This is a genomic window from Erythrobacter sp. CCH5-A1, assembly GCF_001557115.1.
GTDB lineage: Bacteria > Pseudomonadota > Alphaproteobacteria > Sphingomonadales > Sphingomonadaceae > Erythrobacter.
Map to the genome: position 1 here is coordinate 1 of NZ_LSKQ01000075.1, position 45599 is coordinate 45599.

Annotated in this window: 42 protein-coding genes and 1 pseudogene; 14 read left to right on the forward strand and 29 right to left on the reverse strand. The window is 67.5% G+C overall.

Features of this window, described 5'->3' with window-relative positions; all coding sequences use genetic code 11:
- On the reverse strand, nt 1-800 hold an 800-nt coding region (locus AX708_RS03745), incomplete at its 3' end, for a GPO family capsid scaffolding protein (RefSeq protein WP_067489536.1).
- 152 nt (nt 801-952) lie between these two features.
- On the opposite strand from AX708_RS03745, the gene AX708_RS03750 reads away from it, so the two are divergent.
- Nucleotides 953-2848: a terminase large subunit domain-containing protein gene (locus AX708_RS03750; protein ID WP_082745605.1), complete on the forward strand. Its 1896-nt coding sequence runs from the start codon at nt 953-955 to the stop codon at nt 2846-2848.
- 23 nt (nt 2849-2871) lie between these two features.
- Nucleotides 2872-3960, forward strand: coding sequence for a phage portal protein (locus AX708_RS03755; RefSeq protein ID WP_233999604.1), 1089 nt, complete (start codon nt 2872-2874; stop codon nt 3958-3960).
- Nucleotides 3961-4119: 159 nt separating this feature from the next.
- Here AX708_RS03755 and AX708_RS20240 read toward each other — a convergent pair whose 3' ends face one another.
- From AX708_RS20240 to AX708_RS03765, 3 genes are read right to left on the reverse strand one after another with little or no spacing between them, the layout of a single operon-like run.
- Nucleotides 4120-4989 (reverse strand): hypothetical protein, encoded by an 870-nt coding sequence (locus AX708_RS20240; protein ID WP_156443421.1) that lies wholly within the window; start codon nt 4987-4989, stop codon nt 4120-4122.
- Between the two features lie 3 nt (nt 4990-4992).
- Nucleotides 4993-5217: a hypothetical protein gene (locus AX708_RS03760; protein WP_066530507.1), complete on the reverse strand. Its 225-nt coding sequence runs from the start codon at nt 5215-5217 to the stop codon at nt 4993-4995.
- A complete protein-coding gene (locus AX708_RS03765; RefSeq protein ID WP_066530515.1) occupies nt 5214-5450 on the reverse strand; it encodes a hypothetical protein in 237 nt (78 codons plus the stop codon). The genes AX708_RS03760 and AX708_RS03765 overlap by 4 nt, the downstream gene beginning before the upstream one ends.
- A gap of 724 nt (nt 5451-6174) precedes the next feature.
- On the opposite strand from AX708_RS03765, the gene AX708_RS03770 reads away from it, so the two are divergent.
- The gene (locus AX708_RS03770) at nt 6175-6759 is read left to right on the forward strand and encodes an HD domain-containing protein (protein ID WP_066530517.1); all 585 of its coding nucleotides are present in this window, start codon (nt 6175-6177) and stop codon (nt 6757-6759) included.
- A 36-nt stretch (nt 6760-6795) separates the two neighbouring features.
- Here the strand turns inward: AX708_RS03770 and asnB are convergent, their stop codons facing one another.
- The 16 genes from asnB to AX708_RS03850 form a co-directional block, all read right to left on the reverse strand.
- Entirely contained in the window at nt 6796-8769 is a 1974-nt protein-coding gene (asnB, locus tag AX708_RS03775) for an asparagine synthase (glutamine-hydrolyzing) (protein ID WP_066530518.1), read from the reverse strand.
- Nucleotides 8770-8795: 26 nt separating this feature from the next.
- Nucleotides 8796-9560, reverse strand: coding sequence for a class I SAM-dependent methyltransferase (locus tag AX708_RS03780; RefSeq protein WP_066530519.1), 765 nt, complete (start codon nt 9558-9560; stop codon nt 8796-8798).
- Nucleotides 9561-9567: 7 nt separating this feature from the next.
- Nucleotides 9568-10743 carry a glycosyltransferase gene (locus AX708_RS03785; protein WP_066530521.1) on the reverse strand — a complete coding sequence of 392 codons (1176 nt, stop codon included), beginning with the start codon at nt 10741-10743 and terminating at the stop codon, nt 9568-9570.
- Nucleotides 10740-11663, reverse strand: a complete 924-nt coding sequence (locus tag AX708_RS03790) for a GNAT family N-acetyltransferase (RefSeq protein ID WP_066530524.1) — start codon at nt 11661-11663, stop codon at nt 10740-10742. Before AX708_RS03790 ends, AX708_RS03785 begins: the two co-directional genes overlap by 4 nt.
- Nucleotides 11663-12418 (reverse strand): class I SAM-dependent methyltransferase, encoded by a 756-nt coding sequence (locus tag AX708_RS03795; protein ID WP_066530527.1) that lies wholly within the window; start codon nt 12416-12418, stop codon nt 11663-11665. The genes AX708_RS03790 and AX708_RS03795 overlap by 1 nt, the downstream gene beginning before the upstream one ends.
- Nucleotides 12415-13434 carry a polysaccharide deacetylase family protein gene (locus tag AX708_RS03800; RefSeq protein WP_082745607.1) on the reverse strand — a complete coding sequence of 340 codons (1020 nt, stop codon included), beginning with the start codon at nt 13432-13434 and terminating at the stop codon, nt 12415-12417. Before AX708_RS03800 ends, AX708_RS03795 begins: the two co-directional genes overlap by 4 nt.
- Before the next feature lie 286 nt (nt 13435-13720).
- On the reverse strand, nt 13721-15136 hold the full coding sequence (locus AX708_RS03805) for an oligosaccharide flippase family protein (protein ID WP_156443422.1): 1416 nt from the start codon (nt 15134-15136) through the stop codon (nt 13721-13723).
- Nucleotides 15137-15228: 92 nt separating this feature from the next.
- Nucleotides 15229-17136 (reverse strand): methyl-accepting chemotaxis protein, encoded by a 1908-nt coding sequence (locus AX708_RS03810; protein WP_197426131.1) that lies wholly within the window; start codon nt 17134-17136, stop codon nt 15229-15231.
- Between the two features lie 49 nt (nt 17137-17185).
- Complete coding sequence (locus AX708_RS03815; protein ID WP_066530538.1) at nt 17186-19006, reverse strand: methyl-accepting chemotaxis protein; 1821 nt, start codon at nt 19004-19006, stop codon at nt 17186-17188.
- Nucleotides 19003-20523: a bifunctional diguanylate cyclase/phosphodiesterase gene (locus AX708_RS03820; protein ID WP_197426132.1), complete on the reverse strand. Its 1521-nt coding sequence runs from the start codon at nt 20521-20523 to the stop codon at nt 19003-19005. Before AX708_RS03820 ends, AX708_RS03815 begins: the two co-directional genes overlap by 4 nt.
- 123 nt (nt 20524-20646) lie before the next feature.
- Nucleotides 20647-21501, reverse strand: a complete 855-nt coding sequence (locus AX708_RS03825) for a protein-glutamate O-methyltransferase CheR (protein WP_066530541.1) — start codon at nt 21499-21501, stop codon at nt 20647-20649.
- Nucleotides 21502-21508: 7 nt separating this feature from the next.
- Entirely contained in the window at nt 21509-22690 is a 1182-nt protein-coding gene (gene cheB, locus AX708_RS03830) for a chemotaxis-specific protein-glutamate methyltransferase CheB (protein ID WP_197426133.1), read from the reverse strand.
- Nucleotides 22687-23052 carry a response regulator gene (locus AX708_RS03835; RefSeq protein WP_066530543.1) on the reverse strand — a complete coding sequence of 122 codons (366 nt, stop codon included), beginning with the start codon at nt 23050-23052 and terminating at the stop codon, nt 22687-22689. The genes cheB and AX708_RS03835 overlap by 4 nt, the downstream gene beginning before the upstream one ends.
- A gap of 54 nt (nt 23053-23106) precedes the next feature.
- Nucleotides 23107-23559, reverse strand: coding sequence for a chemotaxis protein CheW (locus AX708_RS03840; protein ID WP_066530544.1), 453 nt, complete (start codon nt 23557-23559; stop codon nt 23107-23109).
- A complete protein-coding gene (locus tag AX708_RS03845) occupies nt 23556-25994 on the reverse strand; it encodes a chemotaxis protein CheA (RefSeq protein WP_066530547.1) in 2439 nt (812 codons plus the stop codon). Before AX708_RS03845 ends, AX708_RS03840 begins: the two co-directional genes overlap by 4 nt.
- 64 nt (nt 25995-26058) lie before the next feature.
- Nucleotides 26059-27432 (reverse strand): MATE family efflux transporter, encoded by a 1374-nt coding sequence (locus tag AX708_RS03850; protein ID WP_066530548.1) that lies wholly within the window; start codon nt 27430-27432, stop codon nt 26059-26061.
- A 95-nt stretch (nt 27433-27527) separates the two neighbouring features.
- Between AX708_RS03850 and AX708_RS03855 the strand changes: the two genes are divergently transcribed.
- From AX708_RS03855 to AX708_RS03865, 3 genes are all read left to right on the forward strand, one after another.
- Complete coding sequence (locus AX708_RS03855; protein WP_066530556.1) at nt 27528-28292, forward strand: class II aldolase/adducin family protein; 765 nt, start codon at nt 27528-27530, stop codon at nt 28290-28292.
- A 188-nt stretch (nt 28293-28480) separates the two neighbouring features.
- Nucleotides 28481-29029: a (2Fe-2S)-binding protein gene (locus AX708_RS03860; protein WP_066530559.1), complete on the forward strand. Its 549-nt coding sequence runs from the start codon at nt 28481-28483 to the stop codon at nt 29027-29029.
- 10 nt (nt 29030-29039) lie between these two features.
- The gene (locus AX708_RS03865) at nt 29040-29384 is read left to right on the forward strand and encodes an ArsC/Spx/MgsR family protein (RefSeq protein ID WP_066530608.1); all 345 of its coding nucleotides are present in this window, start codon (nt 29040-29042) and stop codon (nt 29382-29384) included.
- A 160-nt stretch (nt 29385-29544) separates the two neighbouring features.
- Here AX708_RS03865 and AX708_RS03870 read toward each other — a convergent pair whose 3' ends face one another.
- Both AX708_RS03870 and AX708_RS03875 read right to left on the reverse strand, forming a co-directional pair.
- Nucleotides 29545-30927, reverse strand: a complete 1383-nt coding sequence (locus tag AX708_RS03870; RefSeq protein ID WP_066530561.1) for an MFS transporter — start codon at nt 30925-30927, stop codon at nt 29545-29547.
- A 9-nt stretch (nt 30928-30936) separates the two neighbouring features.
- Nucleotides 30937-31788, reverse strand: coding sequence for a glycerophosphoryl diester phosphodiesterase membrane domain-containing protein (locus tag AX708_RS03875; protein ID WP_066530563.1), 852 nt, complete (start codon nt 31786-31788; stop codon nt 30937-30939).
- A gap of 104 nt (nt 31789-31892) precedes the next feature.
- On the opposite strand from AX708_RS03875, the gene lipB reads away from it, so the two are divergent.
- Both lipB and AX708_RS03885 read left to right on the forward strand, forming a co-directional pair.
- Nucleotides 31893-32582, forward strand: coding sequence for a lipoyl(octanoyl) transferase LipB (gene lipB, locus AX708_RS03880; protein WP_066530567.1), 690 nt, complete (start codon nt 31893-31895; stop codon nt 32580-32582).
- Entirely contained in the window at nt 32579-32881 is a 303-nt protein-coding gene (locus tag AX708_RS03885; protein WP_067489542.1) for a hypothetical protein, read from the forward strand. Before lipB ends, AX708_RS03885 begins: the two co-directional genes overlap by 4 nt.
- 197 nt (nt 32882-33078) lie before the next feature.
- Here AX708_RS03885 and AX708_RS03890 read toward each other — a convergent pair whose 3' ends face one another.
- Nucleotides 33079-34191, reverse strand: a complete 1113-nt coding sequence (locus AX708_RS03890) for an alkene reductase (RefSeq protein WP_066530572.1) — start codon at nt 34189-34191, stop codon at nt 33079-33081.
- A gap of 70 nt (nt 34192-34261) precedes the next feature.
- On the opposite strand from AX708_RS03890, the gene AX708_RS03895 reads away from it, so the two are divergent.
- Complete coding sequence (locus AX708_RS03895) at nt 34262-35155, forward strand: DMT family transporter (RefSeq protein ID WP_066530575.1); 894 nt, start codon at nt 34262-34264, stop codon at nt 35153-35155.
- On the opposite strand, the gene AX708_RS03900 is transcribed toward AX708_RS03895, so the two are convergent.
- The 4 genes from AX708_RS03900 to AX708_RS03915 form a co-directional block, all read right to left on the reverse strand.
- Nucleotides 35152-35754 (reverse strand): hypothetical protein, encoded by a 603-nt coding sequence (locus tag AX708_RS03900; protein ID WP_066530578.1) that lies wholly within the window; start codon nt 35752-35754, stop codon nt 35152-35154. The genes AX708_RS03895 and AX708_RS03900 overlap by 4 nt on opposite strands.
- Nucleotides 35755-35757: 3 nt before the next feature.
- Nucleotides 35758-36759 carry a quinolinate synthase NadA gene (gene nadA, locus AX708_RS03905; RefSeq protein ID WP_066530582.1) on the reverse strand — a complete coding sequence of 334 codons (1002 nt, stop codon included), beginning with the start codon at nt 36757-36759 and terminating at the stop codon, nt 35758-35760.
- 69 nt (nt 36760-36828) lie between these two features.
- The gene (locus AX708_RS03910) at nt 36829-37602 is read right to left on the reverse strand and encodes a hypothetical protein (protein WP_066530585.1); all 774 of its coding nucleotides are present in this window, start codon (nt 37600-37602) and stop codon (nt 36829-36831) included.
- Nucleotides 37603-37674: 72 nt separating this feature from the next.
- Nucleotides 37675-38553 carry an MBL fold metallo-hydrolase gene (locus AX708_RS03915; protein WP_066530587.1) on the reverse strand — a complete coding sequence of 293 codons (879 nt, stop codon included), beginning with the start codon at nt 38551-38553 and terminating at the stop codon, nt 37675-37677.
- A gap of 191 nt (nt 38554-38744) precedes the next feature.
- On the opposite strand from AX708_RS03915, the gene glpK reads away from it, so the two are divergent.
- Nucleotides 38745-40217: a glycerol kinase GlpK gene (gene glpK, locus AX708_RS03920; protein ID WP_066530592.1), complete on the forward strand. Its 1473-nt coding sequence runs from the start codon at nt 38745-38747 to the stop codon at nt 40215-40217.
- 4 nt (nt 40218-40221) lie between these two features.
- Here glpK and AX708_RS03925 read toward each other — a convergent pair whose 3' ends face one another.
- Nucleotides 40222-40683: a DUF1465 family protein gene (locus AX708_RS03925; RefSeq protein WP_066530594.1), complete on the reverse strand. Its 462-nt coding sequence runs from the start codon at nt 40681-40683 to the stop codon at nt 40222-40224.
- Between the two features lie 185 nt (nt 40684-40868).
- Nucleotides 40869-41078, reverse strand: a complete 210-nt coding sequence (locus AX708_RS03930; RefSeq protein WP_066530596.1) for a DUF465 domain-containing protein — start codon at nt 41076-41078, stop codon at nt 40869-40871.
- Between the two features lie 271 nt (nt 41079-41349).
- On the opposite strand from AX708_RS03930, the gene AX708_RS19695 reads away from it, so the two are divergent.
- The 4 genes and pseudogenes from AX708_RS19695 to AX708_RS03945 form a co-directional block, all read left to right on the forward strand.
- Nucleotides 41350-41517 carry a YdcH family protein gene (locus tag AX708_RS19695; RefSeq protein ID WP_082745609.1) on the forward strand — a complete coding sequence of 56 codons (168 nt, stop codon included), beginning with the start codon at nt 41350-41352 and terminating at the stop codon, nt 41515-41517.
- A 92-nt stretch (nt 41518-41609) separates the two neighbouring features.
- The gene (gene ptsP / locus AX708_RS03935) at nt 41610-43880 is read left to right on the forward strand and encodes a phosphoenolpyruvate--protein phosphotransferase (RefSeq protein WP_066530597.1); all 2271 of its coding nucleotides are present in this window, start codon (nt 41610-41612) and stop codon (nt 43878-43880) included.
- A gap of 147 nt (nt 43881-44027) precedes the next feature.
- Nucleotides 44028-45005, forward strand: a complete 978-nt coding sequence (locus AX708_RS03940; RefSeq protein ID WP_066530598.1) for a helix-turn-helix domain-containing protein — start codon at nt 44028-44030, stop codon at nt 45003-45005.
- 125 nt (nt 45006-45130) lie between these two features.
- Nucleotides 45131-45599 (forward strand): annotated as a pseudogene (locus AX708_RS03945) (hypothetical protein); the annotation flags it as partial.

A 45599-nucleotide genomic window follows, 5' to 3' on the forward strand; every position in this document is an offset into this window, starting at 1 on the left:
CGATAGGTGTCTGCCGGCGTGGTTTCGACGGTGGTTTCGATCGCCTTCAGCTTGACCGCGAACCCGTCGACCGCGTCGGCGATCTTCGCGTCCAGGGCGGTGATCTGCGCGGCGAACTGGTTCCCCATTTCTTCGAACAGGGGGCGCAGCTGGGCGAAGTCGAGCGCGCCGCCCGCTTCGCCTTCGGGCTTGGCGGCGGGCTTCGGGTCGGCGGGCTTGGCGCCGCCGGTCAGCTTTGCGGCGAAGGCGTCGAACATCCCGCCCAGCTGGGTCAGGAAGGTCTGGCTGCCGGTGTCGCCGCCCGCGTCGGGGAATTCGATCGCGAAGGCCTGGTCGGGCGCGTCGGCGGAAAGGGTCAGCGCGCCAGGGCGAGCGCGGTTGAACTGCAGCCGATCGGTCGCGATCGAAGCGGGGCTGTCGGTCAGGGCGACGCCCATCAGATAGGCCTTGCCGCTGCCGGCGAAGTTGGGTTCGATTTCGATCGACGGATAGACCTTCTGGCTGGCGCCGTTCAGCTGCTGGGCTTCCTCGGTCACGTCCAGGACGCCGAACAGCCCGCGGCGGCGCTCGGTCTTGCCGTGGATGGTGACATCGACATCGTCGGTCGACAGTTCCAGGACATCGCCATAGGCGCGGAAGGGCGACTGCGCGCCGATGCCGCGGACATGTTCGATGTTCAGGCGCGCGCCATAGACCTTCGGGTCATAGCCTTCGGCCATCTGGTTCAGCATTTCCGCGTCGATGACGCGACCGTCGACGGTGGCGCCGGCGGTGGCGAGCAGGAAGGGCTTCGTCTTCATAGTCTTCGGACTCCAGGGTCTGCTGCGCCGAACCAGGCGCGTCGGTTCTGGGTCACTAAGGCCTTGCCTGGGGCGCATCATGCAACGCCGCGCGCGGGTGAAAGCGGCTTCGACCGCGCGAGGCGATAGCCAAGCCCAGGGGCGCGGGGTGCATGGCTGAAGCCATGCAGTTGCTGCCCGCATCCGATGGCCAGACCGAATTGACCGCCGCGTTCCTGAAGCGCCAGGCGCGGTCGCTCTATTGGCGCGGGTGGTCGCTGGCCGCGATCGCCCAGGAACTAGGGGTCATCTATCAGACCCTGGCTAGCTGGAAAAAGCGCGGCGCCTGGGATGATGTCAGCCCGCGCCAGATCATCGAAGACCGCATCGAAGCGAAGATCGCCAGCTATCTGGACAAACCCGATTTCAGCGAAGGCGACATGAAGCGGGTCGACTTCCTGATGCGGCAGATGGAGCGTTCAGCGCGCATCGCGAAGTTCGAACAGTCGGGCAAGGCCAGCGACCTGAACCCGAAGATCGAGCGTCGAAACGATGACGCAGCGAAGGCCAAGCGCGAGGAAAAGCGCCGCAATTTCCTGACCCGCGACCAGTGGCAGGCGCTGCTGGACGACTTCCATGAAAAGAACTTCGCCTATCAGGCGGCATGGTGGGAACAGCGCGACCAGCGGACCCGCAAGATACTGAAGTCGCGCCAGATCGGGGCGACCTGGTATTTCGCGCGTGAGGCGCTGGCGAAGATCGCCGAAGCGGTGCTGGCCGGCCAGCAGCCCAGAAACCAGATTTTCCTGTCGGCATCGAAGCGCCAGGCGATGAAGTTCAAGCGCGAACTGGTCAGCTGGGTGAAGCGGGTCTGCGATGTCGACCTGGCCGGCGACCCGATCATGATCGACTTCGGCGGGCTGACAGATGCCGAAGGCGAACCGCTGTCGCTCGACATGGTCGGGCTCTATCCGATTTCGACGAATTCCAACACAGCCCAGGGCGAAAGCGGCGACTTCTATTTCGACGAATTCTTCTGGGTTCATGGCTTCGCCCAGCTGCGCAAGGTCGCCGCGGCGATGGCGACCCATAAGATTTTCAAGCGGACCTATTTTTCGACGCCTTCGACGAAGACCCATGAAGCCTTCGCCTTCTGGTCGGGCGAGGAATGGAACAGCGGCAAGGCCAAGTCGAAACAGCGGCCCTTCGACAGCAGCCACAAGAACCTGGCCGGCGGCAAGATCATGCCCGATGGCAGCTGGTGCCAGGTGGTCACGCTGCAGGACGCGATCGCCGGCGGGCTGGGCGAACTGGTCGACATCGAAGAACTGCGCGCCGAATCCAGCGAAGACGAATTCAGGAACCTTTACGGGTGCGAATTTGTCGACGATGCGGCCAGCAGCTTCCCCTGGGCGCGCCTCGCGCCGGCGCGGGTCGACAGCTTCTTCAGCTGGCGCGATTTCCGGCCGGCGCTGCTGGACATCCCAGGCGGTCGCCCCTTCGGCGACAAGCCGGTCTGGCTGGGATATGACCCGAACAAGCAAGGGCGCGACGATGCCGCCCTGGCGGTGATCGCGCCGCCCGACCAGCTGGGCGTCGGCAAGTTCCGCATCCTCGACAAGTATCGCCTGAACGACCTGGATTTCCAGGGTCAGGCGGATTTCATCAGGTCGGTCGCCGATCGCTACAATGTGACCGACATTTCGATCGACACGACAGGGCATGGCCGCGCGGTCTTCGAAATCGTGAAGCGCTGGTTCCCGAACGTGCGGGCGATCGAATATTCGGTCGCGACGAAGACCGCGCTGGTCATCAAAGGCCAGTCGCTGTTCCGCTCGGGTCGCGTCGAATTCGACCAGGGCTGGTCTGATGTCATGCAAGCCTTCATGGCCATCCGCCCCGCGCTGACCGGCAGCGGGAAGGGCGTGACCTATACGGCCAGCAGAAACGGCCAGATCGGGCATGCCGACATCGCCTGGGCCATCCTTCACGCCTTTTCGAATGAACCCCTGGACATCGCCGCCGCGATCGATGCCGGCGGCGTCGACCAGGTGATCTTCTCCGACTGACCCGCCCGAAAGGAACCGACCCGATGACCGACCAGACCCTGATGACCCAGGCCCAGGCTGATGAACCTTCGAAGGCGATGGCCTTCAGCTTCGGCGATGCCGAAAGCGTCATCGATCGCCGCGAACTGACCGACTATTTCGAGATCTGGCACAATGGCCGCTGGTTCGAACCGCCGCTGCCGATGGACAGGCTCGCCCAGGTCTTCAACATGGCGCCGCAACATCGCGCCGCGATCGGGCTGAAGGTCAACCTGCTGACCGGCCTTCACGCGCCGACAGCCCAGCTGGGCGCGGCGGATTTCGAACGGTTCGCGCTCGACTTCCTGCAGATGGGCAACGGCTATCTTGAGGCGGTGCCAAACATCCGCGGCGGGCTCGCCCGCTGCAAGCATGCGCCGGCGCGGCATGTGCGCGCGCCGAAGGGCGGCGGCGGGTTCTATTTCGTCGGCCTGGGCGGCATCGGCCTGCAGCGCGAACATCGCTTTGACGAAGGCGCGATCTTCCAGCTGCAGCAGCCCGATGTCGCGCAGGAAATCTATGGGCTGCCCGAATGGCTGGCGGCGCTGCAGTCGGGGCTGCTGAACGAAAATGCGACCCTGTTCCGCCGCCGCTATTACCTGAACGGGGCGCATGCGGGCTTCATCCTTTACGTCAATGACGCCTTCGCCGATCAGGCGACCGCCCAGAAGATCGCCGAGAAAATGAAGTCGGCGAAGGGCGTCGGGAACTTCAAGAATATGTTCCTTTACATGCCAGGCGGGAAGAAAGACGGGGTCCAGGTGCTGCCGATCGCCGATGTCGCCGCGAAGGACGAATTCAGCGGGGTGAAGAACATTTCGCGCGATGACATGCTGGCCGCGCATCGCGTCCCGCCGCAGCTGCTGGGCATCGTCCCGACGAATTCGGGCGGGTTCGGGAAGGTGGGCGAGGCGCTCGATACGTTCTTCCAGATCGAAATCGCGCCGATCATGCGGCGCATGCTGTCGATGAACCAGTTCTTCGGCGCCGAAGTGCTGCGCTTCGATAACTACAGCGCCAGCGATGGCCAGGAAATCACGCCCCAGGGGCGCCGCGTCCTGCGCGAAGGGTCATCGGGTCCGATCGCCAGCTGACCAGTCCAGCGGGCGAGCCCGAACCATGAAGCCCGCGACCAATCAGGTCGCGGGCTTTTGTCATGCGATGCGGCGAACCAGGCGCGCGGCCAGCGGGGAAGCGATGCGAATGACGGGTCGCGATCGTATCCGGCAAAAATCAATATTTACAAATCGCAGCTATGTGACTGGCGAAATTCGACGTTTCTCGATCTCGAATTCGATCGCCTCCGTGGGGCTTTCTGGCGCATCGATAAGCTCTCTATCGATCCAATCATCGACATTGCATGAGGTTCGAAAAATCGGAAACGCAAAAGTTGGCGCTCCCATTTCCCCAAGAGAAATTCTCACGCCCGACCAAACTATCAATTCTTGCCTAGTATAGTCGATGCCCATACTTAGGATTGCAAAAACGTCAGTGTCTATATTGATTTTGCATCCGTTCATTTTTGTAATTGCATAGGCCGCAACTAGGTCAGACTGCGAAAGCAGTTTCGATTTATCATGAACTTCAATTAGCTTTGATTTAAGCAATAGAAAATACAACTCATCAATCAATTGTTTTTGAGTGAAGACAGGATTTCCTGGGACTACGCCGAGAAAATTCTTCAAAAACGTCTTTTCATAGTCAGAAAGATCGGCTTGAATTTTCTTCGATGAAATATCAAAATGTTCTAATTTATCGGTTATTTGACTCAATAAGGCTTTAGATTTTTTCGGGCTAATTCCGGTGATTTTCTTTATTGCAATCGGTTCTGCGAGATTAAAGGCGGCTAGGGCTCCCTTTTTAATTATCTCGACATCTGCCTTTCCAAAACCTTCCAGTGCGATGTGAGCGCGCAGCGCATCAAAGTGGTTATTCGCATGTGACCACGTTCGCCCCATCTTGCGTTCGCCAAAATGTGCGGCGAAATCGCCGACGTCTTTGACCGCATTGAGTCCAAATGGCGCTTCACGCAACCAGAGGAAGATGCGGTCCAAGTCTGCGGTCTGCGCGTCGCCTCGCAGAAGGCGATCGACCCTAGCAGACATGCCTGGCGGGGCTTTCATGACTTAAGATTTCCCCCTTTGCCTGACCGGCAGATCGCGCTGCGCCCAGAATGCCATCCAGTTTCCGACATCATCGTCGACGATGCAACCTTCGCCCATCATGTCGCGCAGCTGCCCGTCGATCGCGGCCAGCTGTTCGCGCGTCTCGACGCGGTCCAGGTAGCGGCGTGAAGCCTCTATGACGCCGCCTTCCAGGTCGCGGATGAACAGGCTGGGGCGGGGCTTCATGGCGAGCGCTCCGCCATGCTGGGCGTGATCTGGGCGCCGACGAAGCCGCATTGCGAACATTTCAGCCGGCCTTCCAGGGCTTCGATCGCCTGACCGACGCGGCGCCGGTTCGCGATGATCATCAGCACCCGCGGGTCGCTGACCGTCGCATGATCGCAGACGCGGCAAGTGACCCGCGCGGCGTAGCCATAGCGGACGAAGTCGGACAGCCGTTCGAGAACGATTCTTCCCATCGCCCCGCGATAGAACAAACATAGAACAGAGCGCAATGCCTCGCGCCCTACGCATTGCCCCTGATGCGAGCCCCAGCGCGCCGATCCCCCTTCGCCCGACCCCGCGCGCCGCGCTCGCCCCCACGCCTCGCCTTCGCCTTTTTTGCCTCTCGATATGCAAGGCAGCCGATCGCTGATGCCGCCGCCGGTGGGGGGTGTGTGCGGCGAAGGCATAACATCCATTACCTGCCCAGAAATGAGGGCGAGAAACCGCAGGAATCCGCCATTTTTCAGGTTATGGTTCGGCCATTACGCGACATAATCTTTTTCGGCTCTCGGCATTACCTTATTGAAATTCCAGCGGTTTCGAAAGCGCCGATGTTAGGGTTAGAAGACATAATCTGGTTATATCAATATTATAGAAATGTTATGTCCTAAGCCTTTGGAATTGAACGAATGTTAGGGATGTTATGCCTTTGCCGCGCATACCCTGAACTAGCAGGGGCTCGACGGAGTTCTGCCATTTTTCGACGAAAACAGCCCGATCGCGCTAACCTGCGCGTCGGGCTGTCGGGTAGATGCGGAATTATCCAGTGAAGCTAGGCGGCGATCTGCAATGTATGCTTGTGTGCAAATCGTGCTCCCGCAACCACCGTTTTAAACCCACCACAAGTCAACGCAGATTACGCCCGCAGCCTCGCTGCCGGGCGCGATTGGCGTTTGGTTTGCCAGCAGGAGGATCACGATGACCGATGCCCCCTTCCTCACCGCGCGGTTCGACAATGCTCTCGCCTATGCCAGCCAGCTGCACCGCACCCAGACCCGCAAGGGCTCGGGCATCCCCTATGTCTCGCACCTCCTCGCCGTCGCAGCGATCGCGCTCGAGAACGGGGCGGACGAGGATCAGGCGATCGCCGCGCTGCTGCACGATGCGGTCGAGGATCAGGGCGGCCTCGCCCGGCTCGAGGAAATCCGCGCCCTCTATGGCGACGGCGTCGCGCAGATCGTTGCCGACTGCACCGATAGCCACACGGAGCCCAAGCCCGCCTGGCACCCGCGCAAGGAGGCCTATATCGCCAGCCTCGCCCATAAGCCGCCGCGCAGCCTCGCGGTGAGCCTCGCCGACAAGACCCACAACGCCGCCGCGATCAACGCCGACCTGCGCGCCCACGGCGCGGTCGTCTGGAGCCGCTTCACGGGCGGGAAGGGCGGCACCTTGTGGTACTATCGCGCACTGGCAGACGCCTTCCGCACCCATGCGCCGGGGATCGCTGCCGAGCGCTTCGCACGCGAAGTCGACGAAATGGAAGAACTGGCAACGCGCGCTTAGGACAAACGACAACAGCCGCCCGCGGATCGATGCCCGTCACTCCTGCGCGAGCAGCCACGCTTGCAGCATCAGCACGATCCACAGCCGCTGCGTCCAGTCCCGCCGGCCCGAGAGGTGCTCGTCCCAGGCCTGGCGCACCGGCACAGGATCGATCAGCCCGTCGCGCCGCAAGCGATCCTCGGCGAGCAGGTCTTCGGCCCAGGCGCGCAGCGGCCCGCGCAGCAGATCGCCGATCGGGATGCCGAAACCCATCTTGGGCCGCTCGATCAGCTCGCGCGGGACATGGCGATAGAGGATCTGGCGCAGGGCCCACTTTCCCTCACCGCCGCGGATCTTCATGTGCGAGGGCAGGCGGGCCGAGGCCATCAGCACCTCGGGATCGAGAAACGGCACCCGCGTCTCGAGGCTGATGGCCATCGCCGCCCGGTCGACCTTGCACAGGATATCGTCGGGCAGATAGGTGCGCATGTCCTGCGCCATCATCAGCGTCGCGGGGTCACCGGCAAGCACCGCCGGCAGAGGATCGTCGAGCAGGGTGCGCGCCGGGTCGCCCGGCCCGATCGCCAGCGCCTCCCCCGGCCAGCTCGACACGAGGCCGCGGTAGAGATCATCGAACGTCCGCACATCGCGAAGCGTGACGGCAAGGCGGTGCGCCTTTTCTCCCAAGCGGCTGACCCTGCCGCCGGTCAGGCTGCCGATGCGGTCCCACGTCTCCACCGACACCGCCGCCATCCCCCGCGCCAGCCCGGCCCGGAGCGCGTGCGGCACCCGGTCCAGCCTGCGCCAGATGCGCGGGCCCCAGAGGTAGCGGTTGTAGCCGCCGAACAGCTCGTCTCCCGCATCGCCCGAAAGGGCCACGGTGACATCGCGCCGGGCGGCACGGCACACCAGGTGGGTCGGGATCTGCGAGGAATCCGCGAAGGGCTCGTCATACATCACCGGCAGCTGGGGGATGACCGCGCGCGCCTCGGCCTCGGTGACGATCAGCTCGGTGTGATCGGTCTCCAGATGCCGGGCGACCGCGGCGGCGTAGGGCGCTTCATTATAGGCGGGGTTCTCGAAGCCGACCGAGAAGGTCCTGACCGGGCGCGCGGATTGCGTCTGCATCAGCGCGACGATCAGCGAGCTGTCGACCCCGCCCGACAGGAACGCCCCGAGCGGCACATCGGCAATCATCTGCCTGCCGACCGACGTCCGCAGCGCTGCGTCGACGGCGTCCAGCGCCTCGGCCTCGGTGGAGAACGGCGCCTCTGCCCCGCTCTCCAGCATGGCGTCCAGCGACCAGTAGCGCCGGATCGACAGCGTTTCGTGACGGTCGCCGGGCCGCAAGGGCTGTGCGGGCGCATGGGCGGGCGGGTTGCCTTCGATGGTCAGAATGCAACCGGGCTCGAGCTTGTAGACCCCGGGGTGGATGGAGCGCGGCGCGGGCACATAGGCAAAACGCAGATATTGCGCGAGCGCCTGCCGGCACACCGCGCGCGGGAATTCCGGATGCTGGCGCAGCGCCTTGAGCTCGGAGGCGAACACCAGAGCGCGGCCGGCCCATCCCCAGTAGAGCGGCTTTTCCCCGATGCGGTCGCGCGCCAGCGAAAGGCTGCGCGTGCGCATGTCCCACAGGGCGATGGCGAACATGCCCGTGGCCCGGCGCAAGGTATCGTCGAGGCCCCAGTGGGCGATCCCGGCGAGCAGCGTCTCGGTATCCGAATGCCCCCGCCACTCCGGCGCAGCCCCCGCCGCCGCAAGATCGCGGCGCAGATCGAGATGATTGTAGATCTCGCCGTTGTAGGCGATGACGTAGCGCCCGCAGGCCGAGGCCATGGGCTGCGCTCCGGCGGCGCTGAGATCGAGGATCGACAGCCGCCGGTGGCCGAGCGCAATGCCGTCTGCGGCCCAGATGCCCCCGGCGTCGGGCCCGCGGTGATGCAAGGCCGTGGCCATCGCCTCGGCAAGCCGCGAAAGCTCATCCGACGAAGGGCCATCGGGGGCCAGTATCCCGGTCAGGCCGCACATGGGGATGGTACCGTGGTCATCGCAGATCAGGTCTTCCGGAAGATTCCGACATATTTGCCGTCGGATTCCGTGATCGCGTAGGTGAGACTCTTCTCCGTCACGAACTCGGCGAAATACATGTTGTCCTGGATGTCGTCGGAGATGAAGACGCCGCCGGGCGCGAGGGCCTCCCACAGCAGCGGAAAGGCATAGCCGCGGCCGTGCCAGCTCTTGTCGGAATCGTAGTGGCACAGATCCAATGTGCCGCCAGCCGCGCGAATGGCCTTTTCCAGCCCCTTGCGGTCGGGCTCGCGAATGAGCGTCCAGCGCGGGCGCAATTCCTCCGGAACGACGATACCGACGAACCGCTCGTTCCCCTGCTTGGGGTAGGGCATGTCGACGCTCCACAGGTGGCCGCCGTCCGTCTCGGCCAACCCCGAGAGGATGGCGAAGCTCGACCAGCCATAGGCGACCCCGGTCTCGACCACGCGCTTTGCCCCGGTCAGCCGGACCGCATCGAACAGCAGATCGAGATCGCCCGGCCCGCCCATTTCCACGGCCGATTGCCGCGCTCGCTCGTAGCCCGCATCGAGGGCCGCCTTGTTCATCCCCCGCAGCTCGCCGCTGATCCCGAGGCGCGCGAGGGCTTCGCCGATGGGCACGGCCTGACGCGCGGCCCAGGCCCCGGCCTCGCTGCGCAGCTGCGTCCCGTCGTAATCGGGCAGGAATTTCCGGCGGGCAAGCTCTGCCCCATGCGCCCAGAAGGCCGGGCGGCGTGCAAACCAGATTGCCGTCTTCGCTTTTTCAATCATTCGTCACTCAGCCTTGATCGGGGAAGAAAACGTGCCTGTACTTCCGGTTGACGACCTCGGGCGCGAAGTCGGCGGCGCGGCGCTTGAGCGCCTCGCGATCGTGGGTCGCCGCCAGCGCATCGAGGATGGCCCGCGCGAGCGCGTCGGCGTCACCCACCGGAACCAGACTGCCATAGCGGCCATCCTCGAGAATTTCCGCCGGGCCTGACGGGCAATCCGTGGAGACGACCGGGAGGCCGCAAGCAAGGGCTTCGACCAGCACATTGCCGAAGCCTTCGTAGTCGGACGAGAGCACGAAAAGATCGGACGCGGCGTAGAAGGGGACCGGATTGTCCACATGCCCCGGCATCAGCACGTCCGCGGCCAGGCCCTCCGCGGCGATCAACGCCCGTGTTTCCTCCTCGCATTCGCCGGTGCCCAGGATCATCAGCCGCGCATCGATAGAACGCCGCACGATCTTGAGCGCGCGGATAAGCAGGGCATGGTTCTTCTGCTTCTTGAGCCGGCCGACTGTCAGCAGGCGCTTGCCGGCCCATCCGCCCCATGCCGCCTCGACGGAACTGTCGGGGCCCGGAGGCGCGGGCAGGAGTCCCACGGGATTGTGCACCACCTGAAACTTGCCGCGCGGCATGAAGGCGAGCCGGGCGACATCGTCCGCGACGCCGCCCGAGACCGCGATCCGCGCCGATGCGAGCGGGTAGGTCAGCGCCAGCGACGCGCGCAGGGCCCAGCGCTTGGCAAGGCTGCCTCCGCCATATTGCACCGAGAGCGGGTTGTGGTCAGCGAGGCACAGCCGCGCCGATGACCGCGCGAGCCTGTGCGCGACCACGGCGATCGATGTCAGCGGCCAGATATTCGCATGGACGACATCGACGCGCTCCCGCTTGAGGTATCGCGCCAAGGGCCCGATCGCCCACCTCGCGCGCTTGACGTCGAGATTGAAGACCCGGCATCCGGCAGGCACCGCTGCCGAAACGTCGGCAGGCTCGTCGAGGAACACCAGATCGACGGCGTAGCCCTGGGACAGGAACCATTCGGCATTGGCGATGACGACACGCTCGGCCCCGCCGAAAGGCAGCAGGCTCGGCAGCAGGATTGCAAGCCGTTTGGGCCGGGCGCGGGCAGGCAGGGGCGTGCTGCGGGCAGCCGCGATCTTGCCGGTGTCGATCGGGTGGGTGTTCACCGCGTGCGCCCCCGCGCCAGCGCCTTGAGGCTGCCGGCAAGCGCCTGCCCGCGCGCGGCCACAGCCGAGGTCGATCGCCACTCCGTCCCGAGGTCGACCAGCTGCCCGCCGAACCTCTGCTTGAAGGTGAAGATGCCATCCTCCGCGCTGGTGCTGGCGACGCCGCCCAGATCGTACCAGTCGAGCCCAGCGGCCTTGAGGTGGCGCATCGCCTGCCAGTGAAGATACTGGCCGGTCCCGTCGTTCACTTTCGACAGATTGACGCCGTACATGAAGCTGGCTGCGTCACCGGCCTTGTAGAGGTGCAGGTAGTTGCTGGCCTCGCCGCCGTTGCGCGCGACCAGCAGGATGGCGCGCCCGTCCCCGTACATGGCGGCAATCGTCGCCGGTTCGGCGATGTTGAGGCCCCGCTCGCCCGAGAAATCCGTGAGGGCCGCCAGAAACGCGCTCACGAGGTCCGCGGGCGGCGCGGTGTAGGCCGTGACCGTGCACCCGCCGGCTTCGGCCTTCCTGATCTTCCGGCGGTAATCCGACGACATCGCCGACATCAGCCCGTCCTCGCTCTGGCGCAGGTCGATGACGAAGGTGGCCGTGTTGAGCAGACGCTCGTGCGAGGCGGCGCGGTGGAACGTGCGGCCGGACAGGACCGGCTCCGAAAGGACGCCGTCGAAATCGTGAATGATGATATCGGTCAGATCGACCAGCCCCGCCTGCGCCGCGAGCCACTGGTCCAGCGCCCCGCGCCCCGTGACCGTCAACAGGACGAGATAGCGCGTGACGATCGCCCGGCGCTTGGCCAGCACGCGCAGGCCCGGGCGGTCCTCCACCACGCGCCATCCGAAATAGCGCTGGTGCGCCCAGTCATCGGCCAGGAAGATGCTGCGATAGGCAGGGGTTGGCTGGGTATCGCCGGTGCTCATCAGGCGTCCCGTTTGCGCGCCGCGTAGTAAAACCAGGGCGTCAGATAGGGCGCAGACACTTCGGGAAAGTGGCCGCCGACGGTCTCGACAACCGTGAAGCCCGCCGCCGCCAGTTGCGGCTCCATCGTCGCCGGGGTGGAGACGTAGTGGTCCATGCCGCCGTGGACCGGATCGCGGATATAGCCCTCGCCCCTGGCATAGGCCTCCCGGCCGTAGTTGCGCGCGGCAAGGCTGGCAGACTTGAAGATCGAGCGCACGATCCGCCACACGATCTGGTGGCCGCGGGCATTGGCGAGCAGCGGCCAGACGCCCAGAATCCGGGCGTTGTGCGAGGAGAAGATGAACACGCCGCCCGGCTTCAGCACGCGGGCCGTTTCGGCGAGGCAGCGCGCGCGTGCCTCGTCGGAGCGGATCACGTCGATGCCGTTGAACGAGAACACGACCGCGTCGAACGTGCCATCGGCGAACTGCGCCATGTCGGTCGCGTCGCAGTGACGGAATTCGAGGTCCGGGAAGCGCTTGCGGCACGCGGCGACCATTTCTTCGGAATAATCCGCGCCGACATAGCGGCCTGCACCTTCGGCAAGGTAGGGGGTGGTGCGCCCGCCGCCGACGCCCATGTCGAGGATCGCCATGCCGGGCGTGAGGTGGCGCGCGAACAGATGCTGCTCGCACGGCTGCAGATCGGTCTGGCGTTCGTAGAAGGAGACGACCTCGTCACTCTTGTACTTCTCGAGATTTCCGTCGCCGGTCATTCAGCTGTTCCCCTGTTGGTGCCGCCCTGCGCGCTCGGCCGGGCCGTGCCGCCGGTCGCGCGGAAGCGGGCCTCGGCCATGCTGCGGCCATACATCGTGATGCGGTGATGCTCGGTCGCCGCCGCGTAAGAGAAGCGTTCGCCCGTCAGCAGGATATGCGCAAAGCCGGCGGCCGCGACGATCTCGGCATGGCCGGGCCGCTGGCTGCCGTTCGGGAAGGCATAGACCCGCGGCGCCTGGCCGAGCGCGCGGCCGAACCACGCCTGGCAGGCGCGCGCGTCATTGGCGACATAGTCGTCGGTTTCGGCGGCCATGGTGGCATGCTCCATGCTGTGCGCGCCGAATTCGTGAAGGTCGCCGATCTGCCGCAGGTCTTCGATCGTCATGAGCGGCGTGGTGCGCCACCCCTCGAACCGGTCGAAATGCGGCTGGAGCGCCGCCATCGCCGCTTTCTGCCGGGCGATCGGCATGTTCTTGAGCGCGGCCGAGGCACGCCGCCCCGTCAGAACGCGATCCCGCGTGGCCGCGCCGCGATCCTCCGCGGTTTCAAAGCCCGGGAGCGGCGTCTCGCGCAGCAGGCTGTCGGGCGCCTGCCCGATGAAGTCCTGCAGCATGACGTTGAGCGGCGGCTTGCCGCTTTCGACACAGGCCGGAATGATGTTCTGGTTGGCCCGGACCCGGTGGGCCTCGAGTATGGGGACGACGGTGGTGATGAAGTCCTTGTAGCCGTCATCGAACGACAGGACGAGCCTGGGCCGCCCGGTGTCGCCGGCTGCCTCGAGCCCCGCGAAGGTGACGATCTCGAACCGGCGCTTGAGCCAGCCGACCAGCTCGTCGAAGATCTTCGGCGACATGGCCTCGTAGGCGCTTGAGCTGTCGTCGTCGACGCGGTGGAAGTTGAGGACCGTCAGCGCACCGCTGCGCGCGATCCACGCAAGCTTGGCGCCGAGCGCCGGGTCGTTGCCCAGCACGGCCACCGTGGCGCGCTTCGCCATCGACCGGGCGAGAGAGATCATGATCCGGCCCTTCCCGTCGCTGCCGCGCGGGGGCGTGTCGGCATTTCCTGTGCACTGGCAAGCGCCACCGGCTCTGCTCCCCCGGATTTCATGAAAGCGGTTTCATTTCAATCATGCAACCTTATCGAGGGGGACTCGGGCTGTATAGTATCTGGCTTGCCCGCTCGGTCCGAAACCTTGCTGTGCCTGACCGGCGCGGAACTGTCCGCAAAATCAACGGGCAGCGCTGCGCGGCGGTAATCGCCCCTTGCGACACTCTCGTGTCAGGACTGCCGCCGGGGTCGGCTCAATCCTGCGCCGGGCCCGCCGGCCTTTGCGCGAACACCGGGGCGATCGAAAAGAGCGAGGTACGAATGCCGAGCTTGCGGCGGGCCACCAGAGTCATCCAGATCCCCTTCGCGAGCTCCGAAGCGATCATGCCGACCGCCATCGCCGAGACGCCGAGCCACGGGAACAGCGCCAGCGCCAGCGCGATCCCGACCACCGGACCGGCGAGGTAGATCTGCACCAGCTTGGTCTCCTCGCCGCACATGTTGAGGATCATCGTCGCCGAACCGAAGATGCCGTTGATGATGTAGGACACGGCAATCAGCAGAAGCGGTATCCACGCAGGGATGAATGCCGCGCCGAAGGCCCAGCCGATCAGCGGTCTGCCGACGAGGTAGAGCCCCAGCGTCATCGCGGCGGCGCCGGCCACCACCACCGCTGCCGATGCCACGGCAATCAGCTCCAGCTGGCGGATTTTCCGCTCAGCATGAAGCTGGGCGATGTGCGGCATGATGACCAGATTGACCGCCGTCGCAAGGAACCCGATCAGCGCGGACACGGCGAGAGCCACGCGGAAGATGCCGAGGTCGCCGAGCGTGGCGAGCGCGCCGATCAGCAGCACGGGGTACTGCCCGTCGATGGTGCGCATCACTTCGGTGCCGGTCATCGGCAGGGCGCTGCGTAGCCACTCGGCCTCGGTCCGCTGTGCCTTGGCCGCGCGCACCGCCTTGGGCGTGATGCGCACAAGGTGCCAGCCGATGACGCACAAGGTCGCCAGCCCGGCCGCCAATTGCAGGGTAATGGCGGTGGCCGCGCTCATCCGGCCGGACAGGAGGAACATCGCAAGCAGCAGCACAGCCATCAGCGCCGGGCGCAGCAAGGCTTCGTAGACCTGCGCCGAAACGACCCGGTGGAAGCCGCGCAGCGCGCCGAGGCCAAGGGCGATCAGCGCGGCCATCGGGATCGTGGCGAGGCTCCATGCATAGGCGGCCGTCAGCGCGTCGACCTTGGGCCATGGCCACAGCTGCATCCCGATCCAGCCGATCGCCATCATCAGCAAGGACGCCGCGATGATCGTCGCCGTGAACCAGAGAAGCGCGCCCTTGACGCGCGCAGGCTCGTCCGTTGCAAGGCCGACCGAGACTTCGCGGGTGATCAATTGCGGCAAGCCGAACTGGGCGGGAACCGTCAGCAGGGCTGCCACGGCAATGACGGCGGCGTAGATGCCGAACTGCTCGGGCCCCAGATAGCGCGCGAGCTGCACGCCGGTCGCGAAAGTCAGCCCCATGCCGATGACGCGGACGGCGAAGCTTGCGCCCACCGCATGCGCAAGCTTGCGCGAAAGGCCGTGGGGGTTCGCCATGTCGGCGGGCAGCCATGTCAGGCGGCCTGCGTCCCGCAGCAGCGCGCCTAGTCCCTTGGACCGGTCACGCACAGCGCCTCACAGGGTGTTGATTCTCTGACGGGTCCACGCGCGCCCCATCAGCCAACCAGCGCCGTTTGGCAAGGTCGGCGGGGAGCGGAGGCCTAACCCGCGCGCACGGTCCGCAGGAAGCCGCGCACCTGATCGCCCAGATGGGCGGCCTGCGCTTCGAGCTCGTTGGCGCTCAGGAGCACTTGGCTGGCGGCCGCACCGGTCGAGAGCGAGAGCTGGCGCACGTCCTCGATATGGGCGCTCACCTTTTCGGTCCCGCGCGCGGCCAGATCGATGCTCTGGGCGAGATCGCGGCCCGCGACCGATTGCTGGTCGACCGCGGTGGCGATCGAGACGGCGGTGGATTCCAGCTCGCGGACCTGCCCGGCGATTGCCCGCAGCGCCTTGACGCTGGCGCCGGTGGTCGACTGCATCGCGCGGATCTGCTCGGCGACCTTTTCGGTCGCGCGGCTGGTCTGCATCGCGAGTTCCTTGACCTCGCTCGCGACCACCGCGAAGCCGCGGCCCGCCTCGCCGCCGCGGGCAGCTTCGATCGAGGCGTTGAGGGCGAGCAGGTTGGTGCGCTGGGCAATGGTCTGGATCAGCTCGACGATCTGGCCCACCTCGTCCGCCGAGGCGGCGAGGGCCGAGATCGTTTCGTCCGCCTCACCAGTGGCGACCGTAGCCAGCCGCGCGAGTTCGCTTGAGGAGGCCGCCTGGCGGCTGATCTCGCTGATCGAGAGCGCGAATTCGTCGCTCGCCGCGGCTGCCGCCGTGGCGCCGGCATTGGCTTCCTCCATCGAGGACGCGACTTCGCCGGTGCGGCGGCTCGCTTCCTCGGCGCTCTGAGCCATGCGGGTGGCGGTGGTGTGGAGCTGGCTCGAGGCGGCGGCAACGCCGCTCACCACGTCGCCGACGGTGCGTTCGAACTGGCGCGCGACATCGTCGAGCAGCGCGGCGCGCTTGGCCTCGGCTTCCAGCCGCTCGCGCTCGCGCTCCTGCTGCAGCTGCAATTCCTGCTCGGCGCGCTCGGCCTTTTCGCGGGCGCGGTCTTCCATCCACTTGTTGGCGCGCTTGAACAGGTCGAGCGCGCGGACCATCTGGCCGATCTCGTCCTGGCGGTCGGCACCCTCGATGGTGAAGTGCCGGTCGCCCGAGGCAAGCTGCTTCATGCCCTTGGCGATCTCGACGATCTTGCGCGAGAAATCGCGGCTGAGATAGGCCAGCCCGAGCAGCAGCACGCTGCCGCCCACCGCCGCCAGCGCGGCGATGATCAGGATCAGGTTGAAGAAATAGGCGATGCCGGTCGCTTCTTGGGTGTCGCCGCGGGTCTCGAGATCGGTGGCGAGCCAGGCGCTGGCGGCCATCACCGCGCTGCCTTGCCCGGCAACCTCGGTCGCAAGGCCATTGGCGTCGCCGCCGCTGCGCAGCTTGGCGGCGGCGCTGTCGTAGGTGCTTTCGAAACGCGCGATTTCCTCGCGCAGGGCATCGACGCGGGGGCTGAGTTCGGGCGCATCATTCTCGACCGCGGCCGCGATCGCGGTGACCTGCGTCATCACCGCGCTTTCGGCGGCGCGCTGGGCATCGCGCGGGGCGGGGGAGGGGTCGTAGAGCGCGCGCACCGAATGATAGCGCAGTTCGCCTGCCGCCATCTGCAACTGCCCGGCCGCCACCAGCGCTTCCTTCACGCGGGCGGTCGAATTGTAGCGGTTCCACAGCTCGCCGAGGCCGATGCCCAGCACCAGCACCATCAGCAGCCCGGCGCCGAGGAAGGTGCCGAACACCGCATTGATCTTGCGCGAAAGGCTGAGGTTGCGGAACCAGGCGAGGCGTTCGAGCAGAGAGACGCGCGCCGGAGCGGGGGCCGGAGCGGCGGCAGGCGCAGCGGCAGCCTCGGTCTCGTCTTCGGCGAAATCGCTCTGGAGATCGCGCACGAAATCGGGAACGGCCAGTTCCTCGCGTCGCTCTTGCCAGCTCATCATGTTCATGCCGCTCGTCCCCCGCAGGTCATTTGGCGGCATTGATGAACGAAAATACTTTATGAACGGTTGATCCGCAAAAGCCCTGGCGTCAGCCCGCGCGCACCCGCGACAGGAAGCTCTGGACCTGGGTGCGCAGCGTGGCGGCCTGAGCCTCGAGGCTGGTCGCGCTCGAGAGCACCTGCGCAGCCGCCGCGCCGGTCGAAAGCGAAAGGTCGCGCACAGTATCGACGTGGCCGGCAACCTTCTCGGTCCCGCGCGCAGCGAGGTCGATGCTGCGGGCGAGATCATGACCCGCGACCGATTGCTGGTCGACCGCGCTGGCGATCGAGACGGCGGTGGTCTCGAGGCTTTCGATCTGCGCGGCGATGGAGCGCAGCGCGCTGACGCTGGCGCCGGTGGTCGATTGCATCGCGCGGATCTGTTCGGCGACCTTCTCGGTCGCGCGGCTGGTCTGGTTGGCGAGTTCCTTGACCTCGCTCGCGACCACCGCAAAGCCGCGCCCGGCCTCGCCGCCGCGGGCAGCCTCGATGCTGGCGTTGAGGGCGAGCAGGTTGGTGCGCTGGGCAATGGTCTGGATCAATTCGACGATCTGGCCGACTTCCTGCGCGCTCGCGGCCAATGCACCGATGGTGCTGTCGGCCTGACGCGCCGAGACGCTGGCCTCGCGCGCCAGTTCGGCCGAGGACGCGGCCTGGCGGCTGATCTCGCCGATCGACATGGCGAATTCGTCGCTTGCCGCGGCCGCCGCAGCTGCGCCGAGGTTGGCTTCCTGCATCGCGGTGGCCGCTTCGCCGGTGCGCTGGCTCGCGTCCTCGGCGGTGGTGGCCATCAGCGATGCGGTCGATTGCAGCTGGCTGGAGGCGGCAACCACGCCGGTGACGACTTCGCCCACGGTGCGTTCGAACTGGTCGGCGATGCCGGCAATCATGCGCTCGCGTTCGAGCCGCGCTTCCTCGGCGATGACCTGCTGGCGGGCGTGTTCGTCAAGCTCGGCCTTGGCGCGTTCGGCGCGTTCGCGGCTGAGCTTCTCGAGCCGCAGCCCGGCGCGGTGGAACACTTCGGTCGCGCGCGCCATCTCGCCGATCTCGTCGGCGCGGTCCTTGCCGCTGATCGCGACATCGCGCTGGCCTGCGGCAATCGCGGTCATCTGGCGGGCCATCGCCTTCAGGGTCGCGCCCACGGTGCGGTTGAAATAGCGCTGGGCGAACACGGTGATGAGCGTGAGGATGGTGGCAAGGCCGATCCACATCATCATCAACCGGCTGATCAAGCCGGCGCCGTCATCGGCCATCGCCTTGGCTTCCTTCCCGAGCGACGTGGTGAGCGCCTGCGCGGCATCCACCACCGCATCGCCCGTGGCGGCGATTTCGGCGGCCTGACGCTGGCGTGCGGCGCTGTCGGCGGTGTCGGGGGTGTAGGCGGTGACCTGGCGACCGAGATCCTCGATCCCTCCGCGGATCAGCGCGAGCCGGTCCTGCTCCTCCATCCCGGCGTCCTTGCCGCGCTCGCTCAGCGTGGCGGCGCTGGCAGCGGCGCGGTCCAGCGCCTCGCGCGCGGCGCGGGCGCGGGCAGTATCGCCATCGGCGACCAGCAGCTCGGCGTGGCGCTGGCCTTCGCTCAGCTGCACCAGCAGGCGCTCGGCCTTGAGGGCGGCATCGTGGGTGGTGCGGATATACTCGGCGCGCTGGCCGAGTTCGACATAGCCCGCCACCACGAACAGCCCCGCCGCCAGCGCGAAGCCGAGGTTGAGGCTGAAGAACAGCGTGATCTTGCTGCCGATCGAAAGCTGCGCGAACCAGCGCTGCCAGCGGGCGGGCAGCGTGACGGGCGCGGGGGCAGCGTCCGGGGCGGGCTGATGCCCGGCGGCCTCGGCCTCGAGATTGAGAGCGATGTCCTGAAGCGCGCTCATGCGGCCTTCCCGTCCTTGGTTGTTGCGGCGTTGCGGTTCTGCGCGGCGATCAGCCGGTCGATTTCGGCAGCGGGCACGGCGCGGTGGTAGAGCCAGCCCTGGATCTGGTCGGCCCCGGCAAGGCGGACGAGTTCGGCCTGTTCCTCGGTCTCGACGCCTTCGGCGGTCACGCCCATGTCGAGCGCGCGGGCGAGCGCGATCGAGGAGAGCATCATCGCCCGGCTGCCGTCATCGACGCCCGCGAGCTCCACAAGGCTGCGGTCGAGCTTCAGCTTCTCGAAGCGGAAGCGCCGCAGGAAGCCGATCGAGGCATAGCCGGTGCCGAAATCGTCGAGCACGATGCGCACCCCGAAGCTGCGGATCACGTCAAGCGTGCGTTCGGCCACCACCGGATCGAGCACGAGGCAGGTCTCGGTCACTTCCAGCTCCAGCCGGTGCGGGGGGAAGCCGGTCTCTTCCAGCACTTCGCCCAGCTTGATCGGGAATTCGGCGTTGCGCAGCTGCGCGGCGGAGATGTTGACCGACAGGGTGATGTCGCCCCAGCGGCCAGCGTCGCACACCGCCTGGCGCAGCACCCATACCCCGAGCGGGTTGATGAGGCCCGAATCCTCGGCCACGGGGATGAAGATGTTGGGGGTCAGCGGATCGCGCTCCGGCCCGCGGTTCCAGCGCAGCAGCGCCTCGACCGCGACGATGCGCTTGTCGTTGGCATCGACCAGCGGCTGGTAGGCGAGGCTGAATTCGCCCGCGGCAATCCCGGCGCGGATCTCGTCCTCGATCTCGCGCACGCGCTCGCGGCGGCGGTCGAAGCTTTCGTTGAACCAGGTGCAGCGCATCTTGCCGCCGCGCTTGGACATGTCCATCGCCACATCGGAGCGGCGCAGCATCTCGGAGGAGGGGATGCGGTTCTCGGCGGTCGACCGCGCAAGGCCGATGCTCGCGCCGACCGCGATGTGGCGATCGCCCAGGGTCAGCGGCGTGCCGAGCTTTTCGAGCAGCCCGCGGCACATCCCTTCGAGGATCGTGCCGGCGACCTTGCCCGCCATCACCGCCGCGAACTCGTCGCCGCCGAGGCGGTAGCAGCGCGCTTCCTTGCCGCACACCTCGCGCAGCACATCGGCGCACAGGTCGATCAGCTGGTCGCCGACATGGTGGCCGTAGTGGTCGTTGACCTGCTTGAAACTGTCGAGATCGATCATCGCCAGCGCCACCTCGTCATCCCCGCGGGCGAGGAACTGGATGTCCTCGTGCAGCGCATGGCGGTTGGGCAGGCCGGTCAGGGGATCGATATGGGCGCGCTGTTCGAGCCCGCGGATCGTCGCGATGCCGCTGCGCCCGAGGAAGAACAGCGTGGCCGCATAGATCAGGATCGCGGTGATCAGCATCGGCCCCTGCGAGATCACCGTCCAGCGTCCCGACAGACCGATGGCAAATCCCAGCCCGCCGGTCAGCACGCTCGCCACCCCGATCGGGATAAGCACCAATCCGACCGGGGTCAGATGCAGGGGTTGCTTCACCGTGAACAAGGACAGGTTTCCCGAAAGCGCGCTTCGCGTCGCGCGGTTGCCGGAACGTGCTAAACACAAGCGGCTAAGGAAGGGTAAAGCCCGGGCCCCGCACAGGCGTAGAAGGATGGCCGGTCAGGCGATCTTGCGGATCGTAGCCAGCGTCGGCGCGGCGGCGGGTTCGAAGAAGCTCGCGCGGCGCTGCGCGGGCACGAAGCGGTCGGTCTGGCCGACCACGGTCTCGCCCGCGCCGAGCATCAGGAACCCATCGGGCATGACTGCGCGTGCGAGCCGGTCGAAGGCCTCGTGGCGGACCTGGCGATCGAAATAGAGCAGCACGTTGCGGCACAGCACCAGATCGAAGGGCAGGCGGCCGGGGTGCGCGGCGGTGAGCAGGTTGCCTTGCGCAAAGCGCACCATCTGCCGCACCTCGTCGCGCAGCCGCCAGCCGCCGGGTGTCTCGTCGAAATGGCGCAGCATCTGGGCAACGCCGAGGCCGCGCTGCACCTCGAACTGGCTGTAGATGCCGCCGCGCGCGATACTGATCGCGCGGTGCGAGACATCGGTGCCGATGATGTCGATGGTCCAGTCCTGCCAGCGCTCGGCCTGTTCGGCGAACAGCATGGCGAGCGAATAGACCTCCTGCCCCGTCGAACAGCCCGCCGACCAGATCGACAAGCGGCGCACGTCGCGGCGGCGATGGGCGAGTTCGGGCAGGACTTCGCCGGGCAGCTGGTCGAAGGTCGGCTTGTCGCGGAAGAAATAGGTCTCGTTGTTGAGCAGCGCCTCGACCACGTCCTGCGCCAGAGCGTCCGAACCGGGGTCGGCGAGCAGGCAGACGAGCTGATCGACATTGGAAATGCCGTGCTGGCGGAAGATCCCCGCGAGCGCCGAGTTCACGCGCCAGCGGCGGCTTTCGGTCAGGTGCTGACCGGTGCGCGCTTCGAGCAGATCGGCGATGATCTGGTGGGAGGCTTCGCTCGCTTCCATCGCCGCTCTACTTGAGCGCCGCGGCGGCAGCGGGGGCGGGCGCGTTCACCTGCGCCATCACCGCATCGCCCAGCCGGTCGGGCGCGGCGACAAGGCTGACGAGCCCCGCGCGCGCAACGGCGCCCGGCATGCCCCACACCGCGCTGCTATCGGCGTCCTGCGCGAAGATGGTGCCGCCGGCATCGACGAGCGCGGCCGCGCCCAGCACCCCGTCGCGGCCCATGCCCGACAGGATCACGCCCAGCGCGCGGCCCTCGCAGGCCTCGGCGAGGCTGGCGAGCATCGGGTCGACCGAGGGCAGACAGCCGCTCGGCTGCGGCTCGGTGCTGATCCGGGTCATCAGCCCGCCCGAGCTCTTGCGTTTCACCACCACGTGGCCGTGGCCCGGCGCGATGACGATGCGGCCCGGGGTCAGGATCAGGCCTTCTGCCGCGATTTCGGCCGGGCGCCCGCAGGCAGCCTCGATCTGGCGCGCGAAGACCGGCATGAAGCTGGCGGGCAGGTGCTGGGTGATGAGCAGCGGAACGTCGAAATCGGGCCCCAGCCGCCGCAGCATCAGGCCGAGCGCATGGATGCCCCCGGTCGAGGCGCCGATCGCGACGACCTCGGGCCGCCGCGTGCGGCGCGCAAGGCCGGGGCGCACGAAGGAGGGCTCGGCCGCAGCGGCATCGGGCAGGGCGGCGGACGTCCCCGCCTCGGCGGCGCCTGTGGCCGCGCGCGAACCCAAGGCGCGGATCTTGCCGAGCAGCGCGGCGCGGTAATCCTCGTTGAAGCCGCCCGGACGCGGCTTCAGCAGCGTGTCGGCCGCGCCCATCTCGAGCGCGCTCAATGTGTGTTCGGCCCCGTCGACCGTCAGCGAGGAGACCACCAGCACCTGCGGGCGGCCCGGCGTGGCGAGGATCGCGGGGAGCGCATCCAGCCCGCCCATCCCCGGCATCTCGAGATCGAGCAGCACCACATCGGCCGGCGTATCGGCAAGCTGGGCGATGGCGCGCTCGGCGCTCGCGGCGGTACCGGCGATCACCAGCGCGGGGTCGCTGTCAACCATGCGCTTGAAGACCGTGCGGACCGTCAGCGAATCGTCGACGATCATCACCCGGATCGGCGCCGCAGCGGCTCCGGCGCGGGCGGGAGCGCGGCCCGGGCTATCCTCCCGCGACGCGCGCGGCAAAGCGGCGGGACGGGTCACGCAAACCCGACAAGCTGCAACTTGATCTGCAGCGTCTCGTGATCGAAGGGCTTCATGACATATTCGTCAGCGCCGGCTTGAATCGCCTCGCGGATATGGGCGACATCGTTCTCGGTGGTGCAGAACACCACCTTGGGCTTGTCGCCGCCGGGGCGCTGGCGCAGCGCGATGAGGAATTCGATCCCCGTCATCACCGGCATGTTCCAGTCGAGCAGCACCACATCAGGCATCGCCCCGTCGCAGGCATCCAATGCCAGCTTGCCGTTCTCGGCTTCCTCGACGGCAAACCCCAGGGTCTCGAGAATATGTCTCGAAACCTTGCGGATGACGCGGGAATCATCGACGATCAGGCACGTTTTCATGGGCGATCCTGCGGTTGGTGCCGCGAGACTAAAGGTCATTTGGTAAGGATTGGATTAAGCCGCAGCCTCGATTTCATTGCGGGCCTCGGGTCCGGCGATGAGAGCGGCAAGATCGATCAGCAGGGCAGGGCCGGCCATGGTCTCGATCATGCCCACCGCCACGCGCGACCATTCCGCGCCGAAGCCGCCGGGGACCTGCCCGGCCTCGCCTACGGCGGTGGTGATGTCCTCGATCCCGTCGACCAGCAGCGCGTAGGAGTGGCCGCCTTCGGTGACCACAGCGGCGCGGTGGTCGGTCGGCCAGGCGCCCTCTGCCAGACCGATCGCGCGGCGGCAGTCGATCACGGTCAGCGCCTGGCTGCGCAGCGCGGTGATGCCGGCGATCCATGCCGGCGCGCGGGGGACAGGGGTGATCGCGGCGGTCTCGATCACCGAGCGCACGTCGAGCGCCGAAAGCGCGCAGCGGCGCCCGGCGATCTGGAGGATGACGAGCAGCTTTTCGGTCATGCGGCCTCTCCCGTGGCAGGTGCGCGCGCGGCATCGGCAGCCGCCGCCGCGAGCGCGGCGAGCAGGCCCTCGCGGTCGTAGCGGTAGATGGTGTCGCTGCCTGCGGGCGCATCGGGCTGGTCGCGCAGGCGGATGACGCGCGCAGGCAGCGGGCGGCCGAGCGTTTCGGCGACTTCGAAGACATCCTCGAACAGGATGCCGATGGTGCCCTCTGCGGCTTCTGCGGGATCCACGATGTCGTAGCCTGCGCTCGCGACAAGGGGAGCGAGGATCGCGCGCGCCCATTCGCCGTCGGGCAGGGTGCAGCGCGGGCGCTGGGCGGCCTGCGGTGCCTCGCCGTGGCGGGCGAAGAGCTCGTGCGCGTCGATCAGGGTGGCAGGCGTGCCGCCGATCAGGGTCATCGCCTCGGCGAGCGGGTCTTCGGGCACGGGGGCGAGCGCCTCGGTGAGCTCCACCGCGTCCTCGACCTCGCGCACCGCATAGAGCAGCTCGCAGGCGCCGTCCGACAGGCGCAGCAGGCGCACGCGGGTCTGGGTGAGCGGGCCTTCGGGCAAGCCGATGAGCGGGAGGATCAGGCCGTCGATCACCACCCGCGGGCGTGCGGCGGAACGGTCGATGGCATGGACGGGCGCGGTCTCGATGCGCTGCACCAGCTCCAGTCGCACCGCGCAGCGCCGTCCGGCGAAGTCGGTGAACAGCATCGCGCGCGGCGCGGTGTCGGCGGCGGCTTCGTCCGCATCGCCCTGCGGGCCGAGCACGCGGGTGCGGGTGTCGGAGACGAGATGGTGCTGCGCGGCAATGTTGGCAACGTCGAGCAGCAGCACCGGGGTGCCATCGTCGAGCAGGGTCGAACCGGCGTAGAGCCCCGATTTCATCACGGCGGGCGCGAGGGGCTTGACCACCAGATCGCCATGATTGTGGATGCCCTCGACCGCGAGCGCGAAGAGGTCGCCGCTGGCGAGGCGCAGCATGACGAGGGTCGGCTCGGCGGCGGTGTCGACGGCGGCAAGCCCCAGCACCTCGCCCAGCATCAGGCAGGGGACGCGCGCGCCGCGGAAGGTGACCAGCGCGGTCTCGCCCAGCCGCGTGAGATCGAGCGCCCGGGCCGAACCCTGCACGATTTCCTCGACGTAGCTCTGCGGGATCGCGAAGCGGTGTCCCGCGACCTCGACCGTCAACCCGGCGATGATGCTCAGCGTCAGCGGGATCTGGAGCGTGAAGGTGGTGCCTTCGCCCGGCACGCTGGCGACCTTGATCGTGCCGCCGACCTTCTCGAGGTTCTGGCGCACCACATCGAGCCCGACGCCGCGGCCCGAGACGTTGCTGACGGTCTCGGCGGTGGAGAAGCCGGGTTCGAAGATGAGATTGAGGATCTTGTCGCGCGAAAGCCCTGCGCGGTCGGCGGGGGCGACGAGACCCATCGCCACCGCCTTCGCCGCGATGCGCTCCTCGTCCAGCCCGCGCCCGTCGTCGGCGAGCACGATCGAGATGGTGTTGCCCGATTGGCGCGCGGCGATGGCGAGGAGGCCGATCTCGCGCTTGCCCCCGGCAAGGCGGGCCGAGGGGCGCTCGATCCCGTGGTCGATGGCGTTCCTGATGATGTGGGTGAGCGGATCGCGGATCGTCTCGATCATCTCGCGGTCGAGTTCCACATCGCCCCCGTCGAGATCGACCATCACCTGCTTGCCGAGCTCCGCCGAAAGGTCGCGCACGAGGCGGGGCAGCGCGCCGAACAGGGTCTCGATCCGCTGCATCCGCATCCGCGTGATCGCGTCGCGCACGTCGGAGAGGATGGTGGTAAGGCGCTCGAAGGGGCCGTCGATGGTCGGCTGGTTGCCCGCCTGGCGCAAGCGGTGGGCAAGGTCGTTGCGGGCAAGCACCATGTCCGAGACGCCGCTCATCACCCGGTCGAGCAGTTCGACGGGCAGGCGGATGGTGCGCTGGTCGGAACGGCGGATGGTCGCGGTCTGCTCCTCGCCCGCGCCCGGCAGGGCGGGGGCAGCGGCGTGGAGGGCGGGGTCGGCCCCCGCCTCGCCGCCGTCCGGATTCTCGCCGGTGGGAACCTCGTTCGCGATGTCGAGCGCGGCGATCAGTGCTTCGTCGCCGCCATCGGGAAATTCCTCGCCTGCTTCGATCGCGTCGATCATCGCCGCGATGCGGTCGATGATTGCGAGCACCCCGCTGACGAGGTGCCGGTCCGGCTCGCGGCGCCCGGCGCGGCAATCGGCCAGCGCGTCCTCGGCGGCATGGCTGAGGCTGGCGAGGCGCGGGAAGTCGAAGAAGCCGCAATTGCCCTTCACCGTGTGGACAAAGCGGAAGATCGCATCGAGCCGCGCGCGATCGGCCGGATCGGCTTCCCAGGCGACAAGTTCGCCGCCGGTGGCCTCCAGCATCTCGCGGGTCTCGGCGATGAATTCCGCCAGCAGGTCGTCCATGCGTGTGCGCGCCCTCTTTCGCGTGTGCGCCGAGGGCTATGCGGCAGGGTTGGTTAACAAGCCCCTAGCGCGCGGCTGCCTGCAGGCGCGCGTGGCGCAGGAAAACGAAGCGCACCAGCACCAGCGCAGAGACTGCGCCGAACAGGTTGGCGGCAAGTTCTGCGGAGTAGATGGCCGCGCTCCCCATCCGCGGCTGGAGCACCAGCGCCGCCGGGAGCATCACCAGAAACACCCGCGCCACCGATTGCGCGAGGGCAAAGCTTGCCCGGTCGACCGCGTTCATGATCCCGTTGCCGACGATCAGCAGCCCGAAGCCCGCATAGCCCCAGGCGGCGATCTTGAGATAGAGGTCGAACTCGGCGACCACGGCAGGATCGTCGGTGAAGATCCGCCCGAGGCTCGCGCCCGCCGCCATCATCGTGCCCGCGACCAGCAGCCCCCAGGCGATGCAGAAGCCGAAGGCATAGCGCACTGCCTCGGCCGCGCGGTCGTCGCGCCCTGCGCCCCAGTTCTGCCCGACAATCGCCCCGATCGCGCCCGAAAGCCCCAGCAGCGGCACCAGCACGAGGCTCTGCAAGCGCCCGGCCGCGCCAAACCCCGCGACCGCCGCCTCGCCCTCGAGGGCGACCAGCGCGGTCAGCACCGCAAGGCCGAGCGGATTGATCGCGTTGGAGAAAGCCGCCGGCAGCCCGACCTTGATGATCGCGCGCGCCGGATCGAGGAGGTCGCAATTGCGCAGAAGGCCCAAGTTCAAGGGCAGCGGCGTGCCGCGCAGCAGCCACACGGCGCAGGCCACCCCCATGGCCCAGCCGATGCCGGTCGCATAGGCGGAGCCCGCGATGCCGAAACCCTCGAAGCCCAAGGCCCCGGTGATCAGGATCGGATTGAGCACCCAGTTGGCCGAGGCGAAAACAATCGAGACGGTGCTGGTGCGCCGCGCCTCGCCCTGCCCCCGCAGCACCCCGTTGAAGCCCATGATCGCGAGGCTCAGCGGGAAGGCCATGGCGTAGGGCGTCATGTAGGCGTGGATCAGTGGCATGAGGTGCGCGGGCGCATTCATCGCGGCGAAGATCGCATCGCTAGCGAGCCACAGCATCGCGCCCATCACCACCCCGCACAGGCAGGCGAAGACGATCCCGAAATTGGCGCGCCGCGCGGCCTTTTCGAAGTCCCCTTCACCCAGCGCGCGGGCGACCACCGAATTGATTCCCACCATCACCCCCACCCCCAGCGAGGTGCAGGCGACCGAGACGGGGAAGATGAAGCTGATCGCGGCAAGCGGCGCAGCCCCCAGCTGGCCGACGAAATAGGCATCGATGATCCCCACCGACATGATCGCGGCGACGCCGATGACCGCGGGCAGGGTCTGGCCGACCAGATGGCCCGGGATGCTGCCGGTGACCAGTTTGGCGGTGGAGGAAGGGGCAGCCGAAGACATTCTTGTGCGGGCCTAGCGGGGCCGCTCGCGGCTTGCAAAGCATTCCCTCGCCATGCGATAGCAGGGGCAAACGAAGACGGAAGAGGAACCGCGCCATGGCAACCCAGCTCAAGCCCACAATCGAGTGCAGCCCCGAGGAATGGCAGGCGCGCCTTGACCTTGCCGCCTGCTACCGGATCTTCGATCACCTCGGCTGGTCGGAATCGATCTACAACCACATCTCGCTGAAGGTGCCGGGGGAGACCGACACCTTCCTGATCAACCCCTTCGGGCTGCTCTACAGCGAGGTCACCGCGTCGAACCTCGTCAAGATCGATGTCGAGGGCAACAACGTGGGCGGCTCGCCCTACATGGTGAACAAGGCGGGCTTCACCCAGCACGCCTATTTCCACAAGCACTTGGGCGGCCGGGCGGATGCGATCTGCCACGTCCACACCACCGCGACCATGGCCGTTGCGAGCCATAAGGACGGCCTGCTGCCGATCAATTTCTACGCCTGCAATTTCCAGGGCCAGATCGGCTATCACGATTTCGAGGGCGTCACGGTGCGCCCCGAGGAAGGCGAGCGGCTGGTCAAGAACCTCGGCAACCACACCATCCTGATGCTGCGCAACCATGGCCCCGTGGTGATGGACCGCACAATCCAGGGGATGTTCGTCAAGATGTGGGCGCTCCAGCGCGCCTGCGAGATCCAGGTCGCGGCGCTCAGCATGGGCGATCCGATCCTCGTGCCGCAGGAGGTGGTCGACGTGCACCAGCGCGACCTTTCGGTGATGCAGGGTCAGGGCGGCGCGGGGCTGTTCGATTTCGAGGCGTGGAAGCGCCGGATCGACAAGATCGACGACAGCTGGCGCAGCTGACCCCGGAAGGGGGGAGGCGCTTGGAGCAACTGCCTGTTTCCTACACGCGGCGAAGCTGGCATGGACGAACCCATGACCCGTTTCGTCCTCCTTTTCCGTGCCTTTGACATGGCCCGTGCGGGGGGCGGTTTTCGCTCTCTGGACAGTGTCTCATGTGTCTCCAACAGCCGCGCTGAAGGGGCTCTGCGATGAGCCGCATGACCGTCAACGAGCGGCCGGTGCAGTTCGACCTCGATCCGCGCATGCCGCTGCTCTACGCGCTGCGCGAGGCGCTGAACCTCACCGGCACCAAGGCCTGCGGGGGTGGGACGGAGTGTTCGGGCGCGTGCATGGTGCTGGTCGACGGGGTGGCGCTGCGCTCCTGCGCGATCACGCTCGCAGAGGCCGAGGGGCGGCTGATCACCACGATCGAGGGGCTGAGCCGCGACCGCTCGCACCCCGTGCAGCAGGCCATGGTGGCGCAGCAGGCGATCCAGTGCGGCTATTGCACGCCGGGCATGGTGATCGCGCTCGCCGCGCTGCTCCAGCGGAACACCGCGCCGACGGCCGCGGACATCGAGGCGGGGGTGCCCAACCTGTGCCGCTGCGGGGTCTATCCGCGAATCGTCAAGGTGATCGAGCAGGCCGCGCGGGTGGCGGCGCGGCAGGAGCGGGTGAGCGCGGCGCCTCCGCCGGGCATCGCGCCCGAGGATGCGGCCAAGGCCGTCCCTGCGCTGCGAGTGCCGGAGGATGAGTGAAATGGCGAAGATGAAGGCGACGATCTGGCACAACCCGGCCTGCGGCACTTCGAGGAAGACGCTGGCGATCCTCGAGAGCCTCTCGGGGGTTGAACTGACGGTGGTCGAGTATCTGAAGGACCCGCCGACTGCCGCGAAGCTCGCCCAGCTCTACCGCGATGCCGGAATCACGCCGCAGCAGGGGTTGCGCCTGCGCGGCACCGATGCGGCGGAGCGGGGCTTGCCCGCGGCCGATGACGCGGCGGTGCTGGCGGCGATGGTCCCCGACCCGATCCTGATCGAACGGCCGCTGGTGGAGACCGAGAAGGGGGTGCGGCTGTGTCGCCCTCAGGATGTGGTGCTCGAGATCCTCTAGGTAGGAGACGACATCGGTTGCGCAGCAACCGCAAGGCCGACCGGCCGCCCGCAGGTGCCCGGAACGCAGCGCAGCGAAGTGGAGGAACACGCCCTCAAGTAGCGAAGCGGTAGGGCGACAAAGACTCACCGAGGACGGGAGCGCGGAGGCGCTCCCGAAATCAGGAACGCGTCAGGTCCCTGTCAGCTTGCAGGCTCACCCATCCATGCACCAGCACCACGGCGCACAGGGCAACGATAAGCCCGAAGCCGAGCCAGTCGGAGTGGCCGTAGAGCCACACGCCCAAGGCGGGGGCGTAGATGTAGGAGGCTCCGGCGAGGCTGGCGACGATCCCCGAGGCCTGCCCCTGCTCGGCGCGGGTCACGGCGAGCGAGGTGCCCGCGGTGGTGCCGGGGCGGAACAGGCCGAAGCCCAATGAGGCGATGGCATAGCCCAGCGCGATCAGGTGCAGGTCGCCCGCCACCGCGAGGATGACGGTTCCGATCGCGGCGGCAGCGATGCCCCACAGCGTGGCGGCGCGCGGGCCGAGGTCGAAGCGCGGGATCAGGCCCCACTGCGCGAGCAGGGTCGCGATCGCTCCGCTCATCAGGACGAGCCCGATGGGGCCCGCGCCCGCGTCCGGGGTCTCGCGCAGGCCGAGGCGGTCGAGGACGAGGAAGCCGGCGATGCCCTGCACCATCGCCTGCGCATGGCCGCCGACGAGGCCGGCGAAGACCCATGGCCTGAGGCGCGGGTCGCGCCAGGTGAGGCGGGGCGGGTCGGTGTCGGCGGCTGCGGCGGCGTCCTCGGCCTCGGTCGTCTCGCCGGGGTCGGCAGGCGCGCCCGAGGCGCTGGCGTAGGGGGCGGGCGTGCCGCGTGCGGCAAAGCGCGGCTCGTCATCGGGCAGGCGCAGCCGCAGCAGGACGAGCGCGACGACGCCGATGGCGGCGAAGCACAGGAACGGTCCCGTCAGCCCGAGGCCGAGGAACGGCACCACCATGAGCGGTGCCAGCGCCGGGCCGATGACGGTGCCGAGCCCGAAGCTCGAGGCGATCAGCGAGAGCGCCTGGGTGCGGGTGGCCCGCGGCGTCCTCGAGGCGACATAGGCCTGCACCGCCGGGGGCGCTGCGCTGCCGAAGCCGCCGTAGAGGCTGCGTGCGGCGGCGAACAGGATGAGCGTCCAGAAGGCGGTGATGAAGCCCGACAGCCCCGCCCACAAGGCAGCGCCGCACAGCACGAAGGAGGTGATGAAGCCCGCCAGCCCCAGCGCCATCATCGCCTTCCTGCCCCGCTTGTCCGACCGCCGCGCCCAGAACGGCGCGCACACCACCCACAGGAGCGCCGACCAGCTGTAGGCGAGGCTGATCCACACGTCCGCGACCTTCAGCGCGGTGCCGATCGAAGGCATCACCGACTGCATCGCGGTGTTGCCGGCGGCCGTTACCAGCATCACCATGAACAGCAGCGCCATGCGCGATGGCGGGATCGCGGCGGCCTCGTCCGGAGCAGCGGCGGCAGCGGCAGGCGGGGCCGAGCGCGCGAGGTCGGGATCGGTCCCGGCCATCGCGGGCGTCTACTCGAACTCGCTGGCGAGGGCTTCGGGCGATGCGCCGGCCAGCTGGCGATGGATCGCGACCGTCACGACCAGGATGATGACCGTGAAGAGCGCATTGACCAGGCCGCCCACCACATCCGTGCCGATGGTGGCGACCGGCTCCCCGAAGGCCGAGAGGATGAGCCCGAGCGTGCCCGTTACCAGCGCCATGATGATTCCGATGGTGAAGATCAGCAGGAACAGGAAGAGCAGGATCCGGAAGCTGTTGCCCTTGGTCAACTGCCACGAACGGGTGATCGCGGAGACCGGATTGCGCTCGCCCTCGATGGCGATAACCGGCGCGATCAGCGCGAACTTCATGAACACGTAGACGAGCACCACGACGCCTGCCAACAGCACGAGCACGGCGACGACGGGCGGGGCCAGCGCTGCGGCGAGACCGATCGGCAGACCGATCGAGATCCCTGCGCCGAGCGCGGTGAGCAGCTGGGCGGCGATATAGGTCGGGATACTGCGCAGCCCCATTCCCAGCGCCTCGCCCACGGTCGGGCGGCCGCGGTCGGTGAGCAGCGCGAAGAGGCTCATTGAACCCACGAACTGGACGATGCTGAGGCCCACCAGCAGCGGCCAGTTGTCGGCGTAGAGCGCGGTCATCTGGTCGGCCAGCGCCCGCATCGCCACGGCAGGGTCGGCGCCCGCGGGCCCGGAGGGCTGGGGCGGGTTGGCGAGCTCGGGCACCAGCAGCGCCGAGGCGAAGGACGGCAGGAAGAAGAACAGCCCGGCGATCGCGCTGATCGTGTCGCGATTGCTGCCGATGAGGGCCGTCGTCTGGGTCCAGGCCTTGCCCATGTCTAGCTTGCGGTTGGTCATTGGTGCGGTTCCGATCCCATGGAGTGCGCCGGGCGCCGCCCGCGGAGCGCGCCCGCGTGCAATCGCCTCTTGATCTCGCCGCTCAATGCCCCCACCGCTGCGCCATGGCAAGCATTGCTCCAGCCGCTGGCGGCGCATTTCCTATCGAGTGGCGGCGCGAGGTCGCGCAGGTGCCCTATGCCGCCGCGCTGGCCGAGATGGAGGCGCGGAACGCCGCGGTCTTCGAGGGCCGCGCGGCCGAGCTCGTCTGGCTGCTCGAACATCCCCCGGTCTACACCGCCGGCACCAGCGCGGACCCGGCCGAACTGGTCGATCCGCGCTTCGAGGTGGTCGAGGCGGGGCGCGGCGGGCGCTATACCTATCACGGGCCGGGCCAGCGCATCGGCTATCTCGTGCTTAACCTCGCGGAACGGGGCAAAGACGTGCGCTGCTTCGTCCACGCGATCGAGGGCTGGGTGATCGCCACGCTCAAGACCTTCGGCGTCGAGAGCTGGCGGGCCGAGGGCCGCGTCGGTATCTGGACCCGCGACATCGACGGCACCGAAGCCAAGATCGGCGCGATCGGCGTGCGCGTGCGGCGCTGGGTGACGATGCACGGCTTCTCGGTCAACCTCGACCCCGACCTGTCGCACTTCGGCGGGATCGTGCCTTGCGGCATCGCCGAATACGGCGTCACCAGCCTCGCGCGGCTGGGGCTGACGGTCTCGGCGGAGGAATGGGACGAGGCGCTGATCGCATGCGGCGCGGATTTCCTTGACGCCTTGGATGCCGCCGCCAAAAGGGCGTGCCGATGAAACGCGCTCTTCTCCTCGCACTGCCGCTTGCGCTCGCCGCCTGCGAGCAGCAGGCCACCGCCCCCGCCGAGCAGGGCGGCGCGGCCTCGGGCGAGGTGCTCCCCGGATCGATCTCGGACGCGATGATCCCGCTCGAACAACTTGATTCGCAAGCCCCCCTCGCCCCGCGACAGGTGCAGGCCGAGGGCGAGAACATCGATGCCGAGCAGCCCGAAGTCACCCCTATGGAAGGCATCGAGGGCGCACCTGCCCCGGCGGACGCTCCGGCCGCGCCTGCGGCACCGGCTCCGGCCGAATAGCTGTCCGAAATTGGGCGGGAAGCTGCCGCTTTTCGTCATCCCAGCGAAAGCTGGGACCTAGGGCGGCAGTCACCGCATCAAGAGGCCCGAGGCCCCAGCTTTCGCTGGGGTGACGGAGAAGGAAAGGCTGGGGCGATCACCGCACGGCGGCTCCTGGCCCGGCAGCGCCCGAAAGCGGACACTGCCGGGGTGCCAATTCACTCCGCCGCTTCGGCCTGTTCTTCCGCGAGCGTCGGGTAGTCGGTGTAGCCCTGCGGAATCGGGAAGTACCAGCTCTTGGGCACGTCCTTGTTGGGGTTCCAGTGGGCGCCCGCCGCGATGCGCTTGTCGAGATCGGGGTTGGAGATATAGGGCCGCCCGAAGCTCACCGCGTCGCACTTGCCGCTTTCGACGTCCGCGACCGCTTCCTCGGCGGTGTAGTCCGAATTGAGGATCAGCTTTCCGGTGTAGATCTGGCGGATCAGCGGGCTCTGCTTGGGCACGTCGGTCCGGCCGAAGGTGCCCTCTGGCCCGGGCTCGCGTAGTTCGACGAAAGCGAGGCCGAGTTCCTCGCACACCTTGGCCGCCGCGCCGAAGGTCGCAGCCGGGTTGCTGTCGTCGGTGCCTTGCGAATCGCCGTTGGGCGAGAGGCGGATGCCGACGCGATCCGCGCCCCACACGTCGATCAGCGCCTCGAGCACCTCGCGCATGAAGCGGGTGCGGTTCTCGGGCGAGCCGCCATATTCGTCGGTCCTGAGGTTGGTCTTGTCGCGCAGGAACTGGTCGACGAGATAGCCATTGGCGCCGTGGAGCTGCACCCCGTCAAAGCCTGCCTTCTTGGCGTTTTCGGCAGCGCGGCGGTAGTCGGCGATGGTGCGCTTGATGTCCTCGTGGGTCATCTCGCGGGCGACGGCATAGGGCTGCTTGCCGGTCGGCGTGTGGGCCTCGCCCGGAGCCTGCGTGGCGCTCGCCGAGAAGGGCGGCTGGCCGTCGAGGAACACCGGGTGGACGATGCGGCCCATGTGCCACAGCTGCATGACGATGAGGCCGCCTTCCTCGTGCACCGCCTTGGTGGTGGCCTTCCACGCCTCGGTCTGCTCGTCCGACCAGATGCCGGGCGCGCTCGGCCAGCCGAGGCCCTCGCGGCTGATGCCGGTCGCTTCGGTGAGGATCATGCCCGCGCCGGCGCGCTGGCGGTAATAGGTCGCCATGAGCTCATTGGGGACGAACATCGGCTCGGCCGCGCGCCCGCGGGTGAGCGGGGCCATGTGGATGCGGTTCTTGGCATGGAGCGCGCCCATCTGGAGCGGCTGGAACAGAGCGTCGTGCATGTGTGGGTAATCCTTTCGGACCAGTTGCGATTGGCTATCCACTTGGGGGCAGCGGGGCTAGGGCGCAAGCATGGAAAATGAGGATGGGCCCCAAGAAGAAGTTGCTGCGCATGCGCCGCCGCGCTGGCTCCTGCTCGCCGCGCTGCTCGGCGGCAATGTCGCACTCGCGATCGGGCCGTGGTTCGTGCGGGTGGCCGACACGGGGCCGGTCGCGGCGGGCTTCTGGCGGCTGTTCCTGGCGCTGCCTTTAATGGTGCTGCTCGCAAGGGCGAACCGTCAGCGGCTGACGGGTATCCCGACGGGGACGCTGGCGCTCGTGGCGCTGGGGGCGGTGACCTTCGCGTTGGACCTCGCCAGCTGGCACATCGGCATCGCGATGACGCGGATCGGCAATGCGACGTTGTTCGGCAATGCCGGGTCGATCGTGCTGCTGTTCTGGGGCTTCATCGTCCACCGCGTGGTGCCGGGGCGGCTGGAGGCGCTGGCGATTGTCTTTGCCCTCGGCGGCGCGGCGATCCTGATGGGGCGCAGCCTCGAAATCAGTCACGAGACGCTGGTGGGCGACCTGTTCAGCGTGGCGGCGGGTTTGCTCTACGCTGTCTATTTGCTGACGCTCCAGAACGCGCGCGGGGCCTTCGGGTCGTGGAGCCTCTTGGTGTGGGTGAGCATCTTCGGCGCGCCGGTGCTGCTGGTCATTGCCCTCGCGCTGGGCGAGCCGGTGTGGCCGCATGCGTGGGGGCCGATTGTCGGGCTGTTCGTGCTCAGCCAATTGCTGGGGCAGGGGTTGATGGTGTTCGCGCTCAAATATTTCCCGCCGCTGGTGGTGGGCCTCGCCCTGCTGACGCAGCCGGTGGTCGCCTCGATCTACGGCTGGGCGGTGTTCGGCGAGGTCTTGTCGGGGCTGGATATTGCCGGCATGGTGCTGGTCGGCGCGGCGCTGGCAGTGGCGCGGGCGAAGGGTTAGGCTATCGCGTACTCGGCCATCAAAGCATCTCTAAACCCTTTGTAGGCCTTGATGGACTTTACCCAATCGGCTCTCGAATAGTGCGACCACTCTTTGAAGGGGACGTCCGCTAAGTGCTCTTGATTCCTCTTATCCCAAAGCCAAACGAGTTGATCGTGAACCTTTTGATCAATTACTTGGAGTTCTAGATACCTAGCGACCCGGTTCTTGAATGAGGTTTTGCGCCCTAAACCCTGATGGTTTGGACGAAGCGATAAGCTTTCGCAGATGTTGCCCACAAGGCAGACGGCTTCCTTGATGAGCATCTCTTGTGCTTGCCCACTTAAGTCGGTGTGGACAAATAGCCATCGAAGCACATCATGCGTCATAAGCGCGTAGCTCAGATTGGCCTTAAGCGTTGCGTCCTCAATGAATGCCAATTTCTGACGGTGCTTCGCCGCTGTTGGAAGAAACCCTCGCGGAAATCGCAGCTTCAGAATGTCAGAATGCTGAGGGTTTGCCTTCACAAAATCATGTGACATCTGGATGAGGGTGCTCGCCTCGCGAACTGCGACCCGAAGCTGTTCGTCAGTTTCGATTGGCTCGTCAGATATCGCCATCTTTCAATCCCCGCTAAACCGCACCCTCCCCAAATCCCCCATGCCCACAGTCCCGCTCGCCATCTCGAGCATCCGGTCGAGGCTGCGCTTCGCCTTCAGGCGGATACCTTCTTCGATCTCCACCTGCGGCGACAAATCGCGCAGCGCCACGTAGAGCTTCTCCATCGTGTTCAGCGCCATGTAGGGGCAGATGTTGCACGAGCAGTTCCCGTCCGCCCCCGGCGCGCCGATGAAGGTCTTTTCGGGCAGCGCCTTCTGCATCTGGTGGATGATGTGCGGTTCGGTCGCGACGATCAGGGTGTCGCCGGGGAAGGTCTTGGCGAAGCTCAGGATGCCGCTGGTCGAGCCCACGTAATCCGCGTGGTCGATGATCGTCGGCGGGCATTCGGGGTGCGCAGCGATGGGCGCGCCGGGGTGTTGCTCCTTGAGCTTGAGCAGCTCGGTCTCGGAAAAGGCCTCGTGGACGATGCACACGCCGGGCCACAGCAGCATCTCGCGGTTGAACTTGCGGCTGAGATAGCCGCCGAGGTGCCGGTCGGGGCCGAAGATGATTTTTTGCTCGGGGGGGATTTGCGCGAGGATCGTCTCGGCGCTGGAGCTGGTCACGATCACGTCCGAGAGCGCCTTCACCTCGGTCGAACAGTTGATGTAGGTCAGCGCGATGTGATCGGGGTGGGCTTCGCGGAAGGCGCGGAACTTCTCGGGCGGGCAAGAGTCCTCGAGGCTGCACCCGGCGTCCATGTCGGGCAGGATCACGGTCTTCTGGGGCGAGAGGATCTTGGCGGTATCGGCCATGAATTTGACCCCGCAGAAGGCGATCACGTCCGCGTCCGTGGCGGCAGCCTTGCGCGACAATTCGAGGCTGTCGCCCACGAAGTCGGCGATGTCCTGGATGTCGGGCGTCTGGTAATAATGCGCGAGGATCACCGCGTTCTTCTCCTTGCGGAGGCGGTCGATCTCGGCGAGCAGGTCGGCGCCGGTGGGGTTGCGGGTCAGCAGGCTCATGGTCGGGTTCCCCGTAAACTCAAGAGCCGCCGATATAGGCGCTGGCGAGCGATTATCGAGCGAAAACCGTCAGCCGCCGAAGCCCGGCGGCAGGAAGGGCGCCATTGGCCGCTCGGCCCCCGCCGTGCCCGCGATCAGCCATTCGGTGAAGGCATAGCCGATGGGCGAATAGGCGAGCATCATCGAGACCGCGAAGACCCCGACATTGATTCCCATGCCCCACCAATAGGCCGGATGGACGCGGCCATGCGCGCGCCAGTCGGCCCACATCCCGATCAGCGGAAAAATCCATGTCACCGCGATCGAGATCGGCCAGGCATAGGGGATCAGCAGCGGCGCAGGGATGATCCGCCCGAGGCCCGGCCCCGTCAGGATGCTCATCGCCACCAGCATCAGCCGCCGGTGCCAGCCCTGATGCCGCCGCACCCTCAGCGCCCACAGGGCAAGCCCCCCGAAGCAATAGAGCCCCATCGCATTGCTGATCACGAATTCGTTGACCGCAAAGAAGAACGGCCCTCCGCGCGCCTGTGCCGAGTGTACCATCACCGCCGTGCCCGCGATCATCATCACCGGGATGAGGACATAGGCCGCGCGCCCCAGCTGGCGGTGCAGCGCGACATTGCCGCTCGCAATGCTGATCGCTTGCGCCGCATAGAGCCCGAGCCACGCCATGAAGATGATGCCGTGGGCATGGACCGTCACCGGCTCGGCAAAGCTCGACCGGCCGAGCGCGAGGTTGAGCACGAAGCCCGATACTGTCGCGGCGCACATGACGAGCGCCATGACCATGAAGAAGCGCGTATCGCCTGCCGGCGCGGCGCGCGGTGATGCTACCGTTGCCATGAAAGATCCCCCTCCCAAGCGTCCCCGGGGGCGGGTTTACCCACGGATCGCGCGGGCGCGCAAGCGGCGTTGCTAGACGACCCGCCAGACCTCGCCGTCGCAGGCCGCGAGGCCGCGCTTCTCGAGGTCGATCAGATGCGCGGTGACGCTCATCTCTGCCGCCCCGATCAGGCGCGTGTCGAGGCCCTTGTACATCTCGGGAATGAAGCCGCTTACGGGACGCGCGGCCTCGCCCAGCAGGCGCAGAATCTGCGCCTCGCGCTGGCGGCGATGGCCGATCATGCCGCGCACCAGTTGCTTCGGCTTCTCGATCGCCGCGCCATGGGCCGAGTGATAGCGCGCGTCATCGCGCGCCATCAGCTTCTCGAGGCTCGCCATGTAGTCGCCCATGTCGCCATCGGGCGGGATGACGACGCTGGTCGACCAGCCCATGACATGGTCGCCGGTGAAGAGGGCGCCGCTCTCTTCGAGCGCGAAGCACAGGTGGTTAGAGGTGTGCCCCGGCGTGGCGACGGCAGTGAGCGTCCAGCCGGTGCCGCGCATCCCCTCGCCATCCACAAGCACGCGGTCGGGGGCGTAGGTCGGGTCGAAGGCCTCGTCGGAGCGGGGGCCGGCGACTTGCAGCATCAGGGGCGCGCAGCCGACGATGGGCGCAGCCGTAAGCGCGGCGAGGGGCGCAGCGGCGGGCGAATGGTCGCGGTGGGTGTGGGTGCACATGATCGCGAGGATTTTTCGGGATCCCACCGCGGCAAGGATCGCGGCGATGTGCGCGGCCTCGTCCGGCCCCGGGTCGATCACCGCGCAGTCGGGGCCATCGGCCATCCCCACCACATAGGTCTGGGTGCCGGTGAAGGTATAGGGCGAGGGGTTGGGGGCGAGCACGCGCCTGACCAGCGGCTCGACGTCCTCGGCAAGGCCGGTGGGCCAGGGTTTTTCGGGGATGGTGACCATGAAGGACACATGGGCTTCCGGTGTGCGGAGAGCAAGGGACTTGCCCACCCCTGCCCCTCCCGCAAGCGGGAGGGGAGTTGTTTGCGCTACCGGCCCCCCTCCCGCTTGCGGGAGGGGTTAGGGGTGGGCCCGCGCGACATCTCGACTTCCCGCGCGTGCTCCGGCTAGGAAGCGGCAAACGGGAGAGCTTCATGTCCGATTACATCCTCGTGCTCGATGAAGGCACGACCTCCACCCGCGCGATGCTGTTCGCCTCCGATGGCGTGCTGGTCGCCAGCGCGCAGGAGCCGCTGACGCAGCACTACCCGCAGAGCGGCTGGGTCGAGCATGATCCGCGCGAGATCTGGGACAAGACACTCGCCTGTGCGCAGAACATCGTCCCCAAGGCGGGCGGGGCGGCGATGATCGCCGCCATCGGCATCACCAACCAGCGCGAGACCGTGGTGGCGTGGGACCGCTCCACCGGAGAGCCGCTCACCAACGCCATCGTCTGGCAGGACCGCCGCACCGAGCCCTTCTGTGCCACGCTGCGCGAGGCGGGCCACGAGGCCGGCGTGCAGGAGCGCACCGGGCTGCTGCTCGATCCCTATTTCTCGGGCACCAAGATGCGCTGGATGCTCGACAACGTGGCGCAAGTGCGCGCGGCGGCGGAGAAGGGCACGCTTGCCTTCGGGACGGTCGAGAGCTGGCTGGTCTACAAGCTCACCGGCGGCGCAGCGCACATCACCGATGCCTCCAACGCCAGCCGCACGCTCTTGATGGGGCTCGAGGACACGCAGTTCGACGAGGGGCTGTGCGATCTGTTCGGCGTGCCGCGCGCGGCGCTGCCGGGGGTGGTCGACACCTCGGGGCCGCTCGCGATGACCGATGCATCGCTGTTCGGCCGCGCGATCCCGATCACCGGCCTCGCGGGCGACCAGCAGGCCGCGACCGTGGGGCAGGGGTGCCTCGCGCCGGGCGAGACCAAGGCGACCTACGGCACCGGCGCCTTCGTGCTGACCTGTCAGGGGAGCCGCATCCCGCGCTCGACCAACCGTCTGCTCGGCACGGTGCTAACCCAGCTCGAGGGCCAGCGCACCTATGCCATCGAAGGATCGGTGTTCGTTGCGGGAAGCCTTGTCCAGTGGCTGCGCGATTCGCTCGGGATCGTCGAGGTCGCCTCCGAGACCGAGGCGCTGGCGCGCTCGATCCCCGACAGCGGGGGCGTGGTGATCGTGCCTGCGCTCGCCGGCCTCGGCGCGCCGCACTGGCGGGCCGAGGCGCGGGGCGTGATCGCGGGGCTCAGCTTCTCCAGCGGCAAGGCCGAGCTCGCCCGCGCTGCGCTCGAGGCGATGGCGCACCAGACGCACGACCTGTGCGCCGCCTTCACCGCCGACGGCGCGCCGTGGCACACCCTGCGGATCGACGGCGGCATGTCCGCCAACGACTGGATGGCGCAGGACCTTGCCGACATGCTGGGGGTGACGGTCGAGCGCCCCGGCTTCGTCGAGACGACGGCTTTGGGCGCAGCGATGCTGGCGGCGGCGGGGGCGGGGCTTTATCCCGATCTGAACGCGGCTGCCCAGGCGATGCGCGGGCGGCTTTCGACCTTCGAACCGGCGATGGCGGATGATGTGCGCGACGCGCGGCTGGCGGCGTGGCGCAAGGCCCTTGCGGCCTCGTAACCGCTTACCCGAAGCGACCCAGCTCGCGCCCGATCCGGTCCTGAAAGGCACGTGCGGGCGACGCCATCTCGAAGTGCCCGCGCCATGCCTCGTCGAGGCGGGCGATGCGCTGGTGGAGCTTCTCGGTGTCGGCGATCAATTCGCGGGTCTCGGGCTCGAGCAGCGCGAGCTGCGCCTCGTCCGACGCGCGGTCGGGCGGGAGCGCGCCGTGGAGGCGGACCTGGTTTTCCGAAAGCTCGCCCGAGAACAGCGCGCGCTGGTTGAGCAGCCAGGCGAGGATATGCATCATCCGCGTGGTGGTCTTGAGCCCCTCGGTCGAGAGCGCGAGACGCACCAAGGCGTCCTCCCCCGTCAGCGGCTCGCGTACGCCGGCGGCGAACACCGCGCGCACGTCATCGGCAAGGATCAGCGCCTCGGAGTAGAGCGCCTCGATGATCGGGCGCGAAAGGTTGGTGGTGCGAACCATGGGGCGGGACCCTACGCCTGTGCGGGCCAGCCCGCCATATTGGTATGGTTACTTTCCAAGCAATTTTCGCATCCGTCCCTTCCGGGAACAGATTTAACGGGTGGGTAAGGATGAGGTGTGTGTTTTGCGCGGCGGGATGCGGGGCGGGTGGTCTGCGTTGCGCGTGAGCGCGACTGCAAAACAAGCTACGCGATGATATCCGGCAGCAGCGTGTCCTCGATGATCGCGATCTGGTCCTTCAGACGCAGCTTGCGCTTCTTCAGCCGCGCGATCTGGAGCATGTCGGCCGAGGCCGAACCGCGCGCCGCATCGGTCAGCGCGGCGATCGCGGCGTCGAGATCGCGGTGCTCGGTCTTGAGCAATTCGAGCTTTTTCCTGAGCTCCTGCTCGGTCATGTAACGCCCCTGATCCCTTCCTGGCCCCGCGCGGTTTGTGTCCCGCGAAAATGCAGCGACGCGCTACGCGTTCCCGCAGGCTTTGGGTAGAGGCTTCGCACCGCCAGCCGCACTCGGCTCGTCGCACGCCGCCCCGTATGTGCCGCGTAAGGATTGGTCAGGACTTTGCAAGCTAGCCTTCCTGTGGTTCTTTCGAACCTGCGGCTCGGCCGCTTCGCATGCCGAGTCGCCTGCCCGGGGGCATCCCCCCGCTTCGACAGGAGAACGCCATATGGCATCGACCGCAGTGTCTTCGCACCTCACCGCCCTTCAGACCAAGCATGCCGGCCTCGAAGCCCGCATCCGCGACGAGATGGCCCGGCCCGCGCCCGACACCGCAACGATCCAGGCCCTGAAAAAGCAGAAGCTGCGATTGAAAGAGGAAATTGCCGGCGTCTGACGCGCGCAGGGGGGCGGCGTAGCGGAAAGGCGCGATAATCGGCAAAGCCCACTTTTGCATTTGCCGCGCGGGTCGCATACATCTTGACCCCGATGACCGCCGCTGCTGCCGCCCGCCAGATCCTGACCCGCCTGACCGAGGTGATGGCCTCGCGCCTGCACGCGCAGGGCAAGCTTGATCAGGTGGTCGAGATCATCGGCGAGTGCCTCTCGAGCGAAGTCTGCTCGATCTATCTGTTGCGCGAAGGGATGCTCGAACTCTTCGCGACGCGCGGGCTCAACCAGAGCGCGGTGCACGTCACTCGCATGGCGATCGGCGAAGGGCTGACCGGCGCGATCGCGCAGAAGGTCGAGACGCTGAACCTCGCGGAGGCCAAGGCGCACCCGGACTTCCAGTACCGCCCCGAAACCGGCGAGGAGAAGTTCCACTCCTTTGCCGGGGTTCCCATCGTCTACCGCGAGCGCGCGGTGGGGGTGCTGTGCGTCCAGCATGTCGAGCCGCGCCGCTACGAGGATATCGAGATCGAGGCGCTCCAGACCACCGCCATGGTGCTCTCGGAGATGATCGCCAATGCCGAACTGATCGACGAGGAACAGGCCCTCGGCCTCACCGCCGAACAATCCGGGCCGCAGCAGCTTTCCGGCCTGACGCTGGTCAAGGGGCTGGGCGCGGGGGTCGCCGTCTATCACCAGCCGCGCGTCGAGATCACCCAGGTGATGGCCGATGACATCGAGGCCGAGCGCCAGCGCGTCTACCGCGCCTTCGACCGGATGCGCGAGCAGATCGACAGTCTTGCAAGCCAGGCCGAATTCGGCGTGGGCGGCGAGCACGAGGAGGTGCTCGAGACCTACAAGATGTTCGCCTACGATGAAGGCTGGTCGCGGCGCATCAACGAGGCGATCGACAGCGGCCTCACCGCCGAAGCCGCGATCGAGCGCGTCCAGCAGCACACCCGCATGCGGATGCGCGAGATCGACGATCCGCTGCTCGCCGACCGCATGCACGATCTGGAGGATCTGGCGAACCGCCTGCTCCGGATCGTGGCGGGCCGGTTCGGCACTGCGGCCAGCCAAGGTCTGCGCAAGGATTCGATCCTGATCGCGAGGAACTTGGGCCCGGCCGAACTGCTCGAATACGACAAGCGGCGGCTGAAGGGCGTCATTCTGGAAGAGGGCTCGCTCACCGCCCACGTCGTGATCGTCGCGCGGGCGATGAACGTGCCCGTCATCGGACGCACGAAAGGCGTTCGCACCACCATCCGCGAAGGCGACGAGATCCTGCTCGATGCAACGGCAGGCAGTGCCACCGTCCGCCCCCTGCCTCAGGTCGCCGAAGCCTTCCACGCGCGTTTTGCCAAGAGCCGCGAGAAGCAGGCTGCCTATGCGTCCCTGCGCGATGTCGAGCCCTTCACCCGCTGCGGCACGCGCATCCAGGTGATGATGAACGCCGGCCTGCGCGATGACATGAGCGCGCTGGGCCTCACCGGCGCGGACGGCGTGGGGCTGTTCCGCACCGAGTTCCAGTTCCTCGTCTCGGCCACCCTCCCGCAGCGCGAGCGCCAGACCCGGCTCTACCGCGACGTCCTCGATGCGGCCGGAGACAAGCCGGTGATCTTCCGCACGGTCGATATCGGCGGCGACAAGTCGGTGCCCTATCTTGCGTCCGAGATCGCCGCGCAGGACGAGAACCCGGCGATGGGCTGGCGTGCGCTGCGGCTGGCACTGGAACGCGAAGGGTTGATGAAGATCCAGGCGCGCTCCTTGCTGGAAGCCGCTGCCGGCCGCTCGCTCTATGTGATGTTCCCGATGGTCTCCGAGCCGTGGGAGTTCGATGCCGCCAAGCAGGTGTTCGACGAACAGCTCGCCTTCCTGCGCGCACAAAAGAAGCTGCTGCCCGAGCGGATCAATTTCGGCGCGATGCTTGAAGTGCCCGCCTTGGCCGAGGTGCTCGACATGCTGCTGCCGCGCCTGTCCTTCCTGTCGATCGGCACGAATGACCTCACCCAGTTCCTGTTCGCCGCCGACCGCGCCAATCCCAAGCTCGCCGAACGCTACGACTGGCTCAGCCCCTCGATCCTCAGGTTCCTGCGCCGCGTCATGCAATCGAGCATCGGCAGCGGGGTCGATATCGGCGTGTGCGGCGAAATGGGCGGGCGGCGGCTCGAAGCGCTGGCGCTGCTCGGCATCGGCTATCGCCGCCTCTCGATCACGCCGGCCGCGGTCGGCCCGATCAAGGAGCTGGTGCGCAAGGTCGACCTCGCCGAGCTGACCGCGGCGATGAACGGCTGGCTCACCAGCCCGCAGCACTCCTTGCGCGAAGAGCTCGCCGCCTGGGCCGATGCGCGCGATATCGAGTATGATTAGGGCCTGATTGCGGAGAAGCGTGGCGGCGGCGCGGCAGCATGCTATGGCAGCGCTTGACAGGACGCGCCCGAGCGGGTGATTCCGGCCGCAAGCAACATCTCAACTCTCACGCAACGCCTCGGCAAGAAGGCGCGGGACCCGGGTCACATGGACAGCGAAGAATTCAGCAGCGCCCCCGACGCGCCCCAGCCCGTCATTTCAGGCCCGGGCGCCACGCTGCGCGCCGCCCGCGAGGCGAGGCGGCTGGAGCTGGCGCATATCGCCGCCGAAACCCGCATTCCCGTGCGCCATCTGGAAGCGATCGAGACGGACAGTTTCGAGAACCTTCCCTCGCGCACCTACGCCATCGGTTTTGCCCGCACCTATGCCAAGGCGGTCGGGCTCGACGACGCGGTGATCGCCGAGGCTGTGCGCGCCGAGCTCTCCGACGGGTCGATGCGCCGCACCGTGCCTGCGGACGCGATGGAGCCGGGCGATCCGGCGCGCTTGCCTTCGGCCGGGCTTGCCTGGGCAGCGGCGGGGGCGGTGCTGATCCTCGCGGTCGGGATCTTCGCCTTTGCCAGCAACTATTTCGGCGCGGGCACCGGACCGGGTTCGCTGCTGACGCCCGAGCCGGCGGCAACGGTGGCGGCCAAGCCCGCCGCACCTGCCGCCGCCGCACCCGCGCCGAGCGGTCCGGTGGTGCTGACCGCGCTCGAGGACGGGATCTGGGTGCGGCTCTACGAAGAGGGCGGCGAGCGGCTGACCGAGCGCACGCTGAAGCTCGGCGAGACGATCGAGGTGCCGGTGGCGGCGAAGGACCCGCGCATCAACACCGGGCGGCCCGATGCCCTTTCGGTGACGATTGGCGGGCAGCCGGTGGCCAAGCTCTCCGAGACGCCGGTGACGATTTCGGGCGTGCCGGTTTCGGCCGCGGCGTTGGCTGCGCGCGGCACGGCGACCCCGGCGCCGACCCCTGCCGCAACCGCCGCCAGTGCCGCCAGCGCGCCGCGACCGGCACGCCGCCGCCAGCCTGCCCCGTCGTCCGCCAGCAATCCACCCGCCGAGGCAGGCGAGAGCGCTGCCACTGCGCCTGCAAACGCGCCGGCACCGGCGGCTGAGCCCGCCGCGCCCGCCGGGCGTTAACCCTTTTCCCGTTGATTAGGGGCGGCGCAGTCTCGACTTGCGGCGCCGCGCGCGGCAAGATTCGGACAACGTTCATGTGCTCCCCGCCACCACGGGGAGCGACAAGCCAGGGAACCTGACGCGCCATGACCATCCGCACCCACACCCTCTCCTTGCGCCTCGCCGGAGCTGCGCTGATCGGTGCCTCGGCGGCGGGCGCGCTGGGCCTTGCTGCACTGCCTGCCGCCGCGCAGGAAAGCCCGGCCGCTGCCGAAGCCCGATTGAAGAAGATCGAGGCCGAGGTCCGCGCCCTCCAGCGCAAGGTCTTCCCCGGCGGGGACGGCAAGTTCTTCGAACCGCAGATCGCACCCGGAACGCAAGGCACCGCGCAGACCCCTGCGCCCACCACCACCGGCAGCGCTCCGGCGGCGGGGGCGGTGACCGACATCCTCGTGCGGATCGACACGCTCGAAGCCCAGCTCCAGCGCCTGACCGCGCGCACCGAGGAGCAGGCGAATGCGCTCGCCCAGCTCGAACTGCGGCTCGCCGCGCTCGAGACCGCCGCCAACACGCCGCTGCCTGAGACGCAACCTGCCACCGCCACCGGTCCGGCGA

What these genes read in the sequence shown, in the direction of transcription:
- AX708_RS03750 (WP_082745605.1), top strand. Translation starts at nt 953, where the DNA reads ATGGCTGAAGCCATGCAGTTGCTGCCCGCATCCGATGGCCAGACCGAA.
- AX708_RS03755 (WP_233999604.1), top strand. Translation starts at nt 2,872, where the DNA reads ATGACCGACCAGACCCTGATGACCCAGGCCCAGGCTGATGAACCTTCG.
- AX708_RS20240 (WP_156443421.1), bottom strand. Translation starts at nt 4,989, where the DNA reads ATGAAAGCCCCGCCAGGCATGTCTGCTAGGGTCGATCGCCTTCTGCGA.
- AX708_RS03760 (WP_066530507.1), bottom strand. Translation starts at nt 5,217, where the DNA reads ATGAAGCCCCGCCCCAGCCTGTTCATCCGCGACCTGGAAGGCGGCGTC.
- AX708_RS03765 (WP_066530515.1), bottom strand. Translation starts at nt 5,450, where the DNA reads ATGGGAAGAATCGTTCTCGAACGGCTGTCCGACTTCGTCCGCTATGGC.
- AX708_RS03770 (WP_066530517.1), top strand. Translation starts at nt 6,175, where the DNA reads ATGACCGATGCCCCCTTCCTCACCGCGCGGTTCGACAATGCTCTCGCC.
- asnB (WP_066530518.1), bottom strand. Translation starts at nt 8,769, where the DNA reads ATGTGCGGCCTGACCGGGATACTGGCCCCCGATGGCCCTTCGTCGGAT.
- AX708_RS03780 (WP_066530519.1), bottom strand. Translation starts at nt 9,560, where the DNA reads ATGATTGAAAAAGCGAAGACGGCAATCTGGTTTGCACGCCGCCCGGCC.
- AX708_RS03790 (WP_066530524.1), bottom strand. Translation starts at nt 11,663, where the DNA reads ATGAGCACCGGCGATACCCAGCCAACCCCTGCCTATCGCAGCATCTTC.
- AX708_RS03795 (WP_066530527.1), bottom strand. Translation starts at nt 12,418, where the DNA reads ATGACCGGCGACGGAAATCTCGAGAAGTACAAGAGTGACGAGGTCGTC.
- AX708_RS03800 (WP_082745607.1), bottom strand. Translation starts at nt 13,434, where the DNA reads ATGATCTCTCTCGCCCGGTCGATGGCGAAGCGCGCCACGGTGGCCGTG.
- AX708_RS03810 (WP_197426131.1), bottom strand. Translation starts at nt 17,136, where the DNA reads ATGCCGCCAAATGACCTGCGGGGGACGAGCGGCATGAACATGATGAGC.
- AX708_RS03815 (WP_066530538.1), bottom strand. Translation starts at nt 19,006, where the DNA reads ATGAGCGCGCTTCAGGACATCGCTCTCAATCTCGAGGCCGAGGCCGCC.
- AX708_RS03825 (WP_066530541.1), bottom strand. Translation starts at nt 21,501, where the DNA reads ATGGAAGCGAGCGAAGCCTCCCACCAGATCATCGCCGATCTGCTCGAA.
- AX708_RS03835 (WP_066530543.1), bottom strand. Translation starts at nt 23,052, where the DNA reads ATGAAAACGTGCCTGATCGTCGATGATTCCCGCGTCATCCGCAAGGTT.
- AX708_RS03840 (WP_066530544.1), bottom strand. Translation starts at nt 23,559, where the DNA reads ATGACCGAAAAGCTGCTCGTCATCCTCCAGATCGCCGGGCGCCGCTGC.
- AX708_RS03845 (WP_066530547.1), bottom strand. Translation starts at nt 25,994, where the DNA reads ATGGACGACCTGCTGGCGGAATTCATCGCCGAGACCCGCGAGATGCTG.
- AX708_RS03850 (WP_066530548.1), bottom strand. Translation starts at nt 27,432, where the DNA reads ATGTCTTCGGCTGCCCCTTCCTCCACCGCCAAACTGGTCACCGGCAGC.
- AX708_RS03855 (WP_066530556.1), top strand. Translation starts at nt 27,528, where the DNA reads ATGGCAACCCAGCTCAAGCCCACAATCGAGTGCAGCCCCGAGGAATGG.
- AX708_RS03860 (WP_066530559.1), top strand. Translation starts at nt 28,481, where the DNA reads ATGAGCCGCATGACCGTCAACGAGCGGCCGGTGCAGTTCGACCTCGAT.
- AX708_RS03865 (WP_066530608.1), top strand. Translation starts at nt 29,040, where the DNA reads ATGAAGGCGACGATCTGGCACAACCCGGCCTGCGGCACTTCGAGGAAG.
- AX708_RS03870 (WP_066530561.1), bottom strand. Translation starts at nt 30,927, where the DNA reads ATGGCCGGGACCGATCCCGACCTCGCGCGCTCGGCCCCGCCTGCCGCT.
- AX708_RS03875 (WP_066530563.1), bottom strand. Translation starts at nt 31,788, where the DNA reads ATGACCAACCGCAAGCTAGACATGGGCAAGGCCTGGACCCAGACGACG.
- lipB (WP_066530567.1), top strand. Translation starts at nt 31,893, where the DNA reads ATGGCAAGCATTGCTCCAGCCGCTGGCGGCGCATTTCCTATCGAGTGG.
- AX708_RS03885 (WP_067489542.1), top strand. Translation starts at nt 32,579, where the DNA reads ATGAAACGCGCTCTTCTCCTCGCACTGCCGCTTGCGCTCGCCGCCTGC.
- AX708_RS03890 (WP_066530572.1), bottom strand. Translation starts at nt 34,191, where the DNA reads ATGCACGACGCTCTGTTCCAGCCGCTCCAGATGGGCGCGCTCCATGCC.
- AX708_RS03895 (WP_066530575.1), top strand. Translation starts at nt 34,262, where the DNA reads ATGGAAAATGAGGATGGGCCCCAAGAAGAAGTTGCTGCGCATGCGCCG.
- AX708_RS03900 (WP_066530578.1), bottom strand. Translation starts at nt 35,754, where the DNA reads ATGGCGATATCTGACGAGCCAATCGAAACTGACGAACAGCTTCGGGTC.
- nadA (WP_066530582.1), bottom strand. Translation starts at nt 36,759, where the DNA reads ATGAGCCTGCTGACCCGCAACCCCACCGGCGCCGACCTGCTCGCCGAG.
- AX708_RS03910 (WP_066530585.1), bottom strand. Translation starts at nt 37,602, where the DNA reads ATGGCAACGGTAGCATCACCGCGCGCCGCGCCGGCAGGCGATACGCGC.
- AX708_RS03915 (WP_066530587.1), bottom strand. Translation starts at nt 38,553, where the DNA reads ATGGTCACCATCCCCGAAAAACCCTGGCCCACCGGCCTTGCCGAGGAC.
- glpK (WP_066530592.1), top strand. Translation starts at nt 38,745, where the DNA reads ATGTCCGATTACATCCTCGTGCTCGATGAAGGCACGACCTCCACCCGC.
- AX708_RS03925 (WP_066530594.1), bottom strand. Translation starts at nt 40,683, where the DNA reads ATGGTTCGCACCACCAACCTTTCGCGCCCGATCATCGAGGCGCTCTAC.
- AX708_RS03930 (WP_066530596.1), bottom strand. Translation starts at nt 41,078, where the DNA reads ATGACCGAGCAGGAGCTCAGGAAAAAGCTCGAATTGCTCAAGACCGAG.
- AX708_RS19695 (WP_082745609.1), top strand. Translation starts at nt 41,350, where the DNA reads ATGGCATCGACCGCAGTGTCTTCGCACCTCACCGCCCTTCAGACCAAG.
- ptsP (WP_066530597.1), top strand. Translation starts at nt 41,610, where the DNA reads ATGACCGCCGCTGCTGCCGCCCGCCAGATCCTGACCCGCCTGACCGAG.
- AX708_RS03940 (WP_066530598.1), top strand. Translation starts at nt 44,028, where the DNA reads ATGGACAGCGAAGAATTCAGCAGCGCCCCCGACGCGCCCCAGCCCGTC.